The organism is Candidatus Accumulibacter phosphatis, assembly GCF_012939955.1.
Lineage (GTDB): Bacteria > Pseudomonadota > Gammaproteobacteria > Burkholderiales > Rhodocyclaceae > Accumulibacter > Accumulibacter delftensis.
The window spans coordinates 57357-114112 of record NZ_SPMY01000045.1; the positions used below are offsets into that span (position 1 = coordinate 57357).

Sequence of the window (56756 nt, forward strand, 5' to 3'; positions counted from 1 at the left end):
CGAGATGGTTGGTCGGCTCGTCGAGCAGCAACAGCTCCGGCGAGACAGCGAGCGCCTGCGCCAGCGCCAGGCGCTTCTTCTGGCCACCGGAAAGCGTTCCCACCAGCGCGTCGGCGTCCAGCGAGAAGCGCTGGATGACCCGCTCGGCCTGCGCCTCGAAGGACCAGGCGTCACGCGCTTCGAGTTCCGTCTGCAGGAGCTGCATGCGATCGAGCAATTGCTCGTGATCAGCGTCCGCCTCGCCCAGCGCGTGCGACACCGCGTGATACTCGGCGAGCAGCTTCGACAGGTCACCCATGCCGGCAACGACCGCCTCGAAGACGCTCAACGCCGGGTCGAAGGGTGGCTCCTGCGGTACATAGCCGATACGCAATCCCGGCTGTCGCCACACCGCCCCATCGTCGAGCCCCCCCCGTGCCCGCCAGCGCGCAGAGCAGCGACGACTTGCCGGTGCCGTTGCGGCCAATCAGCGCCACCCGTTCGCCAGGGTCCAGCTGGAATTCGGCGTGGTCAAGAAGCGGCACATGGCCGAAAGCGAGCGAGGCGTCGGAGAGAATCAGATACGGCATGAGGGCGGGTAAGTTTCCTGTGGGGGGGGTGGTCCTGCTGGGGATACTCAGCCAAGATGCGCGCCGGTGGAAGCCAAGAAATCGACGAGAACGGCAGCAGCGCGGCAAGAGCGCGCGATTTTACTCCGATGCGCGCTCCGGCAGGTTCAAATCGGGCCAAGGGCTGCCCTTACAGTTCGCGGCCCACGATGAATATGGCCACAAAGTCGAATTGGCGAAATCGAAGGCAGCGGCTACAATACGCGCCCCTCTCCTCGTAGCACAATGGATAGTGCACGCGCCTCCTAAGCGTGGGATACAGGTTCGATTCCTGTCGAGGGGACGATAACAAGCGCCGCGACCGTCCGCAGCAGTCCATAACTGGTAGTAAATACCAGGAATGGAACGGTTCTTGGCTCCCCGGAGGGCGCGCAGGTGAAACTCGAACAGCAGGCTGCACTTCTGTAGTCAGTCCCACCAGCGACCGGCGGTGCGCCGGTCCGGCGGGCTGCCGAGTGCACGGCGCTGATCGGCGCGTTCGCGCAACAGCCGTTCGAGGTGGGCTTGCTGCACCGACCAGTCATGCCAGCAGCGCGCTGCGATGCACGCCGGCGGACGCGAACAGGTGCGCCTACAGCCGGAGCAGCAGTAGCGGCAGATCGGTATCGGATTGAGTGAAACCTGCCCGGCTCGGCGGTCGGCCTTGCGCTCATAGTGCCCGTGTGACCAGAGGATCTTGAGCCCGCAATGCGGGCAGCACGGCGGCCGATACACTTCGGGGGTTTGCCTGACGGCCTCAAGATGCTGCTCGATCGTGTCGATGCCGGCTACAATTCGCTGCATGGGCTGGGCTCTTTTCTATGTGGGTTGTCTCGATAACTTTCCACGATAGCAGCGGTCTCCCGGCCCATCTTTCGTTCACTTCGTCCCAGCCTCGTTCAGGCAGCACCCCTCCCTTCGCTCTCGCCGTTCATGGGATAGGCGACGTCGTCAGTTACTGGAGAGCGGCGGACGTAACACTTGCGACGACGCATCGGAGGCTCGCCGTCGCAGCTCGGAGCCTTGCGCCTGAAGCTCCGAGCCTTGCGCGCGGAGCGCGCTGCCTGTCGCGGCGCACAGGCCGTGGCGACCGGACTCGGCTGACGCTTGCGGCTGTAGCGAGCGGCCATCGCTTCCTTCAAGGCATCGACCCCGGCGCCCTTGCCGAAGACCTTGGCCAGCGCATAACCCTCGAGCGCGGCCGTCAGGATGTCGCTGCCGAGCGCGATTTCGGTGTCGTCGGCCCCGGCTACCCGGCTGCGCTGCGGCACGGCAAAGGGCCGCGTCGTGCATCGACAACAAGCCGCGCGCTCGGTCGCCCAGTGTCTGACGAACTCACCGGGTACGCCGGCCGCCGAGCAGGCGACGACCGGCAAGGGTGTTTCTTCGCTTCCCGGAATCGTCATCGACAAGCGCCGCACGAGCGCTGATAGCGCCACGTCACAAGAGCCATCGCCATGCCGGCTACTCGTCATTGCCCAATTAATCGGGCGATCCTCATCTCGCCGGCGGCTGCGGCAAATGGAGAACCCAAGTACGATCTTCCGGCTCCAACCCCTCCAAATTGACCGGGCCGGACGGCCGCCCGTGACACGCGATTGCTTGTCGATGGCCGCTTTGCAGTACGATTACCGGGCGGCGTCTTTCGGCCAAGACCAGACAACGCAGCCTGATAAGATCGAGACGCACGAGCTGCTGATTGCCCTTTCGAAACCGGACGCTTGGGTATCGGTAGCGACGTACGCTTAGCGTGAATTCCTGCTGGAGAAAGTTACATTGATAACCAAAGCCATTGCTGGAATAAACATCGCGCTTACCTGTGTCTTTGCATCGTTTTTTTTCTACCTTTGTCTGCGCTCTAGAAACCACGAAGTTGATTAATGTTGTACAAGCTGAAGAGAATGCGCTACAAGCCAGAGTAGGCATGACGGTGTTTGACGCAAACACAGGGACGACTTGGCAATATCGGGGCGACGAACGGTTCCCTCTGAATAGTACGCACAAGATATTTTCCTGCGCAGCATTGCTCGCGAAGGTCGATGGGAAGTCTCTATCACTAGATCAATCCGTATCCATCTCGAAGGAAATGTTGGTCACCTATTCGCCGATTACCGAAAAATCGCTGTCTCCTCAAACGATGACATTTGGCGAGGTTTGCCGTGCAGCGGTGAGCTATAGCGACAACACGGCCGCAAACGTTGTCTTTGATGCCATTGGAGGAACAACCGGATTCAACTCATACATGCAATCCATCGGCGATGATCAAACCAGGCTCGACCGCAAAGAACCTGAGTTGAACGACGCAACACCGGGTGACGAGCGTGATACCACCACCCCCAACGACATCGTTAGCAGCCTGAGAAAAATCCTCCTTGGGAACGGGCTGTCGGTTTCATCCCGAAACGTGCTGACACAATGGATGCTGGACGATCAAGTCGCCGGTGCGCTACTGCGAGCTTCACTGCCATCCAACTGGAAGATTGCCGACAAGACCGGAGCGGGTGGCTACGGCTCACGCTCGATCGTGGCGGTAATCTGGCCGCCATCGAAGCAGCCAGTGGTGGTTGGCATTTATGTCACGCAAACCAAAGCATCCTTGCAGGCCAGCAATGAGGCGATTGCAAGAATAGGAGCGGCACTGAAAGAAGCGATCGGCCGTTGATGCATCAAACTTTCTGAGGACAAGGGCGAACGGCAGGTATCGGATCTGGAGTCGACTATTGATAAGGAAAAGATCATCCGACCGTTGTGGGTCGTTTGCTGCAGCAGCAGAACTAAGAACCGGCCGTCCAGAATGGTTCTCGGCGTTGCTCGGCCCAAGCTGTCTGCACCGGCCAGCTGAATGGTGAATGGTGAATGCGGCGCGACAAGCAGCCCGCACGTCACTGCGAGGGTGGGCAATGACGGTGGGTGCGAAATGCTTGCCGAAAGTCTCATCAAAAATGCAACACAACACTCGCATCGAGTCGGAAATCTACCGCCCTCCCTTGGCACGTCTCCCGACAACAATCAGCGCGACAGTGGCCACGGCGACAAACAGCATCATCGGCTCAATCGCTTCTCCCAGCAATAATGCGGAAAATCCCAGCGTAAGAAATAGTTGGAGCAACTGTACCTGACTCACTTTGGCAATTCCGCCCATGAGCAATCCGCGATACCAGAAGAAAAATCCGATCCACTGACTCATCAGGCCCAGATAAACAAAAGCCAGCCACCCTGTCAAAGGCACTGCGGCCAGGCTAACCGGGCTTACGTATAACATATACGGCAGCGTCACTGGCAAGCCCGCGAGTAGCGCCCAGGAAATCACTTCCGGACCGCTGATGTACTTTGTGGCGATTGCTCCACAGGCATAGCCAAGCGCTCCGAGCAAAACCCCCATCAGCAGTAGAGCATCAGGGGTATGCAATGTTCCCGAGGCATGAACCCAGGCGTATCCGCAGACCAGGCAAGTGCCAACTGCGGCACAAACCCAGAAGGCGGCTGGCAGGCGTTCGCGATTCAGGCTGGCGCCGATAACGGCGGTGGCCAGAGGAAGAATGCCGTTGATAACCGCCGAGTGACTCGATGACACCCATTGCAGGGCAAGGGTATTGAGCAATGGCCAGCCAAAGACAACGCCTGCTGTTGTGCCAAGCAAAGGCCACCAGGCTTCACGGGGAGGTGGTTTTCGCTTTGTCAGAAGCAGATAGGCCATGCCGGCGAATGCTGCCAACACCGCGCGCCCGGCCCAGACAAACCATGCCGACATCAGGTCGCCGGAAAGCGCGATTTTTGTGATCGGCATTGTTAGGCTGAAAATCAGTACGCCAAGAGCGCCCAATATCAAACCACGGACAGACGGAGTCATCAAGAGTGGGTCCCTGAGTCAAGAGCGCCATCTAAGTCTGCCGGCGATGATGGCAGGCCTCAACTGACTGGCGGATTATCGCGGCAGAGCCGTCTTCGCCAAAATGCCTTCGCCAAAAAAAATGCCGCGCGCGGCACTCGGCGCGCGCGGGCAATTGCGGGGAGGCGCCCGCCCCCCATTGGATCAGCGAACCTTGCCGGCCTTCCACGCGTTCAGCAGCGTCTCATAGGCGATGGTCTCACCCTTGGGCTTTTCGTTAGCCAGTTTCTTCCACGGAGCGCCCTTGTCGCTCAGCCACTTGCTCGGGTCGCTCTTCGGGTTCAGCTTCGGTGGGCAGTGAGCCATGCCGGCGCGCTCGAGGCGAGCCATCACCTGGTCCATCTCCTCGGCGAGGTTGTCCATCGCCTGTTGTGGAGTCTTCTCGCCGGTCACGGCGACAGCCACGTTCTTCCACCACAACTGCGCCAGCTTCGGGTAATCCGGCACGTTGGTGCCGGTCGGCGTCCACGCGACGCGTGCCGGGCTGCGATAGAACTCGACCAGGCCACCCAGCTTGGGGGCCATGTCGGTCATCGCCTGGCTCTGGATGTCGGACTCACGAATCGGCGTCAGGCCGACGATGGTCTTCTTCAGCGAGGTCGTCTTGGCGGTGATGAACTGCGCGTACAGCCAGGCAGCGGCCGTCTTGTCGGCGTCGTGCGCCGCAAAGAAAGTCCATGAGCCGACGTCCTGGTAGCCGTTCTGCATGCCCTGCTTCCAGTACGGGCCGTTCGGGCCGGGGGCCATGCGCCACTTCGGAGTGCCGTCGGCGTTAACCACCGGCAGGCCGGCCTTGATCATGTCGGCGGTGAACGCCGTGTACCAGAAGATCTGCTGCGCGATCTGGCCTTGCGCGGGCACCGGGCCGGCTTCGCCGAAAGTCATGCCGGTGGCCTCTTTCGGGGCGTATTGCTTCATCCAGTCGACATACTTGGTCAAGGCGTACACCCCGGCCGGCGAGTTGACGGCGCCGCCGCGCGAGACCGAGGCGCCGACCGGCGTGCACTTGTCGTCGGCGACGCGAATCCCCCATTCGTCGACCGGCATGCCGTTCGGGATGCCGATGTCGGCCGTGCCGGCCATCGACAGCCAGGCGTCGGTGAAACGCCAGCCCAGCGAAGGATCTTTCTTGCCGTAGTCCATATGGCCGTACACCGGCTTGCCTTCGATGCTCTTCACCTCATCGCTGAAGAAGGCGGCGATGTCTTCATAGGCGCTCCAGTTCAGTGGTACGCCGAGTTCGTAGCCGTATTTGGCCTTGAACCGGTCTTTCAGGTCCTGGCGCGCGAAGAGGTCGGCGCGAAACCAGTACAGGTTGGCGAACTGCTGGTCGGGAAGCTGATACAGCTTGCCGTCCGGTGCGGTCGTGAAGCTGGTGCCAATGAAATCCTTCAGGTCCAGTCCTGGGTTCGTCCACTCCTTGCCCTTGCCGGCCATGTAGTCGGTCAGGTTCATGATCTTGCCGTAGCGATAGTGGGTGCCAATCAGGTCGGAGTCGGAAATCCAGCCGTCGTAGATGGACCTGCCCGACTGCATCGAGGTCTGCAGTTTCTCGACGACATCGCCCTCCTGGATCAGGTCGTGCTTGACCTTGATGCCGGTGATCTCCTCGAAGGCCCTGGCCAGGGTCTTCGATTCATACTCGTGGGTGGTGATGGTCTCGGATACGACCGAGATCTCATTGACTCCCCTGGCTTGCAGCTTCTTGGCGGCGTCGATGAACCACTTCATCTCGGCCATCTGCTGATCCTTGTTCAGCGTCGATGGCTGGAACTCGGTATCAATCCATTTTTTGGCCTCGGATTCGCCGGCCCAGGCCTGACTGGCGAGCGCGCAAGCGATAGTGAGGGCCATCGTCGTGTGGCGTAGTTTCATTGGTCGTCTCCTCGGTGCACATGCATCCCCGTGAATAGCCTTGCTCAGCACGGCCCCGGGGACGCTGCGGGCCGGATTCGAGAAAACCATTCAGCCTTTTCGCATCACCAGTAGCAGCGCGGCGATTGAAATGGCAAAACTGATCCAGATGCTCGGATCCTGCTCAAGCGTCAACCACTCGGCGAATTTTCCCGACAGCCCGACGAAGGCCAGATTGATGTAGGCGGCGCCGAGCAGTCCGATGAACAGGCGATCGCCACGCGTCGTTGCCATGGGCAGAAAGCCCTTGCGCAGCGTCGTCGGTGATTTGATCTCCCACACCGTCATTGCCGCCAGCAGCAGGGCAATGAAGATGAAAAAAAACAGCCACCGGTGTGGTCCATACCATCCAGGCAAACATCGTTCAGCTCCTGTAAGCGGCAACACAACGACCTGGCGCTGCCGGAATGGAACTTGCGGCAGCGCCCATCACACCCGCCCCATGGCAAAGCCCTTGGCGATGTAATGGCGGACAAACCAGATCACGATGGCGCCTGGCACGATGGTCAGGACGCCGGCGGCGGCCAGCGTCGCCCAGTCCATGCCCGATGCCGAGACGGTACGCGTCATGGTCGCCACGATAGGTTTGGCATCGACGCTGGTCAGCGTGCGCGCCAGCAACAGTTCCACCCAACTGAACATGAAGCAGAAGAAGGCCGTGACGCCGACGCCGGCCTTGATCAGCGGCAGAAAAATGGTCAGGAAGAAACGCGGGAAGGAATAGCCATCGATATAGGCGGTTTCGTCGATCTCGCGCGGAATACCGCTCATGAAGCCTTCCAGTATCCATACCGCCAATGGCACGTTGAACACCAGATGCGCCAGTGCCACCGCAATATGCGTGTCCATCAGACCGAGGGTCGAGTAGAGCTGAAAGAAGGGCAGCAGGAAAACTGCCGGCGGCGTCATGCGGTTGGTCAGCAGCCAGAAGAAGAGGTGTTTGTCGCCGATAAAGCTGTAGCGCGAAAAAGCGTAGGCCGCGGGCAGAGCCACGCTGATCGAGATCGTCATGTTGATGGCGACGATGATCAGGCTGTTGAGGTAGCCGGAATACCAGGCCGGATCAGTGAAGATGGTGCGGTAGTTGTCCCAGGTGAAGTCCTGCGGGAAAAACGAGAAACTGGAAAGGATTTCCGCGTTGGTCTTGAAGCTCATGTTGACCATCCAGTAGATGGGCAGCAGCGCAAAGACGATATAGAGAATCAGGAACAGGGTGCGCTTCTGGAAGCGGTTTTCATTCATGGCCGGCGCCCTCCTTGTCGGCGGTGCCGACACGCTGCATCCAATTGTAGAGGATGAAACACAAGAGCAGGATGATCAGAAAGTAAATCAGCGAGAAAGCGGCAGCCGGCCCGAGATCGAACTGGCCGACCGCTTTCTGAGTCAGGTACTGGCTGAGAAAAGTGGTCGAATTTCCCGGACCACCGCCCGTCAGAACAAAAGGCTCGGTATAAATCATGAAGCTGTCCATGAAGCGCAGGAGCACGGCGATCATCAATACGCCGCGCATTTTGGGTAGCTGGATGTAGCGGAAGACGGCCAATTTGGAGGCACCGTCTATGCGTGCGGCCTGGTAGTAGGCATCGGGGATGGAGCGTAGTCCGGCAAAGCAGAGTAGCGCCACCAGCGGTGTCCAGTGCCAGACATCCATGCTCAGTACGGTGAGCCAGGCATGCGTGGCATTGCCGGTGTAGCTGTAATCGAAACCCATCTTCTGCAGCATCGCACCCAGCAAACCAATGTCGGCGCGACCGTAGATCTGCCAGATCGTGCCGACCACGTTCCACGGAATCAGCAGCGACAGCGCCACCATCACGAGCACCGCCGAGGCTTTCCAGCCCTTCGCTGGCATGGCCAGGGCGAGGATGATGCCGAGCGGAATCTCCACCGTCAGAACCGCCAGCGAAAAGCCCAGTTGCCGCCACAGGGCGGCATGCAGTTCGTCATCGCGCATGACCAGCGCAAACCATTCCGTGCCCACGAAGACCCGCCGCTCGGGCGAGAAAATGTCCTGCAAGGAATAATTGACCACCGTCATCAAAGGCAGCACGGCGGAGAAGGCGACGCAAATGACCACCGGCAGCACCAGCCACCAGGCCTTTTGGTTAACGGGCTTGGTGCTCAGCACGGGAGGAGTTCCTCATTCTTGTAGAAACAGGTGTGTGATCCCAACACGCCCAGCCAGACCCGGTCGCCGCAGCGGGGTATCTCCTGATCGGGACGCAAGCGCGCCTTGATCGCCAGATCGCCGCATTGGCCGGTCAACAGCACGTGGGTACCGATGTCCAGTGCCTGCGTGACCTTGACCGGCAGGGCCGTCGGGTCTTCGGCAGCGCTGAGCACGACGTATTCGGGCCGGATACCAAGTTTCAGTTCGCCTGCGGGCAAGGCAAGGTCTCGGCCCAGTCCAAGCCGGTGTTCGGCGACCAGCAGTGCCCGCTCATGGACCCGCGCCGGCAGGAAGTTCATGCCCGGCGAACCAATGAAATTGCCCACGAAAGTGTGCTGCGGCCTTTCGAACAACTCCTCGGCGCTTCCCACCTGCACCGAGCGACCGCGCGTCATGACCATCACCTGATCGGCAAAAGTCAAAGCTTCCACCTGATCATGCGTAACGTAGATCAGCGTCAGTTTCAGCTCGAGATGAATCTGTTTCAGTTTTCGCCGCAGCTGCCACTTCAGGTGCGGATCGATGACGGTCAGGGGTTCGTCGAACAACACCGCCGACACGTCGTGCCTGACCAGGCCGCGCCCGAGCGATATCTTCTGCTTGGCGTCGGCGGCAAGGTTCGCGGCGCGCTGATCGAGTTGGCCACTCAGTTCCAGCATTTCGGCAATTTCAGCGACGCGCTTCCTGATCTGATCGCCGGGCATTTTCCGGTTGCGCAGGGGGAAGGCCAGGTTGTCGGCCACGGTCATGGTGTCGTAGATCACGGGAAACTGGAACACCTGGGCGATATTGCGTTGCTGCGGGCTGAGTTGCGTGACGTTGCGGCCGTCGAACTCGACGCTTCCCCGCGACGGCGCCAGCAGGCCCGACATGATGTTGAGCATCGTCGTCTTGCCGCAACCCGAGGGGCCGAGCAGGGCATAGGCGCCGCCATCGGCAAAACTCATCTTCATTGGCAGTAGCGCGTAGTCCTCATCCTGTTGCGGATTGGCCAGGTAGGAATGCGCGAGGTCGAGATCGATGCGCGCCATGTCAATGCCCTCCCCGCCGTTGCGGAGCCACGAGCAAGGTCCCCTGCGCATCGAATACATAGACATGGGCGGGATTGAGCTGCAGGGTCAGCGCTGTGCCCAGCATGAAACGATGCACGCCGCCAAGCTGCGCCACCACTTCCCCGACGGCCGTGGACAGGTGCACAAAAGTGTCCGAGCCGGAGATTTCGGCCAGCTCGACGCGGCCGGCCAGGGGCACGTCGCCTGCGCTTTCCTGCAGGCGAAGTGCGCTGGCGCGTACGCCAACGGTCAGGGCGGTCGTCGCTTGTTGCGCAAGGACTGCCGGGAGGCGAATCGAAAGCGCCGGGCCGGCCTTCAATTGCACCCCATGGCTGCTTGCTGCAGCGGCGATCAGGTTCATCGGCGGATCGCTGAAGGCGCGGGCGACGCGCAAGGACTTGGGGGCATGGAAGACCTCGGCGGTGGGTCCATATTGCAGCAGTTCGCCGGCATCCATGACCGCCGTGTGCCCACCCAGCAGCAAGGCCTCGCCCGGCTCGGTGGTGGCGTAGATGACCGTTGAATCGCCGGCCGCAAACAGCTCGCTCAGTTCTTCGCGCAATTCCTCGCGCAGCTTGTAGTCGAGATTGACCAGGGGTTCGTCGAGCAGCATCAGCGGGGCACCCTTGGCCAGCGCACGCGCCAGCGCCACGCGCTGTTGCTGGCCGCCGGAAAGCTCGGCCGGGTAGCGGTCCAGGAAGCCATCGATGTGCAGCCGCTGCGCCAGCGCACGCACGCGCTCATCGATATTCTTTTCGCCACGCAGCTTCAATGGCGAGGCAATGTTGTCGGCGACCCGTAACGAGGGGTAGTTGATGAATTGCTGATAGACCATCGCCACGTTGCGGTCGCGTACCGAAACACCGGTAACATCCTGGCCATTCACCCTCACCACCCCGCGGGTGGGCGTGTCGAGGCCGGCCATGATGCGCATCAAGCTGGTCTTCCCCGCCTGGGTGGCGCCCAGCAGCACGGTTACCGCGTTGCGCTTCGGCGCGAGGTCCATTGTGTAGAGCCAGGACTGCGCCCCCACCCGCTTGCTGATGCCTTGCAGTTCCAATTCCATGGCGATGGTCTCCCGGAACGCAGTTTGCTTCGAAGTCGGCGCTTCATCAAGCGACTTTTCGCTATTGGCCTCCCGATCCTCACGGACCGTGCCCGCGCCTAACGGTCATGACATGTCGGGATAATCCAAATCATGAAAGTCATGACCGTCCCCCTCTTCGCCCGGCCCTTCTCCCGCAGGGGGAGAAGGGAGATTCGTGAGTCGCGTACGCGACTTTCACATCAAAGCCGCGCCGCGAGAATCTGTGCAATCTCGTCATCAGTGAGCACAATGGGATTGCTCTTCATGCTGCTGCCACGACAATTGGCCACGATGCGCGGGAAGTCGGCGCGGGTGATTCGCCAGTTTGACAGGCGCGGCAAGGCGAGCGTTTGCTCCCATTGGCGCAAGCTCGTGACCAGGAAGCTGCGTGCATCCTGAGCCTTCATTCCCTTCTGCATGGCAAAGCGACGGCCGATCTCGGCGTATTTCGGCAGCGCAGGATTCTCGGGATCGCGCCTTTCCATCGCCGCAATATTGACCGCCGTTGCCGTGGCGACCAGTGTGCCGCAGGCCGCGCCGTGGGGAATCGGAAAAAAAGGCGCCGAGGGGCGAGGCGAGGCCATGAACGGCACCGAGACCGGTCTGCGCCAGGCAGATGCCAGACAGCAGCGAGGCGTAGGCCATCTTCTCGCGTGCCGGGGCAGATTGTTCGGCATACAGCGGCAACAGCGCATCCCTGGCCGCCATGATGCCGGAGCGCGCAAGCGCGTCCGTCATCGGGTTGCTGCCTGTCGAGACGAAGGATTCGAGGAGTTGCGTGAAGGCATCCATGCCATTGGCGGCGATGAGCTGCGGCGGACAGCTGACGAGCAGGTCAGGATCGACGATCGCCCATTCGGCCACCAGTTGCTCATCGCGAAAGGATTTCTTGAACTGTCCTTGAATTGACAATACGGCGTTCCTGGTGGCTTCCGAGCCAGTGCCGGCCGTGCTTGGTACGGCGATCAAGGGCGTCGACGGGCCGCCATAGGGTAGCTCGGGACCGACGCCCTCGAGATGATCGAGCACCGAATTGCCTGGCTTGAGCAGGCCGGCGATGGCCTTAGCCGCATCAAGGGCGCTGCCGCCGCCGATAGCAATCACGGCATCAAACGCTTCGCCTTGCAATGCCGAGACGGTGGCATCAATAAAAGTCGGCGCTGGCTCGGTGACGATCTTGACGATTTCCCAGCGGCAATCCCGCTGGCGCAAGGCAGCGAAGAGCCGCGGCGCATGCGCCGAGCCGAGAAAGCTCCGTGCGCCCGTGATCAGCAACAGGCGCTTGCCATAGCTGGCGGCGATGTCCGGCAAGTTGCTCAGGGAACCGCAGCCGAACCTGATCTGCGGCAGACGGGCGATGGCAAACGCAGCGAAGCTCATGCAGGGACCCTCCTTCCATGTTCCAGTGGGTGCATCAAGCAGTGCAATGCAAACCCGGATTTCGCCGGCCAGGCAGTTCTTGAACCCTGTATGCCCGCTTCGCTAGTGCCGGGCTGCGCGAAGTTTGGAACCTATAAATTCCGGCTACCGCGTGGGTTTCGCGCCGCTGTAATGCTTGCTGAAGGCCGCATCGGGAACGGTGAATGCGGCACCGCACTAGCTCCGGCCGACGCGCTGCCAGGCACGCCGTGTTGACCTTCGTCATTGCCTCCGCACTTGCTTGTGGCATTCTTCAAGCATGATCGCGGAAAGCGTGGTACGAAATTCCAGCATCGCCAGCCCTCCACAGCCATCCCCCAGCGACGCCAAGCCAGAGCCAAGCCATAGCCATGATGCCCGTTAGCAGCGACCTTCCCGATGCCTTCTGCCGACCCCTGCGGGACCTCGCCGACGCTCAGTCGATCGTCGGCGAAATCGAAGCCCTGCTCAGCACGCGGCAGCTCAGTCTGCGCCTGCCGCCGCCCGTGCCGAACACTTGCTGTGGTCGGGGCTGCAACGGCTGCGTCTGGCAGGGCTACTACCAGGCGCTGGGGTACTGGCGGGATCAGGCCCGGGCCCTCTTGGGCTGATCAAATCGCGTCAGCACAACCACCGCCGTCGGGGAAGGATAGAATAGCCAGTTCCAAGAGGGTGTGACGAGCTCGTTTGCAGAGAAGGGCCGTCGCGACCAGCGGCCGTCCAGTCCTGCCGAATCCACCAATTCCGCCAATTCCGCCAATTCCACCAATTCCACCCAGCGCGAATCCGACAACACCGGAACCGACGCTGCGCCTGACTCGGAGCAAGAAGGTATGAGCATGGATGATCTCGCCCTACTGCGACGGCAGCTCGAAGAGGAGCGCGCAGCGCGCAAGAAAGCCGAGGACTTGCTCGAAGAAACGGTCCGCGAGCTGACGCTTGCCAATCAATTGTTGCAGCGCTATCTCGACGCCGTGCCATGCATCGTGGTCGCTCTGGACACTCGTGCTTGCATCGCGATGATCAATCGTGCGGGCTGCGCCCTGCTCGGCCAGCCGGAGAGCGCGCTACTCGGGCAGCCCTGGTTCGAGCACTGCCTGCCGCAGCCAAGCGGCAAGTCCGTCCTCCTCCCCTGCTTTCTGCAACTTGTCAGCGGCGAGGGACAGGCCCAGGAAGCACTGTCGGAATATCCCGTCGTCGACGCGGATGGGCAGCAGCGTCTGATGGCCTGGCACACGGGTATGCTGACCGACGCTGCCGGGGTAATCGTCGGCACGCTGAGTTCCGGTGAAGAGATCAGCGAACGAAAACTGGCTGAAGTAGCGATCGCCGAATCCAGAAACCTGCTCCTGAAGGTCATTGATACCGTGCCTGCTCGCGTCTTCTGGAAGGACACCGATTTACGCTTTCTTGGCTGCAATAGGAGGTTTGCCGAGGATGCCGGGATGCCGAGTCCTGACGACCTGATCGGCAAGGACGACTATCAGATGGTGTGGGCAGAACAGGCCGATCATTATCGCGCCGACGATCGGGAAGTCATGGCCGCCGGGGCACCGCGACTGTTCTTTGAAGAACAGCAGACCACTGCCAGCGGTGAGACCGTCTGGCTGCGGACGTCCAAGATCCCGCTGATCAATGACGACAATGAAACCTTCGGCGTGCTGGGGGTGTACGAGGACATCACTGAATGCCGCCGGATCGAAGCCGACAATCGCATCCATCTCGCCGAGTTGACTGCCCTCAATGGCATGCTCATCGAAGCGCAAAACCAGATGCTGCGATCGGTGAAGATGGCTTCCGTCGGTCGACTGGCGGCAGGCGTAGCGAACGAGATCGACAAGCCCTTCGCTTTCATCAACTCCAATCTGGAAGCCCTCAAGGGGCACGTGGCGGATCTGTTGAGCGTGCTGGAAGCCTACGAGAAAGCTGAACCGGCGCTGGCCGGGCAGGTGGCTTTCCTGGCCGCCATCGAGCAGGCGAAAGAAAAGGCGCATCTTGCCTTCATGCAGCACGATATCCTGAACCTGATCAGCGAATCGCTCGACGGTGTGCAGCGCGCCAAGACGGCCGTCGAAACTCTCAAAGAGTTTTCGCGCGTGGACACCGCCGAGTGGCAGCTTGCAAATCTTGAGAAAGGCCTGGAGAGCACACTCAACATCGTCTGGAACGAGATCAAGTACAAGGCAAAAATCAAGAAGGACTACGCCGGCATCCCCGACATAGAATGTCTTGCTCCGCAACTCAACCAGGTCTTCCTGAATCTGGTGATCAATGCCGCGCAAGCCATCGACGAGCGCGGCGTGATCATCCTGCGCACCGGCTTCGACGAGCATGAGGTGTGGGTTGAAGTCGGCGATACCGGCAAGGGCATCGAGCCCGAAGACATGGACAAGATCTTCGACCCTTTCTTCACCACCAAAGCGACTGGCAAAGGAAGCGGCCTCGGCCTGTCACTAGCCGACAACATTGTTCGCCGCCATGGTGGGAGACTCGATACGCGCAGCAAACCGGGCAAAGGAAGCGTGTTTCGCGTCACCTTGCCGCGCAACCGCTTGCTCAACAAGGAAGATTTCTGAACCCACCGCCAACAAGCGCGGCTGGTAAGCTCCCCTCTCGGCCCTTCCTCTCAGCGCAACGCTGACCACTCTTATGGACGCCAGCCTGATTGCCACCTACGCTTTGCTCGCCATCGCCGCTTTCTGCGCCGGGGCGATGAACTCGGTTGCCGGTGGCGGCACCTTCCTGTCGTTTCCGGCGCTGCTCGCCGCCGGCGTCCCGCCCGTGATGGCCAACGCCAGCAACTCGGTTGCCCTCTGGCCAGGCAGCCTCGCCGCCGCGTGGGCTTTTCGTACCGAACTGCTGCGCTTTCGCACGGCGCTGCCGCTGCTGACCCTGGTTGCCTTCCTCGGTGGCATCGCCGGTGGCCTGTTGCTGCTCGCCACGTCGAACGCTGCCTTCGCGAACCTGATTCCCTGGCTGCTCCTCGTGGCCACGGTTCTCTTCGCCTTCAGTACGCAGTTCTCGGCCTTGGTCGCTGGCCTGCGCAAACCTGCGCGCGAAGCCGATGGCGGCCCCGCCAACAGCCGGCAAGTTGGCGTCGGCGGCTTCGCGTTTCAGCTCGCGGTGTCGATATACGGTGGCTTCTTTGGCGCCGGCATGGGCATCCTGATGCTCGCCGCGTTGGCGATCCAGGGATTCGACGATGTGCACGAGATCAATGCCCTGAAGAACTGGCTATCGGCGGTGATCTACTCGGTTGCGGTGGTCACCTTCGTCGTCGCCGATGCCGTTTCCTGGCCCCACACGATGGTGATGCTGGTGACCGGAACGCTTGGCGGCTACACGGGCGGCCGCGTCGCGCGCCGCATTCCTGCCCTGTGGTTACGACGCTTCATTGTCGCGCTCGGCAGCTTGCTGACCCTGGCGTATTTCTACAAGAGCGGAGTGAATTAGAAGCAGCAAGCGAAGGCAGCGCTCGATTCGGCCAGGCTCAACCTTTCCTACACCGTCATCTGTTCGCCGGTGAATGGCTCCCGGGGCCAAACGCGCGATTGACGCCGCATGACCGCGGCTCATACACTCTCGCGGGCACCATCTCTCCTCCATTGATGATCTCAGCCCTCACCCCTGCGCCTTGAAGGGAGCCACACATGGCCGATGGCCTTGGCCGCAAAGCAATCGCCAGACTGCCCATCGTCGACTACGATCAGGTTCGCGATCAGCTGCGTACCGGCGACATCGTCTTTTGCTCTGGCACCTACTTCTTCTCGCAGACCATCCAGTGGTTCACGCGATCCGTCTGGAGCCATGTCGGCATCATCTATCGCGACGACAATCTGCAGCGCATCTTCGTGCTCGAGAGCGAAACCGCCATCGGGGTCCGCCTCGCTCCCTTGTCCAAGTATCTGCGCGATTACCACGGTCGCAACAAGCCCTACAAAGGACGCATGGTGATCGCCCGCATCACCCCCGGCCCGGACGACGAGAAACTCAAGTCGGTGATCAGCTTCGGCATGGACGAACTCACCAGGCCTTACGACAACTGGGAGATCTGCCGCATCGCGATGCGGATTCTCTTCAGGCGCGGCCGCAAGAACCGAGACCGCAAGTACATCTGCTCGGAACTGGTCTACGAGGCTTTTCGCAAGGCGGAGGTCGCGTTCAAGTTCCACCGCAATTCGATCAGCCCGGACGACATCTGGAACGATGAACGCGTGATGATGCAGTTCCGTATCATGTGACGGGACTCGTTCCGCGGCCCTCTTCCGCTGCCCTCTTCCTCTTGCATTGAACTCTTTCCGAGAAAGAAAGCCATGATCGACCAGACCGTCGCCGACTTCAGCCTGCCGGCTACCGGCGGCCAGACCTTCACGCTGTCGGCCTGCCCGGGCAGCACCGTCGTACTCTACTTCTACCCCAAGGACAGCACGCCGGGGTGCACCACCGAGGCTCAGCAATTCCGCGATCTCCACCCGCAGTTCGTCGAGGCCGGCGCCATCGTCGTCGGCGTCTCACGCGACAGCATCCGCTCGCACGAGAACTTCAAGGCCAAGCAGGACCTGCCCTTCGCTCTGCTCTCCGATGCCGACGAATTGCTATGCACACGCTTCGCGGTGATCAAAATGAAATCGCTGTACGGCAAGCAGGTCCGCGGTATCGAGCGCAGCACCTTTGTCATCGATGGCAAGGGGGTGTTGCGGCGCGAATGGCGCGCTCTGAAAGTAGCCGGCCATGCGCAGCAAGTGCTGGATTTCGTCGTTCAGCTCTGATCACCAAGCCTGACCGATAAACCCTCATCCGGAAGACCTGCGCATGATCCGCTCATCTGCCACCGCCGCCGGCGACGCCGCTGCCAAGCCGAGGAAACTCTTCGTCCTCGACACCAATGTCCTGATGCACGACCCGAGCAGTGTCTACCGTTTCCAGGAGCACGACATCTTCCTGCCGATCATGACCCTGGAAGAACTGGACAATCACAAGAAGGGGATGTCCGAGATCGCGCGCAATGCTCGCCAGGTGACACGAACGCTCGATGAAATAGTCAGCAGCATCGACGACGCCATCGACCAGGGCATCGAGCTCGACGAAGCTTCGCGCGGACTGGCCAGCGGTCGGCTCTTTCTGCAGACCGAGGCGATCGCCAGTGAGCTCCCGGCAGGACTACCGACAGCCAAGGCCGACAACCAGATTCTGGCGGTTGTCATCCACCTGCAACGCCAGCATCCCGAGCGTTCGGTGATCCTCGTCTCCAAAGACATCAACATGCGCATCAAGGCGCGCACGCTCGGGCTGCAAGCGCAGGACTACTTCAACGACAAGGTTCTCGAAGACAGCGACCTCCTGTACACCGGCATGCGCGAACTGGGCTCGGATTTCTGGGACCAGCATGCGCAGGGGATGGAGTCCTGGCAGCAGGACGGTCACACGCTGTACCGCCTCAAGGGCCCGCTGTGCGCGCAATTTCTGGCCAACCAGTTCCTCATCCAGGACGGCGAGAGCCCGTTGCATGCGATCGTCCGCGACGCCTCTGCAATGAGCGCCGAGATTGCCACCCTGACCGACTATACGCACAGCAGGAACAGCGTCTGGGGAATCACCGCGCGCAACCGCGAGCAGAACTTTGCGTTCAATCTGCTAATGAATCCGGAAATCGATTTTGTCACCCTGCTCGGCCAGGCGGGTACCGGCAAGACGCTGCTCACGCTCGCCGCTGGACTCACCCAGGTGCTCGAAAGCAGGCGCTACAGCGAAATCATCATCACCCGGGTCACCGTGCCGGTCGGTGAGGACATCGGTTTTCTGCCAGGCACCGAAGAAGAGAAGATGGGGCCGTGGATGGGCGCCCTTGAAGACAACCTCGAAGTCCTCAATCAGAGCGATGAAGACGCGGGCGACTGGGGGCGTGCAGCCACCCACGACCTGATTCGCAACCGCATCAAGATCAAGTCGCTCAATTTCATGCGCGGTCGAACGTTCCTCAACAAGTTTCTGATTATCGACGAAGCGCAGAATCTGACTCCGAAGCAGATGAAGACGCTGATTACCCGCGCCGGGCCAGCGACGAAAGTGATCTGCCTCGGCAATATCGCCCAGATCGATACGCCCTATCTTACCGAAGGCAGTTCCGGCCTCGCCTACGTCGTCGATCGTTTCAAGGGCTGGGCGTACGCCGGGCATATCACCCTGCAACGCGGCGAACGCTCCCGCCTCGCCGACTACGCGGCCGAGGTGCTATAATTTTCTGCCATTGGCGGGCCGTGTCTAGGACACGGCCCGGTCGTTTGTAGCCACCGATCCGTGCTACCTGCTCCGTCCGACCAGGATCCCGCGCTTACCGGAGAGTCGATTGAAACGACGCAATTTCCTTGCTGCTTCGGCACTTCTTTCGCTACTGGCGCCGACGTCGGTGTTGGCCGCAAAAAAAAAGCAAGACAAGCGCCAAAGCAACGCGTAGAAGCAGCACCAAGAAGAGCAGCCGGCAAAGCGCGCCAGCCACCGCCGAAAAGCCGAAAGCGCCTGCTGCGGCCAGTTCGCCGCAGCCAGGAGCCGAGCAACCCGACGCCACCGGCCTGCCCGATGAACCAGCGACGCCCTGGCGAATCTACGACATCACCTCGACCATCGCCCTCAAGGAGGTCAAGGGCAAGCTGCGGCTGTGGTTGCCGCTGGCGCTGCACAAGGACACGCTCTGGCAGCGTTCGCTGGGCCAGAGCTGGCAAGGTAATTTCACGAATGCCGGCATCTACCGCGACCCGGCCGAGACAATGGTGGTGTTCTACGCCGATTGGAACGAGGGGGTCGATACTCCGCAGTTGCAAATCACCAGCCAGGTCGCCAAACGAGACCGTCATTTCGACATTACCCGACGCGGCAACGCCGCTGAGCGCAGCGAAGTGCTGCGCCAGAACCTGCATGCCAGCAATTTGGTCCCCACCGACGGACTCGTACGCCGCACCGCCGAACGCGCCGTCGGTCGCATCCAGGACCCGCTGGCACGCGGCAAGGCGATTTACGACTGGGTGCTGGAAAACACCACCTACGATCCGTCGCAGCCCGGTAGCGGTCGAGGTGATATCGAAGCCATGCTCGATAGCGGCCAGTTGAGCGGAAAAAGTGCCGATATCACGCTTCTCTTCGTCGGCCTGTGTCGAGCCATTGGCATTCCTGCGCGTCCGTTTTTCGGGCAGCGCATCGACAGCTCACGATTGTTCTCCGGCCTCGGCGCGACAGGCAACCTCAGCACGGAACAGCAGTGCCGCGCCGAATTCTATACGCCGGGCTACGGCTGGATTCCGGTCAATCCGGCCGATGTGCGCAAGGCAATCCACGACGAGCACCTGAGCAGTAACGACCCGAAACTGGTCGTCCTGAGCAAGCTGCTGTTTGGTTTCTGGGAAATGAACTGGGTCGCTTTCAACAGCGCCCTGGATGTCAGGCTGCGCGGCGACAACGGTAAGGCACTACCTTTTCTGGTCGTGCCGCAGGCCGAAGTGGCTGCCAACCGCTTCGACAGCCTGGATACCAAGCGCTTCAGCTACACCGTGCACGCCAGCAGCGTCGAAGGCTAAGGCCATCGCCTGAAAAGGCTGCTCCTTGCCCGGCAATCAGTACGAGCCCGCGCTGGCGAAATTCTCGAAACGCGTGTATTCACCCAGAAAAGTAAGGCGAACGGTACCGATCGGACCGTTACGCTGCTTGCCGATGATGATCTCGGCAACGCCCTTCTCGGCCGTATCCTGGTTATAGACCTCGTCGCGATAGATGAACATGATCACATCAGCATCCTGTTCGATGGCGCCCGATTCGCGCAGGTCGGACATCACCGGGCGCTTGTTCGGACGTTGTTCGAGCGAGCGGTTGAGCTGCGAGAGGGCCATCAGGGGAACATTCAATTCCTTTGCCAGGCTCTTCAGCGAACGCGAAATCTCGGAGATCTCGGTCGCCCGGTTCTCGCCATGGCCGGTCGCGGACATCAGCTGCAGATAGTCGATGACGATCAGGCCGAGTGGACCGCACTGGCGGCGGAGGCGACGCGCGCGGGCGCGCAGATCGATCGGATTGAGCGCTGGCGTTTCGTCGATATAGATCGGCGCTTCGTGCATCTTGCCCAGGGCAAACGATAGTCGTGACCACTCGTCGTCGTTGAGCCGACCGGTACGTACGCGATGCGCGTCGAGCCGGCCCACTGAAGAAAGCATGCGCATGGCGAGTTGCGTACCGCCCATCTCCATCGAAAAAACGGCCACCGGCAGGCCGACCTCGATGGCGACATGCTCGGCGATGTTGAGCGCAAACGAAGTCTTGCCCATCGACGGCCGCCCGGCGACGATCAGCAGATCACCGCCTTGTAGACCGGAAGTCTTGCTGTCAAGATCATGATAGCCGGTGGGAACGCCAGTGATGTCCGACGGATTGTCGCGATCATGCAGTTCCTGAATACGCTCGACAACCTGTGTCAGCAGGGGGTTGATGTGCTGGAAGCCGGTCTGGTGGCGCAAGCCGCCTTCGGCGATGGCAAAGACTTTCCTCTCGGCCTCATCGAGCAAGGTCTTCGGATCGCGACCGAGCGGATTGAGCGCGCTCCCGGCGATCTCGTCACCGGCAGTCACCAGTTGCCGCAGAATCGCTCGCTCACGAACGATCTCCGCGTAACGCCGGATATTCGCCGCCGACGGCGTATTGGCGGCGAGTTCACCTAGATAGGCGAGGCCGCCGGTATCCTTGCCCTCGCCTGCCAGGTCGAGGCTTTCGGCCACGGTCACCGCGTCAGCCGGCTTGCCACGCTCCAGCAGTTTGCAAATCTGGCGGTAGATGCGCTTGTGCTCGTCGCGATAGAAGTCGCCTTCGGCCATCAGGTCGGCGATCTTGTCGAAAGCGGCATTGTCGAGCAAGAGGCCACCAAGAACCGATTGCTCGGCCTCTATCGAGTGCGGTGGCACCCGCAGCGCAGACAACGCCGGGTCAATCTGCGGGCTACGGCCGCCGTCTCGCCGCGCACCGCGACTGCTCGCGCGTGGCCCACGTTCGGAGTTTTCCGAGGGCGATGAATCTGAATCGAAGGGCTTGGCCATGACTGATCAGTGAAAAAAACGGGGCGAGCAAGGCAGCGAGTTTACCCCGCTGATGAAATTTTCCCGTTGCCCGCACGAAAAAAAAGCCTTGCCCCAGGGCAAGGCTTTTTCGTGGCGCCAGCAGACGGCGCCGGATCAGACTTAGGCGATTTCTGTCAAGGAATATACCATCTTGCTTGTCTTTTCGCCCGTCTTCTATGTTACGACAACAGTTACATAGTTCGACCATGCGCCTGTTGTCGCGCCTCGAAGCCGACCGAAAATCCGGCGCAATCTGGTACGTTCTTTTCCGGCAATCGCCTTAGATCTTGAACTGTTCGGCAACGACTGAAACCGTGATCGTCGCCAGCACATCGCTATGCAGCGCGACCTGCAACTCGGTTTCGCCAATCATCTTCAGCGGACCCGCAGCCATGCGCACATCGGACTTGTCGACGGCGAAGCCGAGTAGACGCAAGCCATCAGCGATATCGAAGTTGCTCACCGAGCCGAAGAGACGGCCATCGACGCCAGCCTTGCGTTCGATGCGCACGACCACGCCCACGAATTTCTCGGCATAGGCCTGCGCAACCGCCAGTTTCTCGGCTGCCGCGCTCTCGAGTTCGGCGCGCTTGGCTTCGAATTCCTTCAGCGCCATCGGCGTTGCACGCTTGGCTTTACCCGTTGGAATGAGGAAATTACGGGCATAGCCCGCTTTGACGTTGACGAGATCACCAAGCTGCCGAGGTTGCCAACCTTTTCCATCAGAATTACTTGCATTTCCTTGTCCTCGCTTACTGGTGATTGTCGGTGTACGGCAGCAAGGCCAGGAAGCGGGCACGCTTGATGGCCACCGACAGCATCCGCTGATAACCAGCCTTGGTACCGGTCAGGCGAGCCGGCATGATTTTGCCGTTCTCGGCGACATACTCCTTGAACAGGTCGACATCCTTGTAGTCGATCTCTTCCATCTTCTCAGCGGTGAAGCGGCAGAACTTGCGCCGCTTGAATAGGCCACCACCACGCTTCTTGACGTTCTTGTCATCCTTCTTCTTGAAGAATCTTCCCATTTTGCTTTCCTTCGACAAATTCGATCGTAGTTACATGCAGTCTCGGCTGCTTGCTGTTGCGGCTCCTGGCGGCAAGAAAGCCCGTCAGATGGAGAGCAGCGCCAGGAGTTGCCGCTTGCAGCCACTGTGCCGTTGCACCCAGGGCGATGGCCTGGATTTCGCATTCAACACGCCGTGGGCTACCCGCTTCAAGTTGCTCTGATTGATGCCTGATCAGGCATTCCACTACCGGCACACCGGCCGGTGTAAAACGTTGCGCCTTGCGCTCGATCAGGACACCAACAAGCTCGACGCGGTTCAGCAGAGCCTCGACAATCAGGCGGCCGGTTCCGCAGCCGCTTGTTCAGCGGCAGCTTCAGCCGGTGCAGGCTCGCGCGCTTCCAGCAGCGACTTGGACTTCTCGTCCTTCATCATCGGCGACGGCCCACTGACCGCACGCTTGGTCTTGATCGTCAGATGACGAAGAACCGCGTCGGTGAATTTGAAACCGTGCTCGAGCTCGGTTAACGTAGCGTCATCGCACTCGATGTTCAACAGCAGGTAATGTGCCTTGTGCAGCTTCTGGATCGGGTAGGCGAGCTGGCGGCGTCCCCAGTCTTCGAGACGGTGGATCTGCCCGGCACGCGCTGTGATCACAGCCTTGTACCGCTCGACCATCGCCGGCACCTGTTCACTCTGATCCGGATGGATGATCAGGACGATTTCGTAATGACGCATGAACACTCCTTGTGGTTGAAGCCCCCCGCCATGCAAACGGTGGAGCAAGGTGGAAAACCGAGCATTATAACGGTCTCGCGGCCTTCTCGGCAAACTGCTTTCGCCTTGCCCGGCCCTGCAGCTGCTGTTCCCGAAGATCGACACCCTGCCACACGCCGACACCCTGTTTCGGCTCCTGCGCGACCTTGACCTTCAGCCCCTCAAACAGGCCCTGGGCGGAACCCGAGGCGCAAAAGCAGGATTGCGAACTGCGCGCCTTTGCGCGCTTGAGCGAGTGCCTCAAGACCTGCTTCCCCCGCCTGCGGATTCTGCTCCTGCTCGACGGACTCTACGCCAACGGGCCCGCTTCGGCTGGGTCATGCGTCATGGCCTCCGGCTTGGCCGTCCGACCCCTTTGCCGATACAATGGCAAGGTCTTCGACGCAATGCTGTCGCGTTCGACTCCACAACCTCAGCAGAGAAAGTGCCGCCATGAAAGTACTGCTATTGACCCGCGAGTATCCCCCCAATGTTTACGGTGGAGCCGGCGTTCACGTCGAGTATCTGGCCGATGAACTGGCCAGACTGATGCATGTAGAAGTGCGCTGTTTCGGTGAGCAGGACACTGTCAACGACGGGGTACGGGTCAAGGGCTACCCATTTGGGAAAGGCAGTTTTGCGCACGTAGACAAGAAACTCAGCGGCGCACTCGACACTTTCGAGACCAACCTCGAAACCCTGAGCGAGCAGGTCGACGCCGATCTGGTGCACGTGCACACCTGGTACGCACACCTCGCCGGTATCCTGACCAAGAACCTCTACGGCATTCCTTTGGTGCATACGGTGCACTCGCTGGAACCACTGCGGCCGTGGAAGCGCGAGCAGCTCGGTTGCGGCTACGACATGTCGTCTTGGGTCGAACGCACCTCGCTGCAGATGGCGGACGCGGTGATTGCTGTTTCGGAAGGAACCAAGGCCGACATTCTCGAACATTTCGACATCGATCCGAACAAGATCGCGGTGATCTACAACGGCATCAAGGTCGAGCAGTACCATCCGACGACCGATACCGATGCCCTCGAAAAGCACGGCGTCGACCCGAGCAAGCCCTTCGTGCTCTTCGTTGGCCGCATCACGCGCCAGAAGGGCATCGTGCACCTGGTCAATGCCGTCAAGTACATCAACCCCGATGTGCAGGTCGTCCTCTGTGCCGGCGCCCCGGATACCAAGGAGTACCTTGCCGAGATGGAAGAGGCGATCAAAGCCGTTCGGCGGGAAGGTTTCAAGAACCTGATCTGGGTCCAGGAAATGCTCAGCAAGCCGCAGGTGATCCAGATGTATTCGCATGCCACGGTCTTCTGCTGCCCGTCGATCTACGAGCCTTTCGGAATCATCAACCTGGAAGCGATGGCCTGCCACACAGCCGTCGTGGCCAGCGCCGTCGGCGGCATCAAGGAAGTCGTCGTCGATGGTGAAACGGGTTACCTCGTACCGCTGGAACAATTGCGCGTCGCGCCCTTCGAGCCGGTGAATCCCGATGCCTTCTCGCGCGACCTGGCGACGGCGATCAACAAGGTCCTCGACGACCCGGCGCTCGCCGAATCGATGGCCACTGCCGGCCAGAAACGCGCGCGTGAAGTTTTCAGCTGGTCGAGCATCGCCCAGCAAACCCGCACACTCTACAACTCTCTGCTGAAATAGCGATTCGCCGCACCCTTTCGGCCACCGGCACAGACTCAGCTCAGGGCGAAAGGGATTGCGGCAAGGGATTGCGTATTGACGGCCCGCAGGGGCCGTCGCCGTGCAGATCACCTATCACCCTCTGCTTCCCGCCTCGCCGGGTCAGAATTCAGGAGCGCAAACAATGATTCCCCAGGACTACCCCCGCGTAAATATTGAAGCCGTCAAACCGCAGATCGACTGTGGCCGCTATCCAATCAAACGCGTCGTCGGCGAAAAAGTCGCCGTCAGCGCGGATATCTACAAGGAAGGTCACGACAAGCTGTCGGCCGTGCTCAAGGCCCGCAAGCTGGGCGCTAAGACGTGGCAGGAAAGCCCGATGACGCTGGCCCTCAACGACGACTGGTACTGCGAGTTTTCAGTCACCGAGATCGGTCCCTGGGAATACACCATCGAGGCCTACGCCGACCACTACCGGTCGTGGGTAGAAGAGATCAGCAAGAAGAACGTGCCGGGTGCCAAGCTCGAAAGCGAACTGCTCGAGGGAATGGCGATCATCAGGAAATCGGCCGCCTTGGCCAAGGGTGAGGATCGTGCCCGCATCGAAAGCATCATCGCGGCCATGGACAGTGCGCTGGGTGCCGGCGAGCAGCAGGGCGTGATCGACCTGGGAATCGGCGGCGTCCTGCACAGCCTGATGGCCAGGTATGCTGATCGTAGCGAGGGCTACGAGCTGGCGCCGACGCTGAAAGTGATGGTCAACCGTCCGATCAGTCGTTTTGCCGCCTGGTACGAGTTCTTTCCGCGTTCGCAGAGCACGACCCCGCACCAGCACGGCACCCTGCAGGACTGCCTTCGTCGTCTGCCCGAGGTCAAGGCCATGGGCTTCGACGTCATCTATCTGCCGCCGATTCATCCCATCGGCCACAGTTTCCGCAAGGGCAAGAACAACAGCCTGACCGCCCAGCCCGGTGACGTCGGCAGTCCGTGGGCGATCGGCAATGAGCACGGCGGTCACACCGGCCTCGAACCCAAGCTCGGTACCTGGGAGGACTGGGATCGCTTCGTCGCCACCTGCCGGGAGCTGGAGATCGAGATTGCACTCGACTACGTGATGAATTGCTCGCCCGACCACCCCTACGTCGCCGCTCATCCGGAATGGTTCTTCCATCGTCCCGACGGTTCGATCAAATACGCCGAAAACCCGCCGAAGAAATACCAGGACGTCTATCCGCTGAACTTTGGCACCACGGACCGCGCCGGCCTGTGGCAGGAGATGCTCAGAGTTTTCCTGTTCTGGGTCGACAAGGGGGTGACCACTTTCCGCGTGGACAATCCGCATACCAAGCCGGTGCCGTTCTGGGAATGGGTAATCGCTCAGGTACACCGGCAGCACCCCGGGGTAATCTTCCTTGCCGAAGCCTTTACCAAGCCGAAAATGATGCGCCTGCTGGCCAAGGCCGGCTACGCCCAGTCCTACACCTACTTCACCTGGCGCAACGAGAAAGACGAAATCACCGAGTATGTCAATGAGCTGACAAACGGCGAGATGAAGGAGTACTTTACCGGCAACTTCTTCGCCAATACGCCGGACATCCTGCCGCCAATCCTGCAATACGGCGGTCGGCCGGCATTCATCATGCGCGCTGTTCTGGCGGCGACCCTGTCCTCAGTCTATGGCATTTACAGTGGTTACGAGCTGTGTGAAAACGCGGCGATTCCGGGCAAGGAGGAGTACCTCGACTCGGAGAAATACGAAGTGAAGGTGCGCAATTGGCGGGCTCCGGGCAACATCGTCGACATCATCACCCGCATCAACAAGATCCGCCGCGAATCGCCAGCCCTGCACGGCTACAACAACGTCCTGTTCCTGGCCACCGACAACCCGAACATCCTCGCCTACGCCAAGATAAACGATGATGGCTCGGATATCATCGTCTGCGCGGTCAATCTCGATCCTTACCATCAACAGCCAGCCACTCTGCAGATCCCGCTGGGCACTTTCGGCATCGGCTGGGATGAGCAATACCAGGCACACGATGTGCTGAACGACCAGAGTTATCGCTGGAGCGGCCCGACCGCCTACGTCGAACTTAGCCCGCACAACCTGATGGCGCACATCATCAAGATTCGTCGCTGGTAAGCGCAGGCCAGGGCGCAGTCACTGTCTCACTGTCTCAGGCGCTGACAAATGAAATGGCGGCCTCTATGGCCGCCATTTCATTGTGACGTTCGCTTCTGCGCGCAGCAGGGGAAAAGCATCATTCCCCTGCGCGACTACGCTCTGCTCAAGGCGCGTCCGCAGCGGCGCGCTTGAAGTGCATGTCCTCTTCCGAAAGATCGGTGAGTTCGATGCGCACCGGCTCGACCCGCCAGATGTCCGTGCAATACTCCTGAATCGCACGATCGGCCGAGAAGAATCCGGAGCGTGCAACGTTGAGAATCGACATCCGCGACCAGCGCTCGTAATCGAGGTAGGCCTCGGAAACCTTTTCCTGACAATCGATGTACGACTGAAAGTCCGCCATCAGCATGTACTCGTCCTGGTTGAGAAGGTGTTCAACCAAGGGCCGGAAGACATCGCGGTCACCGCGGGTAAAGAAGCCCGAGCTGATCAGATCGATCACTTCACGCAGCTGCGGGTTCGCCTCGTAGTAGTCGCGCGGTCGGTAGCCGCAGTTGCGGAGTTCCTTGACCTCCGGCGTGTTCATCCCGAACAGAAAGAAGTTTTCTGCGCCAACCTGTTCGAGGATCTCGACGTTGGCGCCGTCGAGCGTGCCAATGGTCAGCGCACCATTCATCTGGAACTTCATGTTGCCAGTGCCCGATGCTTCCTTGCCGGCCAACGAGATCTGCTCCGACAGGTCCGCCGCCGGGAAGATCAACTGACCGTTCTTGACGTTGTAGTTCGGGAAGAAGACCACCTGTAGCCGGCCATGCATGGCCGGGTCCCGGCCAACGATATCGGCCACGGCAGTCGCCAGGCGAATCATCAGCTTGGCCATGCGATAACCCGGCGCAGCCTTGCCACCGAAAATCACCGTGCGCGGAGCAACCACCAGGCCCGGGTTGTCCTTGAGGCGCTTGTAGAGCGAGATCACGTGCAGCAGGTTGAGATGCTGGCGCTTATACTCATGGATGCGCTTGACCTGGACGTCGAACATCGATGCCGGATCGGCGTCGACGTGGGCAAAGCGCTTGATCTCATGGACCAGGCGCTCTTTATTGCCGCGCTTGATGCCGCGCCATGCCTCGCGGAAGGCCGCGTCCTCGGCATAGGGCTCGAGCTCGCGCAGACGCTGCATGTCGGTCACCCAGCCGGAGCCAATGGTGTCGTCGATCAGCTGCGACATCGTTGGATTGGCGAGCAGAACGAAGCGACGCGGGGTCACGCCATTGGTCTTGTTCCTGAATTTTTCCGGCCACAGGTCGTAGAAGTCCTTGAGGATGTCTGACTTGACGAGTTCGCTGTGCAGGGCAGCCACCCCATTGACGGCGAAGCTGCCGACCACCGCCAGGTGTGCCATGCGCACGTAACGTGCGCCATCTTCGTCGATCAACGACATCCGCCTGAGGACTGCTTCGTCACCGGGGAAGCGAATGCGCACTTCGTCAAGGAAACGCTCGTTGATCTCGCAGATGATTTCGTAATGCCGGGGCAGGGTTTTCCGGAACAGGTGCAAGGGCCACTTCTCGAGAGCCTCGGGCAGCAAGGTGTGATTGGTGTAGGCGAAAGTCCGCTGGGTGACCGACCACGCGTCGTCCCAGAGCATCTCGTACTCGTCGACCAGTAAACGCATCAGTTCGGCGACAGCGATCGATGGGTGCGTGTCGTTGAGCTGGACGACGAACTTTTCGTGGAAAGCACTGAGATCTTTCTCGCGTTGCAGTTGCAGACGAATCATGTCGCGCAGCGAGCAGGCGACAAAGAAGTACTGTTGCTCGAGCCGCAGGGTCTGGCCCGCTTCCATCTCGTCGTTCGGATAAAGGACCTTGGTCAGCGTCTCGGAGAGCACTTCTGCATCCACCGCCTGGTAGTAATTGCCGGCGTTGAAGGCGGCAAAATCGAATTCCTCCGGCGCCTCGGCGCTCCACAGTCTGAGCCGGTTCGGGGTATTGACGCCATAGCCGAGCACCGGCATGTCCCAGGCCGTCCCGCGCACGACTTTTGCGGGAATCCACTGCACGCGCAGGCGGCGAGTAGCCGACGCCTCGTACTGGTGTTCGGTATGACCGCCAATCTTGATATCGAAGGCGACATTCGGTCGATGGATCAGCCACGGGCTTCCCGCACGCAACCACTTGTCGGTCACTTCGGCCTGCCAGCCGTCACGGATAACCTGGGTGAAAATGCCGAACTCGTAACGAATGCCGTAGCCGATGGCGGGAATCTCGAGCGTTGCCAGCGAATCAAGGTAACAGGCGGCGAGACGCCCGAGACCGCCGTTGCCCAGTCCGGGCTCCTCTTCCTGATCGAGAAGCATATCCAGATCGAGCCCGAGTTCCGCCATCGCCTGCCGCGCGTTGTCGAAAATGCCCAGATTGATCAGATTGTTGCCAAGCTGTGGACCGATCAGGAACTCGGCCGACAGGTAGCAGACCGTACGGCTGCCCTTGTTGCGGTAGGTGCGCGCGGTTTGCACCCAGCGCTGCAGCAGGCGATCGCGTACCGTCAGGGCGAGTGCCTGGAAGCAGTCACGCCGGGTTGCCACCTCCGGAAAGCGCGCCTGCGAGTAAACCAGTCTGTCCAGAAAGGCGCGCTTGAGCGCGTCTACTCCGAGTCCCATGCGCTCGTCGTCCCTGCCCACCAACGGCACCGCTGCCGGCCCCGCATGCGACTCGCCCTGCCCTTGCTTCTTCTGAATCATGCCCGTCCCTTTCGATAGATCCGTTTGATTATTGCCAACAATTACCCTGGTAGCGTCGTTTTTTGCTGCCTTAAAAGACCCCTGAGGGGCGAGTCTAAAGCATAGTGCGCGCCCATGCCTACCGCCCCAGGCGAGGTTTTTTTCCTGGCCAGCGCTTCGTCGGTGGAGGTGGCAGCGTCGCCAGTGTCCCGGTCGATGCTTAGGCTATTTGATTGCAGTAACAATGAACATGGCAAGCGAACGCTCAATACCTGCCTGCCTGCCTACCTACCTACCGTGAGTCGCTGGCGCGACTTTCATTGTCAGGCGGCGCCGTGACGCTGGTTGGTGCTAGCATTGACGAACAGGCAGGCAGTCGGGTAGGCAGAAGTGCCTTCGGTGGCGCGTTGTCGATGCGCCGTGTTCGATCTTGTTCAAGCACAGCGAGGAAAGCACATGACTCTGAGAATCGAAAACCACCAATTGGTCGGCGAGCTGGTCAGTCATCGCAGCACACCCAACCATGGCGGCATCATGGCCCCCAGTTACCTGATCCTCCATTACACGGCCGGGCGCTCGGTTGAAGGTTCGGTGGAGTCGCTCTGCACACGCAAACCACGCGGCAACGCGTCGGCACATGTGGTGCTCGGGCGTGAGGGACAGATCGTCCAGCTGGCACCCTTCAACGTCGTCACCTGGCATGCCGGTGTCAGCCAGTGGGCCGGGCTGATGGGCCTCAATTCCCACTCCATCGGCATCGAAATGGATAATGCCGGCCTGCTCAAGAAAGTCGGTAAGCAATACCAGGCCTGGTTCGGCAAGGTTTATCCAGAAGACGAAGTCACCCTCGCCGCGCATCGCAATGGTGGCCCGGTCTCGCCCTGGCACGCCTACAGCGAAGCGCAAATCGAACGGGCGATAGAACTCGCCGAGCTGCTCGTCGAGCACTATGATCTGCAGGATGTTCTCGGGCACGAAGACATCGCCCCTGGCCGCAAGATCGACCCGGGCCCAGCCTTTCCGCTGGGCGCCGTACGTAGCCGGGTGCTCGGTCGTGAGCAAGACGAAGCGGCACGCTACGTGGTTACTGCCCGCAGCCTGAACATCCGCAAAGGGCCGGACGCCAGTTTCGAAGCCGTCGCGGCGGCGCTGAAGATCGGCACCGAAGTGCTCCTCCTCGAAGCACGTGACCGCTGGAGCCTGGTCGAGGTCGTCGCCGATCCCGAGATCGAGGGCTGGGTCAGTAACGCCTATATTGCGGCCAGCGGCGGCGGCGACAGCAGCGTCAGCCCGAGATCTGCCGTCACCGGCCCGGCGTCAACGAATCCGGGCACCGCCCCCGTCAGCCGGAAAAACGGTGGCAAGGGGAAGAAAGCACGCCGGCACGCGCAGTGAGGGATCCCCTCTCGGCTGGCAGCCTCCCGGCCCACCAGCCGCGTCGCTGAGCGGCAAAGCGCGAGCACACGCCGATGGCGCAGCTGTTCATCAGCTACCGTTCGTCCGACGGTCGCGACAAGGCAACGGCGCTGGCACGCGATCTCGGCGCCCTGTACGGCGACGCGCAGGTCTTCATCGACAAGGATGACCTGCGCGCCGGGGTCCAGTGGCGCGAAGAGATAGCCGCCACACTCAAGCAACAGCCGGTACTCCTGCTGCTGCTCACCCCGCAGCTGCTGGCCGCCAGCGACGATGACGGCAAGCGGCGCATCGACGACCCCGCTGACCCGGTGCGACGCGAAGTCGCCGACGCCCTGGCGGGCGGTGCACACCTCATCCCGCTGCTTTGCGACGGCGTCACCGCAGCGCCGCCTGCCGCCGAGCTGCCGGCACCCTTCAACCGCATCGGCGAGTTCACCTGGCGGCCGCTGCGCGCATACGACTGGGAGCACGACGTCCGGCGTCTGGTAGACGACTTGCAGGCGCTGGGCATTGCACCCGCGGCGCCGCTTAAGGCGTCCGCGCCGGCGCCAGCCACGGCGCAGCGAAGCGTCGGCGGGACGCGTCGCCGCAGGCTGATCGCCGGCATGGCGGCCGCAGCCGTCGCTCTCGGTATCGGCGGCTACACGCTGCGCCTTGCGCCAACCCCATCGAGCACCGATGTCAGCGGTTCCTGGTCCGCGACCTTGGCGCCCGACGAGACGCTCTCCCTGTCGCTACGACAGACCGGCGATCAGGTCGAGCTCAACAGTCGCCCCGTGCCGATCAGTCGACGGGCTGACTGGGCAGATTACCGCAGCTTCTGGCGCGAGCGTTTCGGCAGCGAACTCGACACCGTCAGCTACCGCGGCAAAGGGAGCGCCAGCACCCTCCCGGGAGAGCAACTGGTCGTCGATATTGCCTTGCAGATTGTCAGCACTCCCGGCGACGTGCTGGTCGATACCGGGAACCTGCACGCCACCATCGCTGCCGATGGCAGCTCGATGTCCGGGACGGTCTGGCTGAACGGAAAACAGGTCGAACGCCCCGTTCGTCTGAAACGCGTGCCGCCCCAGTGATCAGGCTGGCATCCCGCAAAGCCCTTTGCCGCGCGCCGCTTACAGCCCCTCGCGGCAGGGGCCAACGCCGCTCGCCCCCACGGCTCGTAGCGCGAAGCTGAGCGGCGACGCCCGAGTCAGCACAGTTGCGTGATCAGCACCACTGCCTCAGTAGCGATGCCTTCCCCACGCCCGACGAAGCCCAGCTTTTCGGAGGTCTTTGCCTTTACGTTCACGCAGTCGACAGCCACCTGCAGGTCAGCGGCGATGTTGGCGACCATCTGCGCCAGATACGGCGCCATCTTCGGTTGCTGGGCAATGATCGTCGCATCGATGTTGCCGACTTGCCAGCCTGCCTCCGCCAACAGGGCAAACGCGGCGCGCAGCAGCACGCGGCTGTCGGCGCCGCGATAACGCGGGTCGGTGTCGGGAAAGTGGCGGCCGATGTCGCCCAGCGCGGCGGCGCCGAGCAGCGCGTCGATAATCGCGTGTAGCAAGGCGTCGGCGTCGGAATGGCCGAGCAGGCCGCTGCCGTGCGCGATATCGACCCCGCCAAGGATCATCTTGCGACCGGGGACCAGCGCGTGAATGTCGCAACCCTGGCCGACGCGGATCATTCGTCCACCCGCGCCCTGCCCTGCAGGATCAGTTCGGCCAGGCGCAGGTCGGCGGGGAAAGTGACCTTGAAGTTGCTGGCGTCGCCGGCAACCAGGCGCGGCTTGAAGCCGGCGGCCTCGACGGCGGAGGCTTCGTCAGTACCCTGCGGGTGCTCGGCGAGCACCTGACGCAGCAAGCCATAACGAAACATCTGTGGCGTCTGCGCCTGCCACAGGCCGTCGCGCGACACGGTGTGCGCAACGCGCTGTTCGGCGTCGGCACGCTTGAGGGTGTCGGCCAGCGGCGCGGCCAGGAGGCCGCCGACCGGATCGTCGGCGAGCTGCTCGCATAGCGCATTTAAGTTCGCCTGCGACAGACAGGGGCGCGCGGCGTCGTGAACCAGCGCCCAGTCATCGTCGTGAGCGGCCGTAGCCGCCGCAGAGAGGCCATTGGCAACGCTGTCGGAGCGGCTTGCGCCGCCGCAATACACGGTCTCCAGTTTGTGGCCAAGACTCGTCCAATCGTATCGCCGCCACCAGCCGTCGTCCGGAGAGAGCACCACCCAGACGCGATCGATACGCTGGCAGCGACACAGAGCGGCAAGACTGTAGTAGATCAAGGGTCGGCCGGCGAGCAACTGGTATTGCTTTGGCATCTCGCCGCCAAAGCGCGATCCGCTGCCGGCGGCGGGAACGATTGCGTAGTGACGTAGCATGGCGTAATTTTAACCAAAGAAGGCAGGCGGATACCAAAATGAACGCGCAGCGCTGCGCACGGGCTCTCGCCGCCGGGCAACTTTTCGGGAGACCGTCCCGAAGCCGCTCTGCCTTCCCGAGCAGCATGCCCTGAGGATCGACAAGATGACCCACTCGACAGACACAGTTCGTCCGGCCGCAGTCGCCGGCACCTTCTATCCAGGATCGGCCGTCGTTCTGACGCGCACTCTGCGCCAGCTACTCGGCGACACGCCGCCAGCGCAGGAGAGTCGCGAACGGCCACCGAAAGCGATCATCGCGCCGCACGCCGGCTACGTTTATTCCGGCCCCATCGCCGCCACTGTCTATGCGCCGCTGCACGCGCTGCGCGCCACTATCCGGCGCGTCGTTCTACTCGGCCCGACGCACCGCGTCGCGGTCAATGGGCTGGCCGTGCCGTCGGTCAGCGCCTTCGCCACGCCGCTCGGCGAGGTTCCTCTGGACGCCGAGGCCATCGCCCGCATCGCGCCATTGCCTCAGGTCGTCGTCAGCGACGCCGCGCACGCCATGGAACACTCGCTCGAAGTACAACTGCCGTTCCTGCAAACAGTGCTCGAACGCTTTACGCTGGTGCCCCTGGCCGTCGGCAAGGCCTCGCCGAGCGAAGTCGCCGAAGTGCTCGAAACCCTGTGGGGCAGCGATGAGACGCTGATCGTGATCAGCTCCGACCTCTCGCATTACCTTCCCTACCCGCGTGCCTGCGAGACCGACACCGACACCGCCCGGCACATCGTCGCGCTTGACGCCAAGCTCGACCATCAACAGGCCTGCGGCGCGACTCCGGTCAACGGCCTCTTGCTGGCCGCGCGTCGGCACGGACTGCGAGCTCGGTTGCTCGATCTGCGCAATTCGGGAGATACCGCCGGCGACAAGTCACGCGTCGTCGGCTATGGCGCCTTCAGCTTTACGCCGGTGAGCGCCGATGCCCACTGGGACCTCCTCGGCAGCGCCCTGCTCGTCAGTGCGCGCAACGCCATTGCCGCAAAGTTCGGACTATCACCACAGCCGGTGACGCCGATGCCCGAACTCTCCGCGCTGGGAGCGAGCTTCGTCACCCTGACCCGGAACGGCCAACTGCGCGGCTGTATCGGCAGCCTGGAAGCGCATCGGCCACTGGCCACCGACGTCGCCGAGAACGCCTTCGCCGCTGCCTTTCACGACCGGCGCTTCGCGCCGCTGAGCGAGCAGGAGTTGCCGCGCACGCGCGTCGAGGTGTCATTGCTGTCGCCGGCCGAAGCCTTCCCGGTGCGCAACGAGGAAGACGCCCTGGCCCGCCTGCGACCGGGTATCGACGGCCTGATCCTGAGCTACGGCCGGCGGCGAGCGACTTTCCTGCCGCAGGTCTGGGAGTCGCTCGCCGACCCCCGGCAGTTCATGGCCCAGCTCAAGCTGAAAGCCGGCCTGGCCGCCGACTTCTGGGACCCCGAGCTCACCCTGGCGCGTTATGGAGTACGAAAATGGAAAGAGACCTGAACGACTCGCTGAAAACCCCCGCATCGACACACCCCGCGCGCTGGTGGCACGCGCTTGCCGAGGGCCGCATTCAGTGCGACCTCTGCCCCCGCGACTGCAAGCTGCACGCCGGCCAGCGCGGCGCCTGCTTCGTCCGTCAGAACATCGCTGGCGCGATGGTGTTGACCACTTACGGCCGTTCGTCGGGCTTCTGCATCGACCCCATTGAGAAGAAACCGCTCAACCACTTCTACCCGGGCTCGTCGATTCTTTCTTTCGGCACCGCCGGCTGCAACCTGGCGTGCAAGTTCTGCCAGAACTGGGACATCTCCAAGTCGAAAGACATGGACCGCCTGCTCGATACCGCCAGCCCTGAGGGCATCGCTGCCGCTGCGGCGGCCTATGGTGCGCACGCCGTCGCTTTCACCTACAACGACCCGGTAATTTTTGCCGAGTATGCGATCGATACCGCCGTCGCCTGCCGCGCAAAGGGCATCAAGACCGTTGCCGTCACCGCCGGTTACATCCATCCCGAGCCAGCGCGCGAATTCTTTGCGGTCATGGACGCCGCCAACGTCGATCTCAAGGCCTTCACCGACGACTTCTATTTCAAGCTCTGCGGCGGCCACCTGCAAGCGGTGCTCGATACGCTCGCCTACATCCACCATGAGACGAACTGCTGGCTGGAAATAACCACCCTGCTGATCCCCGGCCGAAACGACTCGTCGAGCGAAATCAAGGCCCTTGCCGACTGGGTGGCGCGCGAGCTGGGAGCGAACGTGCCCCTGCACTTCTCGGCCTTCCACCCGGACTGGAAAATGAGCGAACTGCCGCCAACGCCGCCATCAACCCTGACCCAGGCCCGACGCATCGCCATGGACGCCGGTCTGAACTACGTCTACACCGGCAATGTGCATGACACCGAAGGCGGCACCACCTTCTGCCCGCAATGCCAGGCGGCGCTGATCGAGCGCGACTGGTACAACATCCGCCATTACGACCTGCCGAGTGATGGTCGCTGTCCGCACTGCGCGACGCCGATCGCCGGCTATTTCCGCCGCTTCGGCAAACCTTTCGGTCCCCGCCGCGTTCCGGTCAGGCTGGTGCGCCGTTGAGTGAAGCGATGACCACCGCCGACACCAGGACGCTGGCCATCGCCTGCGGCAGCACGCGACTGAACGCCGAGCTGTTCCTGCCCGCGCGGCCTTCTGCACTGGTAATCCTGGCCCACGCCGGACCGAATCCCGAGGCCCGCGATGACGCCCTCGCCGTCGTCCTCCGCCACGCCGGCATCGGCACGTTGAGCTTCGACCTGCTGAGCAGCAGCGAAGAACGCTTCGCCGACAATCATCACAACGTTTCGCTGCTCGCCAGCCGCCTGCTCGACGGCCTGGCCCTGCTCAAGCAGCAGATGCTCCTCGAAGAACTGCCGACGCTGCCGATCGGCCTCAGCGGCGCTGCTGACTGCTCTCCGGTGGTCGTGCGCGCCGCCGCCATCCGTGACCGCGACATCTTTGCCATTGTCTGCCGCGGCGGCCTGATCGACCTGGCCGGCATGCTCTACCTGCATACCCTGATCTCGCCCCTGCTGGTCCTCGTCGGCGAAAGCGAACAGCGCGTCGAAGCCAGTAATTGGCGCGCCTTGCGCGAGCTCGCCGGGCGCAAGGAGTTGAAGCGACTGCCGGCGAGCGCCGATGCCCCCGCCTCGGCCGCGGCCTTCGAGTGGGTCGCGCGCGAAACGGCGCGCTGGTTCGTGCACCACCTGCCCACGGCGGTAAGGACGAAACGCGCTTAGAGGAGCAGAGCTGGAGCGCCATAACCCTTGCCGATGGAATAATCCCTGGCGCGTAACGCCAGGCCTTTATCCATGCTCGGCTTGTGGTACCAATGGTCAAGGAATAAAATTGAGGCCGAGCCAGATTCCCGCAATACCCTGGCCGCGGTCCACATTCGCACGCGCGGCGTCAACGCAAAATCGAGAAGGCATATGAAACCGGTAGAAAGCATCACGCGACCCACCTTAAATGACCATCATCTCAAGATCATCGAGGCCAGGCATCACGATCCGTTCGAGGTGCTGGGCAAACATCCCGACGAAAACGGCGTCGCGGTCTGCGTCTATATTCCGCATGCCGTCGAAGTCTCCATCCTGGAAGGCAATCACTCCCTGGAACGGATCGGAGAAAGCGATTTCTTCAGCTGGCGCGGCGCGGTCGACGACCTTCCCGAGCACTATCGGCTGATCTGGCTGGACGATGGTCATCGCCAGCACATCTCCCATGATCCCTATTCCTACGGGCCACAGATCGGCGATCTCGACCTGCACCTGCTGAGCGCCGGCAACCACCGCCACGCCTACAACATCCTGGGCGCGAATTGCCGCGAAGTGGATGGCGTTGCCGGCGTCTTGTTCGCGGTCTGGGCGCCCAACGCCGAGCGTGTCAGCGTGGTTGGCGACTTCAACCGCTGGGACGGTCGTCGCCACCAGATGCGCGTGCGTCCGGGCAGCGGCGTGTGGGAAATCTTCATTCCCGAGCTTGCGCCGGGAGCCTTCTACCGCTTCGAGATCAGGAATCGCAATAGCGGTGAAGTATTGCTGAAGGCCGACCCCTATGGACAGCAGTTCGAGGCACGCCCGAAAACGGCCTCGATCGTCGTCGGTGAAGCAGAGCACGTCTGGCAGGACAGCGAGTGGATGGCAAAACGTGCCGAATGGGACTGGCAGCACGCGCCGATGTCGGTCTACGAAGTGCACCTCGGTTCGTGGCAGCGTGGAGCGGAGGGAGAATTCCTGAACTACCGCGAGTTGGCCATCCGTCTGGTTGACTACGTCACGCGCATGGGCTTCACCCACGTCGAACTACTGCCGGTCACCGAGCACCCCTTCGACCTCTCGTGGGGCTATCAGGCAACCGGCTATTTCGCCCCGACCAGCCGTTTTGGCACGCCGGATGACTTCCGCTTCTTCATCGACCACTTGCATGCCCACAACATCGGCGTGATTCTCGACTGGGTGCCGGCGCATTTTCCGAAAGACGCTTTTGCCCTCGCCCGCTTCGACGGCACCGCCCTCTACGAGCACGAGGACCCGCGCAAGGGCGAGCACCTCGACTGGTCCACGTTGATCTTCAACTTCGGTCGCAACGAAGTCCGAAACTTCCTCGTCGCCAGCGCCCTGTACTGGTTGCGCGAAATGCACCTCGACGGACTGCGCGTCGACGCCGTGGCATCGATGCTCTACCTCGACTATTCGCGTGAGGACTGGGTTCCCAACATGTACGGTGGCCGCGAGAACCTCGAGGCGATCGAGTTTCTGCGCGAACTCAACAGTGTCGCGCATGTCGAGTGTCCGGGCGCCCTGATCATCGCCGAGGAGTCCACCTCCTGGCCGCAGGTGACGCGACCGGTCTATCTGGGCGGCCTCGGCTTCGACATCAAGTGGAACATGGGCTGGATGAACGACACCCTGCGCTACATCGCCCAGGAGCCGATCCATCGCCAGTACCACCACAACCTGCTCACCTTCAGCATGCTCTATTCATTCACCGAGAATTTCATGCTGCCCTTCTCGCACGATGAAGTGGTGCATGGCAAAGGCTCGATGGTAAACAAGATGCCCGGTGACGAATGGCAACGCTTCGCCAACCTGCGCACGCTCTACAGCTACATGTTCACGCATCCGGGCAAGAAGCTGCTGTTCATGGGAACCGAATTCGGCCAGGGCCTGGAATGGAACAGCGCCGGAGTGCTCGATTGGTATGTGCTCGAATACCCCCTGCACAGTGGCATGCAACGCATGGTCAGCGACCTCAACCACCTCTATCGCGACAAGGCGGCGCTACATGGTCACGAGTTCGACTGGACCGGCTTCGAGTGGATCGACTGCAACGATTCTGCCCAGTCGATCCTGAGCTTCGTGCGCCGCTCGGGGTCCGAGTTCGTGATCGTAGTGGTAAACCTGACGCCAGTGCCGCGCAGCTACTACCGCATCGGGGTCCCTGAAGAGGGTACCTACGCAGAAATCTTCAACTCCGATTCGCATTTCTACGGTGGCAGCAACCTCGGCAATGGCCAGGAGGCTCTCGTTGCCCAGTCCATGCCGTGGATGAATCGTTCGCACTCGCTGGAAATCACCCTACCGCCACTGGCGACCATCGTGCTGGCCTTGCAGCGCTAAGCTGCGAATCGCGCACGCGACTCACGAACGTTCCTTCTCCTTGCGGGGGAAGGGCCGGGGGGAAGGGGGGCGGTCATGACTTTCATGATCCGGGGTGTCTCGCCATGTCATGACCGTTAGCGCACCACAGTAAACGCCAGAGCTCCGCCGTCGCACATGCCGTCGGACAGAATCAGCAGCTTGTAGGCCTGTGGCGTCTCTTCGAGCACTGTCATGGCCTCCGGTTTGAGCGCCTTGTCTTCGCAGGTGTTGGCTTTGCCGGCTTTGAGTTGGCGCAGTTCCACGCCTTCGAGGTCCAGAGTGGCCAGCGTTTTTGGCGTGGCAACAGCGGCGCTGCTGGTTCCGTCCCACCAGGCAATCGACCACTTCACGCGCTCCTGGTTGGCAGGGTCGTCGTCAGGGCCGGTCAGCAGCAGGAAACCGCCTGTTACGGCCACCATGTCGCGTATGCCCCGCCCTGCCCCGACCTTGATTCGGGTGACGTTGGCCTTGGCGTCGCCGCCTTTGAACAGCGCTTCTGCATCGACCGCCAGGATGAGTGCCAGGCTCTTCCTGGCCGGGCCACGGAAACCGAAATACAGGCGCCCGTCGCTGACCGCCAGGCCTTCGATGTTGACGCCATCTTGCCCCGCCAACTCCGGCGCCTCGGGGGGAGGCGCCGAGCCCAGGCATTTGCCTTCCCCGACAAACGCCTTGAGTTCGGGCTGCGCTTGCATGATCGCCCACAGGCGCCCGCTGTCCGCGTAGTCGACCAGGATCCCGCTGGGGTCGCCGCTTGGCGAGCGCAGCGCGCGGCCGGTCGCCGGATCGCGACGGAAGCGGAGCACATGGCGGCTGTGCGGATTGCTCTGGCAGTCGGAACGTTTCGCCGAATGCGAGCCAGTGACATAGAAGTAGCTGCCATCGGTGGCGGCGCCTTCAGCGTCCAGTTCGCCCGCGTCGGCACGCAGCACGACGCGCTCCGAGCCAACGACCAGAGTCCCCTCGCGTAGCGTTGCGTAACGCACCTCGACACCCTCGTCGAAGACCAGCAGGCAGATGCGCTGCTGCACGGTGCTCAGGCTGCAGGCCATGCCGCTGACCGAGCGGCGGGCTTTCGCGTCTTTCTTCTTGCCCAGGCCGAAGGAAAAGCCATCGCCACTACTCCATGGGCCACTGGTGGGCTGCACGCTGGGGACCGGGAGCGCTGCACGGGCGTCGGCACTACCTGGCACCAGTAGCAGGGAAGCGCTGGCGAACGCCAGGGCGCAGAGGTGCCAGCATCCTGAAAATTTACATACCTTCCTTTTCATGGCAGGAAAACCGTCTGAGGGGTCATTGATCTTCCCGGCACATGCGGCGGATTTCATCTTCCTTGATGGCCAACTCGACCTGTTGCAAGACCGCGTCGACATCGGCCAGGCGTTCGTCAAGAACGACTCGGCCCGTCAAGGCAAGCTCCGGGGTCAGCAGGCCACTTTCGTAGTGCGCCCAGATTTCCTTGCCGAACTGGCTGCCCACCAGCGAGGGCGCAAAACTGCTGAAGTAGCTGCGCAGATTGATCACGTCCCGCGCGAACATCTCGGCGGCGTTGCTGTTGCCCGCTGCGTCGATCGCCTGCGGCACATCGATGATCACCGGTCCGTCCTCGCCGACGAGGATGTTGTATTCGGAAAGATCGCCATGGATGATGCCGGCGCAAAGCATCCGCACCACCTGCTCGATCAGCAGGGCGTGAAATTCCAGCGCCAATTCTTCGCTGAGCTCGACATCGTTGAGGCGCGGTGCCGGATGGCCGTCGGCATCGACAATCAGATCCATCAGCAGGACGCCCTCATAGCAGAGATGCGGCTGTGGAACCCGCACCCCCGCAGCCGCCAGCCGATACAGGGCATCGACCTCGGCACTCTGCCAGACCTCTTCCTGCATCTTGCGCCCAAAGCGGCTGCCCTTCTCCATGGCGCGCGCCTGCCGGCTATTCCTGACCTTGCGGCCTTCCTGATAGGAGGCATTGTTGCGGAAGCTGCGCTGGCTGGCTTCCTTATAGACTTTGGCGCAACGAATGTCGTCGCCACAGCGAACGACATAGACGGTGGCCTCCTTGCCGCTCATCAACTGGCCGAGCACCTGGTCGACGAGGCCTTCTTCAACGAGTGCTAAAAGTCTTGCGGGTGTTTTCATGGGGTGTTCATTTTTGTGGCAATGCCGCAGTGTAGCGCCTTCCGCCGTACACCACAGCGCGGTAGGCCGCCTCGCGATCCGGCTGCAAGCTCGCCCGCCTTGACTCGGCCGACCAAGGCCAGAGATACTCTGGCTGCTATCGATGTCTTTACCGTCGCATTCTTGCCAAGCGTGGTTTCATTCGTATAATCGCCCGACTCTGGTTCGTGCGACGTCCCACGACCTATCGACCATCCCGGGAGGTGGAATGAAGGGTATCCTGAATTTTCTGGCGAGAGCAAATCTGATTGAGCTCTCGGACGATGAGCGACTGGCCGCCGCCGAAGCTGAACAGGCCGCTGCCGACACGCAATCCTACGCTGCGGAGCCCGCAAGTGCTGCCGATATGCCCGTGGAAACAGGTGACGCTTCGCCGCCGGAATTGGCGACCGTTGGCGCTCCGGCAGAGCAACTCGCAGGTAGACAGGAAGGCATCCCCTTGCCCGACATCTACGCCGCCGCCGCTGTGCCCGCTTCGCCGTATGCGGCAGAAAAGCTCCTGCGCCTGCTCGACGGCCTGCGAGCGATGGACGCCGGGACGCGGCACGCAGCGGTCCTGGCGATGGACGCGGCTGATGACAACTGGCAGATCGTCGATTGTGTGCGCGATGCCCAGTTCAAGATCTCGGCGCTCGGCGCCTACAAGGAGCAGCTGACAGGACAGTTGCAGAACGGCGAGCAGCAAGCAGCCGAGGTGATCGACCAGATCAAGCTTTCGCTCGACAAGTCGAGCGTGGCGATTCGCCAGCAGATCACCGAACTCGAACAGTTGCTCGAACGCGAAGTGACGCGCGCTGCGCAGGAAACGACGCGAGTCGAGGCCGGCCTGCGCGCGGCGCGCGAGTCAAGCACGCGTGAAACCCGACGCATGGACGCCGAGATCGAGCGCCTGCGAGAAATTCCGAACAATTTCAAGGCGCCTGATAGCGCTGCGCACTAAGCAAGGAGAAGACAGATGGCGCAACTGACACCGATGGCCAAGGGCCTGATTACGGTCATAATTCTCGGCGTCGCCGGATCGCTGGCCTGGAACCTGGGCCTCAAGGAGCGCTTTGCCGGCGGCGGCGATGCAGCGGCGCTCTCCACGCCAGCGACCGCTACTGCAGAGGCCGCGGCCAGAGCCCAGCCGCCGACACCGACCAGGGCGCAGCCCACGGCTGCGACCGCCAAAGCGGACGCCAAGAACGCAGCGCTCGGCACCCCGGGCAACCCCCTCAAGGTGAGCCTGGTCAGCTTCCACGGCTACGCACCCGCCCTGGTCGCCAATGGCAATTCCCTGGACACGCAGCCGGGGTCGATTTACAGCAAGATAGGCCTGAATGTGCGCTTCGTGATTCAGGACGACATTCCGACGCTGGCGACGATCTTCGAATCCGGCGCGGCGCAGTGCGCATGGCGAACCTCAGACTTCTGGGCCCAGGAGCAACCGAACCTGCGTAACGCGGGCCTCGACGGCAAGGCGGTGATGATTGTCGATAACACGCAGGGAGGCGACGCGGTCATCGCCAGCGATCCAGCGGTGAAGGCCATCGAAGACCTGGCCGGACGTTCGGTGGCGCTGCTCCAGTTCACGCCGTCGCACGGCATCCTGATCGACGCGCTGGACAACGCCTCACTGACGGCGCGCAAGAAGGAAAGTGTCAAGATCGTCTTCATCAATGCCGAGGAAGGCACGGCCGGCGTGCGCGCCGCGCTCGAGTCCGGGCACGTCGATGCGGCGGTTCTCTGGGACCCGGACCTGGCCCTGGCGCTGCGCAACGTCAAAGGCGCGCACGTCGTCTACTCGACGAAGACGGCCACCAACCTGATTTTCGACGTCATGGTCTGCGACTCGCGCCTGCTGGCGAAGCCCGAGGGACAGGCCGTGGTCCAGAAGTTCGTCGAAGGCTGGATGGAAGGCGTGCCGGCAGCACGCGCCAATCCGGACAACGCGGTGGACGCGCTGGTCAACACCGAGGAGTTCTTCAAGTTGCTCGCCGACAAGGAAGGCCGGCCTTTTGTCAAGAACCTGTTCCCGAACGTGGTGTGGACCGGCGTCGAAGAAAACGCCCGCATTCTCGGTCTGGCCGGTGGCACCAACCACTACGAGCGTGTCTACAAGCGTTTTGACGAGATCTACCGCAAGGCCGGCGCGCTGGCCAATCCAAAATCGCCGGTGATCGCGCCGCAGGACAGCTTCGACTACCGCTTCATCAAGGCCATTCTGGCCCGTGATCAGCCGGCTGCGACCGCCGCCGCACAACCACAGACCAGCTTCACGCAAGCCTCGCTCAAGGAAGCCACGCAACAGCAAGCGATGGTGACCAAGCCGGTGACCGTTGGTTTTGCCTCGGGCAGCACTGACTTGAGCAAGCGCGCCCATAAGACGATCGATGCCGAGATGGTGCCGTTCATCGAGAACAACGGCAAAGCCTACTTCGAAGTCAGCGGCAATTCCGACTCGACGGGCGCTCGCGAGGTGAATCAGCGTCTTTCGGAGGTCCGCGCCCGGGCCGTGGTCGACTATCTGGTCACGCAATGGGAGTTCCCGCGCGAGCGTTTCAAGATTGTCGGCAATGGCCCTGATCGTCCGCTGTGCAACGAAGCCAACGCCGCCGCCGAAGGCTTGTCCCTCGAAGACTGCCGAGCGCTTAACCGGAGCACCCGGGTAGCTGTGTTCGGCGGCCGTTAGAGCCAGCGATCGAACGACGATGAGCGAATTCTGGAACCCCTACGCGCCGCCGGATCCGCAGCGCCGCCGCTTGCTCGGTGTCGGCTCGGTGCTCGCCGTGCTGCTGCTGTGGAGCGCCGTCGCCGCTTCCGGGCTGGTCAGTCAGACCCGGCTGCCGGCACCCTGGGACGTCGTTTCGGCCTTTGCCTACCTGGCCTGGAGCGATGGCCACAGCATGCTCCTGACGGCAACGCTGTGGTCGGGCGGTCGGCTGCTCGTTGCCGGCCTGCTGGTGATCATCATCGGCATTCCGATCGGCATCGTCATGGGCGCCGCGCCGCAGATCAATGCGGCACTGTCGCCGCTCGTCGATCCCTTCCGCTCGGCGCCGGTGGTGGCCCTGCTGCCCATTCTGGTGATGTGGATGGGTATCGGCGAGTCGATGAAGATCGCCTTTTTGTTCATCGGCGCCGTGGTGTACCTGATTCCGATGGTCCGCGACGCCATTCAGGCGGTGCCGCAAAGCTACTGGATCGGCGCCCGCGATCTCGGCGCCACGCCCTGGGAATGCATCCGCCAGGCGGTGGTGCCCATGGCCATGCCGCGCATCGCCGACGCGGTGATCGTCGCCTTCTCGGTGATGTGGACCTACATCACCGTCGCTGAATACGTGAATGCCCGTGAGGGACTTGGCCAGTTGATCCAGAATGCTCGCCGCTTCAGCGCCTGGGATCAGGTGTTTGCCGGCATCATCGTCATCATTGCGCTGGCGCTGCTCACCTACCGCTTGATGATCTGGCTCAAGCGCCGCCTCTATCCCTGGGAAACACAGCAATGAGTGCGCCAACGACGGCGGCCGGCAGGCCAGTCGCGGCAGCTGCCGCAAAGTCGGTTGCGGTGGCCCTCAAGGACATCGTTCAGGAATATCCGGTGCACTCCGGTGCCGTCACACGGGTGATCGATCGCGTCACCCTGAGCTTCGAGCAACCGGGGATCAACATGCTGCTCGGTCCCTCCGGCTGCGGCAAGAGCACCCTGCTGCACATGCTTGGTGGCGTGCGGCCAATGGGCGTCAAGACGCCGACTTCAGGCAGCGTGATGATCGACGGTGTCGAGTGCCACGGCGCCCACGACGATTCGGTGATGGTCTTCCAGCGCTATGCCAATCGACCCGACCTGTCGGTGTTCGACAATGTTGCCTTCCCGTTTCGGCTCAAGCTCTGGAAGTCGCGCGAGCCGGAAGCCGAATGGCGTCAGCGCGTCACCGACCTGCTCAAGGCTGTCGGTCTGGCGGACAAGGCCGGCCTACGGCCAGCGCAGCTCTCCGGCGGACAAAACCAGCGCGTCGCGCTGGCGCGGGCCCTGGTCCTGCGGCCGAAAATCCTGCTCATGGATGAGCCCTTCGGCGCCCTCGATGCGCAGACGCGCGAGGAAATGCAGCAGCTGCTGATCGACCTCTACCAGTCCTGGCCATGCCTGGTCGTTTTCGTCACCCACGACGTGACCGAAGCGCTGCTCCTTGGCGACCGGGTAATCGTCCTGTCGGGCCAGCCGGCGCGTGTCGCCGACGATTTTCTGATCGGCGAACCGCGTCCGCGCGCGGCGGCATGGCAGCGCTCGGCGGCGGCTCAAGGCCTCGAGGAGCGCATTCTCGCCCAGCTCCACGCCAGTCCCGGCAAGGGCCAGGTCAGGGTCAGCATCTAGCCATGGCTGAAGAAACACCGCCGTACGTCAGGGAAGTCCTCACCAGTCAGGCCAATCTCTATGCGTTCCTCGGCTCGCTGGCCGCCGCGGCCCTGTTGTCGATCCCCTTCGGCTTCGGCATCGGGGCAGTGCCCTTGATTGCCTTTGCTGCCGGCGAAGTGCTCGCCGCCCTGCATGTCCCGTCCCTGCCCAGTTTTCGCGACCAGGTCGACCGCCGCTGGCGGGCCAAGGCGCGGCAGGCCTCGCGCGAACAACTGTTCGCGGAACTCCAGAAACGCGCCGCCAAACTGGAAGGCTATTCGAGCAGACTACGCACCTATCAAAGGATGCTGGAACGGGTCGATTCGCTCTACCAGCGCGCGGAAACCGGTCTTTCCCGGCTGCACTACCGGGACGTCGAGCAGCTCGACGACGTGACGCTGGAGTACCTTGGCCTGTGGTTGTCGGGTTTGGTGATGGATGATCGCGTCGAATCGATCAACCTGCAGGAAGTCGATGCCATGCTGGCTGGCATCGAAAGAGAACTCGCCGCGCCGCGCCGGGGAGCCGATCTCCGGCAACTGCAGAAAGCGCGCGCCGACTACGTGGATCTGATCGAGCGGCATAACCGGATGCAGAGCCGCCGCCGGGCGCTAGAGGCGGCGATGCTGTCGATGCCCGACCAACTCGCCGAAATCTACCAGACGATCATGACCTTGCCGGCCTCCGAAGACATCGGTAACCGGCTCGAAGAGGCTGTCGGCAAACTGCGCCTGCAGGAAGACATCGAGGCCGATCTGGCCAGCGGCCTGGCCGAAGCACTGCCCGGGGTGGCCATGCCAAGCGCTGGCAGCGGCGCACGGCGCCTGGTGGCCGTGGCGAGCGCCAGCAGAAGCTGAGAGGATTTGCCTGGAAAATAGCGACTTTTTTGAAGGGTTGATGACGATCGCCGTCATTCGCTCACTCATACTTGGCCGGGGAACCGGTTTACGAAGGGAAGAAGGCAATGGTTGATATCAGTCTTGTGGGGCGTCTCTCCAACCTCTGGTCGGGCTTTGTCGCGCTGTGGATCACCGACGTGGAAAAGCGACATCCCGAAATCGCCTACCAGAACGCGATCGATTCGATGATTGAAAAGTATGGCAAGTTGAAGACCGCCACGGCGGCAATCATGCGCCGCCGCGAGGACGTTTCGGCGCGCCTCGAAAGTGAGCGTAGCGAACTCGCGGCGGTCACCGCCGACCTCAACACCGCCCTGGCCACCGCTCAGGATGACCTCGGCATCGTCCTGATCCAGAAGAAGAACTCGCTCGACGCGAGCATCAAGGCGCTCGAACAGGAGATGGAGCAGGCGCGTACCGATACTCAGGAAGCGAAGGACTCGCTGCTGCAGGTCAAGTCCGAAATCCAGAAACTCAAGGACGAGAAGGACCGCATGCTGGCGCAGATGCTCAGCGCGCAGGCGCGCCTCAAGATCCAGAATCAGCTCGATGGTTTGTCGGTCGACGCCGAAGTGCGCGCCCTCGACAACGTCCGCGAACATATCAAGACGACTGTCGCCGAAGCAAAAATGGGCTCCGAAATGCGTGATTCCGACCTCGACGTCAAGCTCGCCAAGCTTCGCCAGAGTAGCGGCGCGGTGACCGCGCGTCAGCAGCTCGAGGAAATGAAGCGCGCACGTGCCGGCCAGGCGGATGCTGTCGCCGGCAAGTCGATGTAGCTGCCGCAGAACGCCATGACCCGCAGCAGCCCCGCAGCCGCAGATCAGCCGCCACATCCATCACATTCACCGCGCCCACCACTGCCGGGCTGGGCGGAGACGCTGCGCCAGAAGTATCTGGCCGGCGAAGCTTCGGTTTTCGTCATCTACCGCAATGTCTTTGACCGCTATCAGGTCGGCGATCGCTATTACACGCTATTGCCCTTGCTCAGCGAGGTGCTGCTCAAGGACAACAAACAGCAGATCTTCGAACTGAGCATCGACCGCGGCGTGCGCATCGTCCAGGGGAGCAGCGCGCAGGGAAAGATCGAGCTCTATCGCCATCTGGAAGGCAAGGGGCTGGCCGGGATCTTCGAATCGCTCGAGCGGCAGATGCTCGAGCAACGTTCGAGCGCCCTGCTGATTCCCTACGCGGGGACCCTTTTTCCGGCGGCCGAGCCGCACCTCCTGTCACTCGACGAGCGCGGAGCATTTACCGCCCTGCACCGCTGGTCGCTCGACGAAGAATTTTCCGATCGTGACAACGTCGTCATCCTGGTCAGCGAATCGCTGGCCGACATCAGCCCGGCTCTGCTGACGCATCCGCGCATCGTGGCCATCGAGTTGCCGATGCCGGATCGTGAAGCGCGCCACGCGGCGATCGGGCATTACGCAGCCGGCATGCCCGCTGCTGAAGCCGATCTGCTGGCCGATCATACCGCCGGACTACGCCTGATACAGTTGGCCAGCATCGTTGCCAGCGAAGCACCGCAGGCGCTCAGCGAGCAGCAACGACGAAGCCTGATCGTCGGACTGCTGCAGGGCAGTCCGAACGCCGAGCAGCGCGCGCAAAGACTCGCTGCGATCACCGCCGGCATGACGCCAGGCGAGATCCAGCAACTGGTCGACCCTACCCGGGCGCTGCCCGAAGAGGACCCGGCCGGCGAGATGCTGGCCGTCGTCCGCCAACGCAAGCGCGAGCTGATCGAGAAGGAGTGCGCCGGCCTGATCGAATTCATCGAACCTCGGCACGGACTCGACAGCGTCGGCGGCAACGAGCACATCAAGAGTGAACTGCTCGAGATTGCCCGGCTGATGCGTAGCGGCGACCGAGCGCGGGCACCGATGGGTCTGCTCGCCGTGGGCCCGATGGGCGCCGGCAAGACCTTCGTCATCAAGGCCTTCCTCAAGGAGGCGGGATTGTCCGGCGTGGCGCTGAAGAACTTCCGCTCCAAGTGGGTCGGTTCGACCGAGGCCAACCTCGAACGGGTGCTGGCGACGGTCAAGGCCATGGGACCGATTGCGCTGCTCATCGACGAAGGCGACCGCAGCTTCGGCAGCACTGGCGATTCGGACGGTGGTACCGGTTCGCGAGTCATCGCCCGCCTCAAGGAGTTCATGTCCGACCCCGAGAACCGCGGCCAGGTGCTGTTCATCCTGATGACCAACCGCCCGGACAAGCTCGATACCGACATCAAACGTCCGGGGCGTCTCGATCGCAAGATTCCCTTCTTTTACGCCGAAACGACCACTGAACGCGCCGCCGTCGTCGGCGCCATTTTTCGCCGCTACCAGGTCGCACTGCACCTCACCGACGCCGCCCTGCAAGAAGCCTGCGAAGTGCTGGAAGGCTATTCAAATGCTGACCTCGAAGCGCTCGCACTACTCGCTGCCGAATTTGCCGAACGCGCGCGGACAGCGCTGACCAGCGCGCTCCTGAAGCAGGCGATCGATGACTTCATGCCGCCGCAGGAGATCGCCATGGTGCGCTATATGGAGATGCTGGCGGTTTCGGAAACCTCTCGCCGCTCGCTGCTGCCGCAGCGCTTCCGCGCGCTATCGGTCCAGGAAGTGCAGACCCGACTCGCCGAGTTCAGGCGCCAGATCAACCTTTGAAGGAGCTCTTATGTTTCCCCAGTTCGATGATGTTTCGCTCAATGCCGCCCAGACCGTCGCCGCCACCCAAATGCTGCTGCGCATCGCGCACGTCGATGGCACAAGAAGCGCGGAAGAAGTGGCCCTGATTGGCCAGTTCTATGATGCCTGTCGCAATGCGGCGCTGGATTGGCCCGCTTTCGCCTCCCTGCAGACCGAGACGCCCGCCAGCGACGCCGCCGGCCTATTCACGGAGCCGGCGCAGCGCGACATTCTCGTCGCCACCTGCCTGCTGGTGGCCTACGCCGACGGTGCTCTGATTGACGAAGAATTGGCGGCGGTTCGCGACGTCGCCGCCGAGATCGGCATGGCCGCGGCACGCGTCGACGAACTGCTGGCCCTGGTCAAGGACTACATGCTTGCCCAACTCGCCAGTCTGCCCGACGCCCACTCGGTGGCGGTGGTGGCACGCGAGTTGGGCTGATGGGCGGATGGGCACTGGCAGCGCCGTCCAGCTGCTAGCAAAGTCAAATGCACAACTTAAACTAGATTGATAGTTGTCTTGACTCAGGGGACCACTTTACCGCCAAACGCATGGGCGTTCGAGCGGCCAGGATCACTTCGGACAACAAGGTCGAATGGGACGAGGTCATTGCCGCCAGCGCACGAAACGACGGTCGAGACGATATTTGCCTGACTTAATGAGAATTGTCTTGGCATTCTGCCCAAGGTCTTCCTATACTTCCTGGATAACTAGAAACCTTTGAACCTTGCCAGAGGAGACATGTAATGGAGATTGCTCTTTCCCCGTTTCTGCCAGAGGCTCTGTTGGTCCATTTGCCAGAAATTGACGCCCAGCACGAGGAGGTATTTACCCGCATCGAGTCGCTCAAGGCGGGCTGTTTTGAAAACATCTCCGTAGATATCGCCGAGTTCCAAGGCTTGATCGACTGCTTCGCACTGCATTTCGCCACCGAAGAGCGACTGGCCGATGAAGCCGGGGTGGATTTCACTGCCCATGCCGAGATCCACCGCGGCACTCTTGGCCTGCTACGCAAGGCGCTGGATGATGTCCGTAACGGCGGACACGACGCGCATTCCTTCCTGCGTTATGCCGAGTTCTGGTTTGAACGTCATATTAGGGAAGACGACAAGCGGTTCATTGCCACCCTGGCGCAACGCCGACACTTCACGCTTCCGAGTAGCCACTGGCCTGCCGTCGAACACTATTTTTCCGCCCGGGTCTGAGTCCACGCCTCGCCTGGCACGTATGTGACTAGCGCCCGAAGGTAATCAGGCGCGGTCCTTGCCGTTCGCCCCAGGCCCCGAGTTTTCCGTCTGTTGCCAGTGCAAGCGTTGTTCCATTGCCAGCGGCGGCGGTGGCGATACGCTCCGCAATCGTGGTCGGCTCAACCGCGAAACGGTGGCCCGACACCCGCAGCGAGCCATCCTTGACTATCCGCTTGCGCACCAGTGGCGAGCAGCACTTGCGGAGTGTGGAAAAGGGATGCGCTCCATCAGATAACAAAGGCAGTCCTGCCGCACCGCACGCGCGTCGAGCGTCAGCATGGCCGGTGTCGATGTTCGCCGCAGAGTGATCGTGCCGTCGCTGCAGGCGAAATAGTCTTCGCTCACGTCACGCCGTCCCTCGTCGCGGACGTCGAGCGGAAAGGCCAGGCGTGTGCGCCCAAACGCCGTGCCGGGCTCGAGTTGCCGGAAGTTCATGTGATCGAGCCGCGGATCGAAATCGACATCGGCCAGCGCATCCCCGAAACCGAAGGAAACCGCGGCCGGCACCCTCACTGTCGCTACCGTGTGATAAAGATCGATGTCATGCTCGTGGACGTCATGCGACGGGAACTGCGCCAGATGCAGGCAAGCATTGATAAAGCTCGTGGCGTGCGCTTCGTTCGCCGCTTTGCCGGGCTTGCCACATTCCAGAGTTAATGACGGACACAGCGGCGAAAAAGCCGTCGTCTGCGAACCGGCCAGGCCACGGAACCAGACCACCGTGCGCGAAAATAGCAAGGCCAGATGTAGAACCGCCTGATCGAGGCTATTCACCACGCAGTAGAGGGGATTGAGGCCTGTGTTGTTGTGGACATCTACACTGGCGAAGACGCCGCGCTCGCGCATGATGCGATGGACCTCGCTCATCGCTGCGTGCTCCGGAGCGCCGGCATGCAGCTCGGTACCCGGCCAGACGCGGTTGTAATCAGGCTGATGATCGAGTCGACGCAGGCCTTCTCGCGCCGCCGCGACATTGCCAACCAGGATCGACAGCGCCCGCGGCAGTTGCCGACCGGCGTGAGCACGCAAAACGCTTTGCAGCGCGACAACGCCGCTGTCTTCGTTGCCGTGCAGCAGCACGGAAACCAGGAGCGGAGCCTCGCGTCGTCCGGGCAGATGGATCAAGGTCGGACCGTTCAACAGGCGATGCAGTTCGCGGGCAGGGGTTTCGAGAAAGCCCGCAGGCAGGGATTCAAGTACGGTCAGCATGAACTGGGACTCATATCGGCCACTCGTGCACCGGCACGAGACGGCGTTGATGCTCAAGATAATCGGCGGTAAGCCGGAAGAAATCCTGGTACTTCGCATAGTGGGCAAGTTGCCAGGCGGCGCCGTTCTGGCGGTAGCGCAGGCGCGCGCTAATCACGTCGAGGTAGCGAGTGATGTCGCCTGCGGCAAGATCGAGCTCGGCCAGTCCTTCGCGAGCCAGCGGCAGCAGTTCGCGCAAGAGAAGTTCGGCCACATTTTGACAGCGCCCGTCGAGCCACACCACCTGCGCCTCAAGACCATACCGTGCGGCACGGTAGAAATTTTCGCGCGCAACGGCAAACGGCAGCCGGGCTTCAGGAGCTTCCGCCTGCCTGGCCAGACAGCGTACCGCGCCATAGTACAAGGCAGCATTGGCGATCATGTCGATCACGCTCGGACCAGCAGGCATGACGCGCTGCTCGACGCGCAAATGCGGCACTTGGTCTTTCTCGAGGCCGATCAGCAGCCGATTCCAACGCCAGATGGTCCCGTTGTGCAGACGCAGATGCGCATACGAGCTCACCGGCCCCGCCTCTACATACGGCAAGAGTACCGGATACGATGACAGGTTCTCCGCAAAACACGCCATCGGGTCCTTGCCGAGATAAGCTGAACCGAAGGTTACCCGCATATGCTCGGGATGGCCCGGTTGGCGGCAATCGACCGCCTGCTCGAACAAGGGTATCCGGGTTTCGTGCCAGAGCGCTCGCCCGAACAAGAATGGTGAATTGGCGGCCAGCGCAACCAAGGGTGCAGCGAGAAGCTGCGACGCATTGTACGTGCGCGCGACCTCGTTGACCGGTGTCTGCAGATGTACCTGAAAAGAGGTGGTCGCCGCCTCAAGCATCACATCGGAGTGGGTCGCGGTGAGCGTTTCGATGCCGGCGATATCCAGCGTCAACGGCCGCCCACCGCGTCGCCGCAAGACCTGGTCGTTGAGAGCCGCGTAGCGCTTGAAAGGAGACATGCTGCTCAGCGACAGATCTCGCTCGCGCAATGTCGGCAAGGTTCCGATGGCGATCAGTGCCACGCCCTCTTCTGCAGCCACCTGCTGGCATCGCTGCCAGGTTGCGGTCAGCTCACCTTCAAGCTGTGACAGCGCGGTAGCCCTCAAGGCCTGCGGCGTGCCGTTGATCTCGACGTTGAATAGAGAAAGCTCGGGCACCACCAGCGGGCTGGCCATGCGCTGCAGAAAAGAGACGTTGCGCGGCGACGGAAAGAAATGCTCATCAATCAGCCAGGCCTCAAGTTCGAAACCCGCGACCAGGCCGGCATTGGCGAAAGCTCCCGCCCTGTACGCCTTGTGGGCATGCGCGGTCTCTTGCTCAAGGCGCTGGCTGAAGCGCGCGAAGTCATCCGCCGTAAAGCCGTCACTGCCAATCTCCTTGCCCATCGCCCCCCCCTTCGAAGTGTGCGACACCAGCCTCCATTTGACAGCCGAGTCTATTCGCTAGCCCTTATGAACGCTTGCGGTAGATCAAGTTCTTGTCACCCCGATACAGCGCCGCCGCACGCTCTTTATGCTATCGCCAGGCGTATGCTGCGACCGGCGACGGCCACAGCAATGAGCACCGCCCCCGCGAGCGTAGCCCGATTGCCGCACTATCGGCAAGCCAGTGACAGCCGCAGGGAGGCGTTTGTACGTCGACGACCATCGCTAGCCGCTCCAGGAGGCGAGCGAGCCGCCCCGGAGCGAGCGCCGAGCGTAACGAAAATGACACCAGAAACGCCATTCTTCGCGGTATATTGCTGACTCTGATCACCCGCCCTGTCTGTGACCTTGCACGTGCCCGTCGCCCGTAGCAGCAGTCACTCTTGCGAAAGCTCTTGATGTCCGCCGTCCGCCCCGGAAACACTGAAATCCTGCTCGCTGACCCGTGCCCCGCGCTATTGACGAGAGACTTCGTCGAAGACCCGTTCGGACGCTCGCTGGTGTTGCGCGTCGGTCACGCGCGCCAGGTCTTTCGCTGGATCGAAGCGGGAGAGTTTCTGATGGGTTCGCCGGCCGACGAAGCCGAGCGTGGGCACACTGAAAAGCTGCACGAAGTAAGGCTGAGCCATGGTTTCTGGCTCGCCGACACGGCCTGCACACAAGCCTTCTGGCTGGCTGTGTGGCCGGTCAACCCCAGCTGTTTTCAGGAACACGCCGACAATCCGGTGGAGAACGTCAGCTGGCACGATGCGCAAGGGTTCATTGGCGAGCTCAACCGCCGACTGCCCACCTTGCAGGCGCGCCTGCCAAGCGAAGCCGAATGGGAATACGCCTGCCGCGCCGGCACGACGACGCCCTTCGTATTCGGCCAGCAAATCACCCCTGCCGAGGTCAATTACCACGGCGGACATCCCTACGCCGGTGGCCGACAGGGGCCGTATCGCGAGCAAACGGTTCCCGCCGCCTCGCTGCCGGTAAACCCGTGGGGATTGTTCGAGATGCACGGCAACGTATGGGAGTGGTGTGCCGACTGGTACGACGAATACCCGGGTGAACGGCAGGCGGACCCGCTCGGCCCAAAGCACGGCAAGCAGCGGGTACTGCGCGGTGGCACCTGGAGCGACCCCGGCCGCTACGCACGTTCCGCCAACCGTAGCCGCATCGGACCTGCCTATCGGCCGCGCAGCAGCGGTTTCAGGATCGCTCTCGCCCAAGCCTGAGCAATTTCGACGCGCGACAGTTCGATGCCACCCGCCAGATCCGCGTGCCGGACGGATCGGACCCGTTAGCCGGTATTGTCGTGGTGATTCGGCAGCGCTTGTTCGCTGCCAGCGCTGACCGCCTCAGCGAGCAATCGTTGCTCGAGGCTCTCGATCAAGCCATCGGCAGCATCCTCGACCATGTCCAGGACCAGATCGAAGCCGTGGCCGAGACCGTAGTAGGGATCCGGCACTTCGTCGTCGTCGAAGTTCTTCGAATAACTCATGAATAGCCCCAGACGATCGTGCTTTTCGGGCGGGCAGATGCGTTGTAAAACCGAGAGGTTATTGTGATCCATGGCCAGAATCAGATCAAAATAGTCGAGGTCCTGGGCCGCCACCTTGCGCGCGCGCATGTCGGATAGATCATAGGTGCGAATGGCAGCCGCTCGTTGGGTGCGTTGATCCGGCGGCTCGCCGACGTGATAGCCGTGCGTTCCGGCCGAATCGACCTCGACTCGGTCGTCCAGTTCCTTGCGACGCAACATCTGCCGAACAACGCCCTCGGCCGTCGGCGAGCGGCAGATATTCCCCATGCAAACAAATAGAACCTTGATCACCATGCATCTTCCAGATACGTTCGTTCTTCGGCCAAGTTCGAGCCCCAAAAGTAGGCACCGGACAGGCATGCCAGGCCAATTTTTCCCGCCCCGCCCCGCCACTGCATCGGCAATCGCCTTATTCCTTGCGCGCCGTCCGCTGGCGCACCACGCCCGCCCCACACCGCAGGGGCCTTCATCATCCGTTGAAAAGCCGGTCAGCGCAACCGAAGTGCAGCGATTGTAAGGATTTAGCGACAAAAAAAATCGCAAGCACCCAGCGCGCCGGAGGGTCCCGGGGAATCGCCAAGGCGCGGCTAACGATCATGACAGTCGAGATACCCCGGATCATGAAAGTCATGACCGCCCTCTTCCCCCTGCCCCTTCTCCCGCGAGGGGAGAAGGGAGTTTCGTGAGTCGCTTGCGCGACTTTCACATTAATGACGGTCGGCAATGCCGCGACGGCTATCGGCTTACCCGCGGCGAGTGACGGCTCGCCTCTTCGGCTTCGCGGCAACCGCTTCCTTGCGCGCTGATGACCCGGGCCTGGCCGGACTTCTCGCCGCGGCTGTGGGCTTGGCAAGAGATTTGTGCTGCCTCCGACCCTCGTCAGGCGCCTTTTTTTTCCGCAAATGGGTTGCTGGAGACATTGAATTGAATGCGCAATGGCGTCCCCTGCAACTTGAACACCTCGCGAAAGATGTGCTCGAGATAACGGCGATATGATTCCGGCAGTTTGTCGAGGGCGTTGCCATGGATCACGATCAGCGGCGGATTGCGGCCGCCCTGATGCGCGTAGCGCAGCTTCGGCCGGAACAGCCCGGCGCGAGGTGGCGCTTGCCTGGCCACCGCGTCGATCAGTGTTCGGGTCAGTTGCGGCGTCGGCAGGTCGGCGATGGCCGCCTTGTAGGCCGCATCGACCGAGCGGAAAAGCGCTTCCAGCCCCTGCGCCTGCAATGCCGAAACGTAGTGGAAACGGGCGAAATCAATGAACGCCAACTGGCTTTCCAGAGACCCCTTGATCTGTTCGCGAACATAGGAATCCAGCCCATCCCACTTATTCACCGCAAGCACCAGCGCACGACCCGATTCGCGGATGAAACCAGCAATGTGCGCATCCTGCTCACCGATATCCTGGCGTGCGTCGACAACCAGAACCACCACGTGTGCCTCCTCGATGGCCTGCAGCGTCTTGATCACCGAGAACTTCTCGATGGTCTCGAAAACCTTGCCGCGGCGCCGCAGGCCGGCCGTATCGATGAGCGTATATTTTCTACCGGCACGCTCGAAATCGACGTGAATGGCATCGCGCGTGGTTCCCGGCTGGTCGAAGGCGATGACCCGCTCTTCGCCGAGCAGCGCGTTGATCATCGTGCTCTTGCCAACGTTCGGGCGACCGACGATGGCCACGCGAACGATGTCACTCTCGACTTCGTCGTCCGCTGGCTCGGGAAAAAGCTCCAGCGCCAGGTCGAGAAGCGCCCGCACCCCCTCGCCGTGGGTCGCCGAGATGGCCACCGGCTCGCCAAGGCCAAGTTCATGAAAGTCGGCGATCACCAGACCGTGCTGCATTCCTTCGGCCTTGTTGACCGCCACGAAAACCGCCCCCGCCGACTGACGCAGACGCCTGGAGATTTCCTTGTCCAGCGGCGTGATGCCGGTGCGGCCGTCAACGACCAGGATCACCACATCGGCCTCGTCGATCGCCTGTTCGGTCTGGCGCGCCATCTGGCGCATGATGCCGTCCTTGGCAAGCGGTTCGAAACCACCGGTATCGATCACCAGATAGGGCTTGCTGCCCAGTCTTCCGTGACCGTAGTGGCGATCTCGGGTAAGACCCGGGATGTCGGCAACCAGTGCGTCACGCGTTCTGGTCAGCCGATTGAAGAGGGTGGACTTGCCGACATTCGGGCGCCCGACGAGGACGATGCTCGGCTTCATGGGCAACGACCCTCATCTGGAAGCGCGCGGGGCAAGGCAGGTACTG

49 protein-coding genes, 1 tRNA gene and 4 pseudogenes are annotated in these 56756 nt (G+C 61.9%); 27 read left to right on the forward strand and 27 right to left on the reverse strand.

Annotated elements, in window-relative coordinates; all coding sequences use genetic code 11:
* Positions 1-67: 67 nt before the first annotated feature.
* A pseudogene (locus tag E4Q23_RS25320) lies at positions 68-391 on the reverse strand (ABC transporter ATP-binding protein); the annotation flags it as partial.
* Positions 291-569, reverse strand: a complete 279-nt coding sequence (locus tag E4Q23_RS25325) for an ATP-binding cassette domain-containing protein (RefSeq protein ID WP_423753353.1) — start codon at positions 567-569, stop codon at positions 291-293. The gene E4Q23_RS25325 and the pseudogene E4Q23_RS25320, both read right to left, overlap by 101 nt.
* Positions 570-819: 250 nt before the next feature.
* Here E4Q23_RS25325 and E4Q23_RS15815 point away from each other — a divergent pair.
* Positions 820-891 (forward strand) — tRNA-Arg (locus E4Q23_RS15815).
* Positions 892-1016: 125 nt separating this feature from the next.
* Here the strand turns inward: E4Q23_RS15815 and E4Q23_RS15820 are convergent.
* Both E4Q23_RS15820 and E4Q23_RS15825 read right to left on the reverse strand, forming a co-directional pair.
* Entirely contained in the window at positions 1017-1391 is a 375-nt protein-coding gene (locus tag E4Q23_RS15820) for a hypothetical protein (protein ID WP_211203789.1), read from the reverse strand.
* 95 nt (positions 1392-1486) lie between these two features.
* Entirely contained in the window at positions 1487-1993 is a 507-nt protein-coding gene (locus tag E4Q23_RS15825; protein WP_169067527.1) for a hypothetical protein, read from the reverse strand.
* A gap of 413 nt (positions 1994-2406) precedes the next feature.
* Between E4Q23_RS15825 and bla the strand changes: the two genes are divergently transcribed.
* Positions 2407-3249, forward strand: a complete 843-nt coding sequence (gene bla, locus E4Q23_RS15830; protein WP_169067528.1) for a class A beta-lactamase — start codon at positions 2407-2409, stop codon at positions 3247-3249.
* A gap of 312 nt (positions 3250-3561) precedes the next feature.
* Here bla and E4Q23_RS15835 read toward each other — a convergent pair whose 3' ends face one another.
* The 8 genes and pseudogenes from E4Q23_RS15835 to E4Q23_RS15870 all read right to left on the reverse strand — a co-directional run bounded on the left by E4Q23_RS15835 (position 3562) and on the right by E4Q23_RS15870 (position 12079).
* Positions 3562-4437, reverse strand: a complete 876-nt coding sequence (locus E4Q23_RS15835) for a DMT family transporter (protein WP_169067529.1) — start codon at positions 4435-4437, stop codon at positions 3562-3564.
* Positions 4438-4620: 183 nt separating this feature from the next.
* On the reverse strand, positions 4621-6351 hold the full coding sequence (locus E4Q23_RS15840; RefSeq protein WP_169067530.1) for an ABC transporter substrate-binding protein: 1731 nt from the start codon (positions 6349-6351) through the stop codon (positions 4621-4623).
* A gap of 90 nt (positions 6352-6441) precedes the next feature.
* Positions 6442-6751 (reverse strand): annotated as a pseudogene (locus E4Q23_RS15845) (DUF2160 domain-containing protein).
* A 68-nt stretch (positions 6752-6819) separates the two neighbouring features.
* Positions 6820-7632 (reverse strand): carbohydrate ABC transporter permease, encoded by an 813-nt coding sequence (locus E4Q23_RS15850; RefSeq protein WP_169067531.1) that lies wholly within the window; start codon positions 7630-7632, stop codon positions 6820-6822.
* Positions 7625-8518, reverse strand: coding sequence for an ABC transporter permease subunit (locus tag E4Q23_RS15855; RefSeq protein WP_169067532.1), 894 nt, complete (start codon positions 8516-8518; stop codon positions 7625-7627). The genes E4Q23_RS15850 and E4Q23_RS15855 overlap by 8 nt, the downstream gene beginning before the upstream one ends.
* Positions 8512-9591: an ABC transporter ATP-binding protein gene (locus E4Q23_RS15860; protein ID WP_169067533.1), complete on the reverse strand. Its 1080-nt coding sequence runs from the start codon at positions 9589-9591 to the stop codon at positions 8512-8514. The genes E4Q23_RS15855 and E4Q23_RS15860 overlap by 7 nt, the downstream gene beginning before the upstream one ends.
* Before the next feature lies 1 nt (position 9592).
* Entirely contained in the window at positions 9593-10678 is a 1086-nt protein-coding gene (locus tag E4Q23_RS15865; protein WP_169067534.1) for an ABC transporter ATP-binding protein, read from the reverse strand.
* Positions 10679-10899: 221 nt separating this feature from the next.
* A pseudogene (locus E4Q23_RS15870) lies at positions 10900-12079 on the reverse strand (iron-containing alcohol dehydrogenase).
* A gap of 389 nt (positions 12080-12468) precedes the next feature.
* On the opposite strand from E4Q23_RS15870, the gene E4Q23_RS15875 reads away from it, so the two are divergent.
* From E4Q23_RS15875 to E4Q23_RS15905, 7 genes are all read left to right on the forward strand, one after another.
* Entirely contained in the window at positions 12469-12708 is a 240-nt protein-coding gene (locus E4Q23_RS15875) for an oxidoreductase-like domain-containing protein (RefSeq protein ID WP_248595496.1), read from the forward strand.
* 228 nt (positions 12709-12936) lie between these two features.
* Positions 12937-14673 carry an ATP-binding protein gene (locus E4Q23_RS15880; RefSeq protein WP_211203790.1) on the forward strand — a complete coding sequence of 579 codons (1737 nt, stop codon included), beginning with the start codon at positions 12937-12939 and terminating at the stop codon, positions 14671-14673.
* 73 nt (positions 14674-14746) lie between these two features.
* Complete coding sequence (locus E4Q23_RS15885; protein WP_169067536.1) at positions 14747-15550, forward strand: sulfite exporter TauE/SafE family protein; 804 nt, start codon at positions 14747-14749, stop codon at positions 15548-15550.
* Between the two features lie 197 nt (positions 15551-15747).
* Complete coding sequence (locus E4Q23_RS15890) at positions 15748-16338, forward strand: YiiX/YebB-like N1pC/P60 family cysteine hydrolase (protein WP_169067537.1); 591 nt, start codon at positions 15748-15750, stop codon at positions 16336-16338.
* A 72-nt stretch (positions 16339-16410) separates the two neighbouring features.
* Complete coding sequence (locus E4Q23_RS15895) at positions 16411-16866, forward strand: peroxiredoxin (RefSeq protein ID WP_169067538.1); 456 nt, start codon at positions 16411-16413, stop codon at positions 16864-16866.
* A 43-nt stretch (positions 16867-16909) separates the two neighbouring features.
* Positions 16910-18334, forward strand: a complete 1425-nt coding sequence (locus tag E4Q23_RS15900) for a PhoH family protein (RefSeq protein ID WP_169067539.1) — start codon at positions 16910-16912, stop codon at positions 18332-18334.
* A gap of 128 nt (positions 18335-18462) precedes the next feature.
* On the forward strand, positions 18463-19665 hold the full coding sequence (locus E4Q23_RS15905) for a transglutaminase-like domain-containing protein (RefSeq protein ID WP_169067540.1): 1203 nt from the start codon (positions 18463-18465) through the stop codon (positions 19663-19665).
* A gap of 36 nt (positions 19666-19701) precedes the next feature.
* Here E4Q23_RS15905 and dnaB read toward each other — a convergent pair whose 3' ends face one another.
* The 5 genes and pseudogenes from dnaB to rpsF form a co-directional block, all read right to left on the reverse strand.
* Positions 19702-21168, reverse strand: coding sequence for a replicative DNA helicase (dnaB, locus tag E4Q23_RS15910; protein ID WP_248595497.1), 1467 nt, complete (start codon positions 21166-21168; stop codon positions 19702-19704).
* Between the two features lie 301 nt (positions 21169-21469).
* Positions 21470-21927: pseudogene (gene rplI / locus E4Q23_RS15915) on the reverse strand (50S ribosomal protein L9).
* Positions 21928-21941: 14 nt separating this feature from the next.
* On the reverse strand, positions 21942-22217 hold the full coding sequence (gene rpsR, locus E4Q23_RS15920; RefSeq protein ID WP_046531352.1) for a 30S ribosomal protein S18: 276 nt from the start codon (positions 22215-22217) through the stop codon (positions 21942-21944).
* A complete protein-coding gene (gene priB, locus E4Q23_RS15925; RefSeq protein WP_336511713.1) occupies positions 22189-22536 on the reverse strand; it encodes a primosomal replication protein N in 348 nt (115 codons plus the stop codon). The genes rpsR and priB overlap by 29 nt, the downstream gene beginning before the upstream one ends.
* Entirely contained in the window at positions 22533-22934 is a 402-nt protein-coding gene (rpsF, locus tag E4Q23_RS15930; protein ID WP_169067541.1) for a 30S ribosomal protein S6, read from the reverse strand. The genes priB and rpsF overlap by 4 nt, the downstream gene beginning before the upstream one ends.
* A 471-nt stretch (positions 22935-23405) precedes the next feature.
* On the opposite strand from rpsF, the gene glgA reads away from it, so the two are divergent.
* Entirely contained in the window at positions 23406-24614 is a 1209-nt protein-coding gene (gene glgA / locus E4Q23_RS15935; protein ID WP_169067542.1) for a glycogen synthase, read from the forward strand.
* Between the two features lie 163 nt (positions 24615-24777).
* On the forward strand, positions 24778-26736 hold the full coding sequence (locus E4Q23_RS15940) for an alpha-1,4-glucan--maltose-1-phosphate maltosyltransferase (RefSeq protein WP_169067543.1): 1959 nt from the start codon (positions 24778-24780) through the stop codon (positions 26734-26736).
* 145 nt (positions 26737-26881) lie between these two features.
* Here the strand turns inward: E4Q23_RS15940 and E4Q23_RS15945 are convergent, their stop codons facing one another.
* Positions 26882-29461 carry a glycogen/starch/alpha-glucan phosphorylase gene (locus E4Q23_RS15945; RefSeq protein ID WP_169067544.1) on the reverse strand — a complete coding sequence of 860 codons (2580 nt, stop codon included), beginning with the start codon at positions 29459-29461 and terminating at the stop codon, positions 26882-26884.
* 435 nt (positions 29462-29896) lie between these two features.
* On the opposite strand from E4Q23_RS15945, the gene E4Q23_RS15950 reads away from it, so the two are divergent.
* On the forward strand, positions 29897-30835 hold the full coding sequence (locus E4Q23_RS15950) for an N-acetylmuramoyl-L-alanine amidase (RefSeq protein ID WP_169067545.1): 939 nt from the start codon (positions 29897-29899) through the stop codon (positions 30833-30835).
* A 74-nt stretch (positions 30836-30909) separates the two neighbouring features.
* Positions 30910-31935, forward strand: a complete 1026-nt coding sequence (locus E4Q23_RS15955) for a TIR domain-containing protein (RefSeq protein WP_169067546.1) — start codon at positions 30910-30912, stop codon at positions 31933-31935.
* Between the two features lie 116 nt (positions 31936-32051).
* Here the strand turns inward: E4Q23_RS15955 and ispF are convergent, their stop codons facing one another.
* Together ispF and ispD are read right to left on the reverse strand one after the other, a co-directional pair.
* Positions 32052-32531 (reverse strand): 2-C-methyl-D-erythritol 2,4-cyclodiphosphate synthase, encoded by a 480-nt coding sequence (gene ispF, locus E4Q23_RS15960; RefSeq protein WP_169067547.1) that lies wholly within the window; start codon positions 32529-32531, stop codon positions 32052-32054.
* Positions 32528-33226 carry a 2-C-methyl-D-erythritol 4-phosphate cytidylyltransferase gene (ispD, locus tag E4Q23_RS15965; RefSeq protein WP_169067548.1) on the reverse strand — a complete coding sequence of 233 codons (699 nt, stop codon included), beginning with the start codon at positions 33224-33226 and terminating at the stop codon, positions 32528-32530. Before ispD ends, ispF begins: the two co-directional genes overlap by 4 nt.
* 145 nt (positions 33227-33371) lie before the next feature.
* Between ispD and amrB the strand changes: the two genes are divergently transcribed.
* The 4 genes from amrB to glgB all read left to right on the forward strand — a co-directional run bounded on the left by amrB (position 33372) and on the right by glgB (position 38895).
* On the forward strand, positions 33372-34739 hold the full coding sequence (gene amrB / locus E4Q23_RS15970) for an AmmeMemoRadiSam system protein B (RefSeq protein ID WP_169067549.1): 1368 nt from the start codon (positions 33372-33374) through the stop codon (positions 34737-34739).
* Positions 34724-35833, forward strand: coding sequence for an AmmeMemoRadiSam system radical SAM enzyme (amrS, locus tag E4Q23_RS15975; RefSeq protein WP_169067550.1), 1110 nt, complete (start codon positions 34724-34726; stop codon positions 35831-35833). Before amrB ends, amrS begins: the two co-directional genes overlap by 16 nt.
* Positions 35834-35841: 8 nt before the next feature.
* Positions 35842-36513, forward strand: coding sequence for a hypothetical protein (locus E4Q23_RS15980; RefSeq protein ID WP_169067551.1), 672 nt, complete (start codon positions 35842-35844; stop codon positions 36511-36513).
* A 192-nt stretch (positions 36514-36705) separates the two neighbouring features.
* Positions 36706-38895 (forward strand): 1,4-alpha-glucan branching protein GlgB, encoded by a 2190-nt coding sequence (glgB, locus tag E4Q23_RS15985; RefSeq protein ID WP_169067552.1) that lies wholly within the window; start codon positions 36706-36708, stop codon positions 38893-38895.
* Between the two features lie 116 nt (positions 38896-39011).
* Here the strand turns inward: glgB and E4Q23_RS15990 are convergent, their stop codons facing one another.
* Together E4Q23_RS15990 and E4Q23_RS15995 are read right to left on the reverse strand one after the other, a co-directional pair.
* Positions 39012-40187 (reverse strand): DUF3616 domain-containing protein, encoded by a 1176-nt coding sequence (locus E4Q23_RS15990; protein ID WP_169067553.1) that lies wholly within the window; start codon positions 40185-40187, stop codon positions 39012-39014.
* A gap of 22 nt (positions 40188-40209) precedes the next feature.
* Positions 40210-41055, reverse strand: a complete 846-nt coding sequence (locus tag E4Q23_RS15995) for a PA4780 family RIO1-like protein kinase (RefSeq protein ID WP_169067554.1) — start codon at positions 41053-41055, stop codon at positions 40210-40212.
* A gap of 247 nt (positions 41056-41302) precedes the next feature.
* On the opposite strand from E4Q23_RS15995, the gene E4Q23_RS16000 reads away from it, so the two are divergent.
* The 9 genes from E4Q23_RS16000 to E4Q23_RS16040 all read left to right on the forward strand — a co-directional run bounded on the left by E4Q23_RS16000 (position 41303) and on the right by E4Q23_RS16040 (position 50249).
* A complete protein-coding gene (locus E4Q23_RS16000; RefSeq protein ID WP_169067555.1) occupies positions 41303-42034 on the forward strand; it encodes a methyl-accepting chemotaxis protein in 732 nt (243 codons plus the stop codon).
* Between the two features lie 15 nt (positions 42035-42049).
* Positions 42050-43765, forward strand: a complete 1716-nt coding sequence (locus E4Q23_RS16005; RefSeq protein WP_169067556.1) for a phosphate ABC transporter substrate-binding/OmpA family protein — start codon at positions 42050-42052, stop codon at positions 43763-43765.
* A 19-nt stretch (positions 43766-43784) separates the two neighbouring features.
* Complete coding sequence (locus tag E4Q23_RS16010; RefSeq protein ID WP_169067557.1) at positions 43785-44582, forward strand: ABC transporter permease; 798 nt, start codon at positions 43785-43787, stop codon at positions 44580-44582.
* Positions 44579-45448: an ABC transporter ATP-binding protein gene (locus tag E4Q23_RS16015; RefSeq protein WP_169067558.1), complete on the forward strand. Its 870-nt coding sequence runs from the start codon at positions 44579-44581 to the stop codon at positions 45446-45448. Before E4Q23_RS16010 ends, E4Q23_RS16015 begins: the two co-directional genes overlap by 4 nt.
* 2 nt (positions 45449-45450) lie before the next feature.
* Positions 45451-46326: a hypothetical protein gene (locus tag E4Q23_RS16020; protein WP_169067559.1), complete on the forward strand. Its 876-nt coding sequence runs from the start codon at positions 45451-45453 to the stop codon at positions 46324-46326.
* A gap of 107 nt (positions 46327-46433) precedes the next feature.
* Positions 46434-47147: a PspA/IM30 family protein gene (locus tag E4Q23_RS16025; protein WP_169067560.1), complete on the forward strand. Its 714-nt coding sequence runs from the start codon at positions 46434-46436 to the stop codon at positions 47145-47147.
* 15 nt (positions 47148-47162) lie between these two features.
* A complete protein-coding gene (locus tag E4Q23_RS16030; protein WP_169067561.1) occupies positions 47163-49022 on the forward strand; it encodes an ATP-binding protein in 1860 nt (619 codons plus the stop codon).
* Positions 49023-49032: 10 nt separating this feature from the next.
* Positions 49033-49485 carry a TerB family tellurite resistance protein gene (locus tag E4Q23_RS16035; protein ID WP_169067562.1) on the forward strand — a complete coding sequence of 151 codons (453 nt, stop codon included), beginning with the start codon at positions 49033-49035 and terminating at the stop codon, positions 49483-49485.
* A gap of 305 nt (positions 49486-49790) precedes the next feature.
* Positions 49791-50249: a bacteriohemerythrin gene (locus tag E4Q23_RS16040; RefSeq protein ID WP_169067563.1), complete on the forward strand. Its 459-nt coding sequence runs from the start codon at positions 49791-49793 to the stop codon at positions 50247-50249.
* Positions 50250-50277: 28 nt separating this feature from the next.
* On the opposite strand, the gene E4Q23_RS16045 is transcribed toward E4Q23_RS16040, so the two are convergent.
* From E4Q23_RS16045 to E4Q23_RS16055, 3 genes are read right to left on the reverse strand one after another with little or no spacing between them, the layout of a single operon-like run.
* The gene (locus E4Q23_RS16045) at positions 50278-50472 is read right to left on the reverse strand and encodes a hypothetical protein (RefSeq protein ID WP_169067564.1); all 195 of its coding nucleotides are present in this window, start codon (positions 50470-50472) and stop codon (positions 50278-50280) included.
* On the reverse strand, positions 50457-51500 hold the full coding sequence (locus E4Q23_RS16050) for a M14 family metallopeptidase (RefSeq protein ID WP_169067565.1): 1044 nt from the start codon (positions 51498-51500) through the stop codon (positions 50457-50459). Before E4Q23_RS16050 ends, E4Q23_RS16045 begins: the two co-directional genes overlap by 16 nt.
* Before the next feature lie 10 nt (positions 51501-51510).
* A complete protein-coding gene (locus E4Q23_RS16055; protein WP_336511710.1) occupies positions 51511-52959 on the reverse strand; it encodes a glutamate-cysteine ligase family protein in 1449 nt (482 codons plus the stop codon).
* A gap of 410 nt (positions 52960-53369) precedes the next feature.
* On the opposite strand from E4Q23_RS16055, the gene E4Q23_RS16060 reads away from it, so the two are divergent.
* Positions 53370-54191, forward strand: a complete 822-nt coding sequence (locus E4Q23_RS16060) for a formylglycine-generating enzyme family protein (RefSeq protein ID WP_169067566.1) — start codon at positions 53370-53372, stop codon at positions 54189-54191.
* 65 nt (positions 54192-54256) lie between these two features.
* Here the strand turns inward: E4Q23_RS16060 and E4Q23_RS16065 are convergent, their stop codons facing one another.
* Together E4Q23_RS16065 and der are read right to left on the reverse strand one after the other, a co-directional pair.
* Entirely contained in the window at positions 54257-54793 is a 537-nt protein-coding gene (locus tag E4Q23_RS16065; RefSeq protein WP_169067567.1) for a low molecular weight protein-tyrosine-phosphatase, read from the reverse strand.
* 585 nt (positions 54794-55378) lie between these two features.
* Complete coding sequence (gene der, locus E4Q23_RS16075; RefSeq protein ID WP_169067569.1) at positions 55379-56710, reverse strand: ribosome biogenesis GTPase Der; 1332 nt, start codon at positions 56708-56710, stop codon at positions 55379-55381.
* Positions 56711-56756 lie beyond the last annotated feature (46 nt).

What these genes read in the sequence shown, in the direction of transcription:
- E4Q23_RS15840 (WP_169067530.1), bottom strand. Translation starts at nt 6,351, where the DNA reads ATGAAACTACGCCACACGACGATGGCCCTCACTATCGCTTGCGCGCTC.
- E4Q23_RS16065 (WP_169067567.1), bottom strand. Translation starts at nt 54,793, where the DNA reads ATGGTGATCAAGGTTCTATTTGTTTGCATGGGGAATATCTGCCGCTCG.
- E4Q23_RS15950 (WP_169067545.1), top strand. Translation starts at nt 29,897, where the DNA reads ATGACTCTGAGAATCGAAAACCACCAATTGGTCGGCGAGCTGGTCAGT.
- E4Q23_RS15990 (WP_169067553.1), bottom strand. Translation starts at nt 40,187, where the DNA reads ATGAAAAGGAAGGTATGTAAATTTTCAGGATGCTGGCACCTCTGCGCC.
- E4Q23_RS15885 (WP_169067536.1), top strand. Translation starts at nt 14,747, where the DNA reads ATGGACGCCAGCCTGATTGCCACCTACGCTTTGCTCGCCATCGCCGCT.
- ispF (WP_169067547.1), bottom strand. Translation starts at nt 32,531, where the DNA reads ATGATCCGCGTCGGCCAGGGTTGCGACATTCACGCGCTGGTCCCCGGT.
- E4Q23_RS15875 (WP_248595496.1), top strand. Translation starts at nt 12,469, where the DNA reads ATGATGCCCGTTAGCAGCGACCTTCCCGATGCCTTCTGCCGACCCCTG.
- E4Q23_RS15900 (WP_169067539.1), top strand. Translation starts at nt 16,910, where the DNA reads ATGATCCGCTCATCTGCCACCGCCGCCGGCGACGCCGCTGCCAAGCCG.
- amrB (WP_169067549.1), top strand. Translation starts at nt 33,372, where the DNA reads ATGACCCACTCGACAGACACAGTTCGTCCGGCCGCAGTCGCCGGCACC.
- E4Q23_RS25325 (WP_423753353.1), bottom strand. Translation starts at nt 569, where the DNA reads ATGCCGTATCTGATTCTCTCCGACGCCTCGCTCGCTTTCGGCCATGTG.
- E4Q23_RS16000 (WP_169067555.1), top strand. Translation starts at nt 41,303, where the DNA reads ATGAAGGGTATCCTGAATTTTCTGGCGAGAGCAAATCTGATTGAGCTC.
- dnaB (WP_248595497.1), bottom strand. Translation starts at nt 21,168, where the DNA reads ATGGCCAAGCCCTTCGATTCAGATTCATCGCCCTCGGAAAACTCCGAA.
- E4Q23_RS16060 (WP_169067566.1), top strand. Translation starts at nt 53,370, where the DNA reads ATGTCCGCCGTCCGCCCCGGAAACACTGAAATCCTGCTCGCTGACCCG.
- E4Q23_RS15880 (WP_211203790.1), top strand. Translation starts at nt 12,937, where the DNA reads ATGGATGATCTCGCCCTACTGCGACGGCAGCTCGAAGAGGAGCGCGCA.
- E4Q23_RS16010 (WP_169067557.1), top strand. Translation starts at nt 43,785, where the DNA reads ATGAGCGAATTCTGGAACCCCTACGCGCCGCCGGATCCGCAGCGCCGC.
- E4Q23_RS15835 (WP_169067529.1), bottom strand. Translation starts at nt 4,437, where the DNA reads ATGACTCCGTCTGTCCGTGGTTTGATATTGGGCGCTCTTGGCGTACTG.
- E4Q23_RS16020 (WP_169067559.1), top strand. Translation starts at nt 45,451, where the DNA reads ATGGCTGAAGAAACACCGCCGTACGTCAGGGAAGTCCTCACCAGTCAG.
- rpsR (WP_046531352.1), bottom strand. Translation starts at nt 22,217, where the DNA reads ATGGGAAGATTCTTCAAGAAGAAGGATGACAAGAACGTCAAGAAGCGT.
- E4Q23_RS15980 (WP_169067551.1), top strand. Translation starts at nt 35,842, where the DNA reads ATGACCACCGCCGACACCAGGACGCTGGCCATCGCCTGCGGCAGCACG.
- E4Q23_RS16015 (WP_169067558.1), top strand. Translation starts at nt 44,579, where the DNA reads ATGAGTGCGCCAACGACGGCGGCCGGCAGGCCAGTCGCGGCAGCTGCC.
- E4Q23_RS15940 (WP_169067543.1), top strand. Translation starts at nt 24,778, where the DNA reads ATGATTCCCCAGGACTACCCCCGCGTAAATATTGAAGCCGTCAAACCG.
- E4Q23_RS15890 (WP_169067537.1), top strand. Translation starts at nt 15,748, where the DNA reads ATGGCCGATGGCCTTGGCCGCAAAGCAATCGCCAGACTGCCCATCGTC.
- amrS (WP_169067550.1), top strand. Translation starts at nt 34,724, where the DNA reads ATGGAAAGAGACCTGAACGACTCGCTGAAAACCCCCGCATCGACACAC.
- glgB (WP_169067552.1), top strand. Translation starts at nt 36,706, where the DNA reads ATGAAACCGGTAGAAAGCATCACGCGACCCACCTTAAATGACCATCAT.
- rpsF (WP_169067541.1), bottom strand. Translation starts at nt 22,934, where the DNA reads ATGCGTCATTACGAAATCGTCCTGATCATCCATCCGGATCAGAGTGAA.
- E4Q23_RS15945 (WP_169067544.1), bottom strand. Translation starts at nt 29,461, where the DNA reads ATGATTCAGAAGAAGCAAGGGCAGGGCGAGTCGCATGCGGGGCCGGCA.
- E4Q23_RS16025 (WP_169067560.1), top strand. Translation starts at nt 46,434, where the DNA reads ATGGTTGATATCAGTCTTGTGGGGCGTCTCTCCAACCTCTGGTCGGGC.
- E4Q23_RS16035 (WP_169067562.1), top strand. Translation starts at nt 49,033, where the DNA reads ATGTTTCCCCAGTTCGATGATGTTTCGCTCAATGCCGCCCAGACCGTC.
- E4Q23_RS15995 (WP_169067554.1), bottom strand. Translation starts at nt 41,055, where the DNA reads ATGAAAACACCCGCAAGACTTTTAGCACTCGTTGAAGAAGGCCTCGTC.
- E4Q23_RS15825 (WP_169067527.1), bottom strand. Translation starts at nt 1,993, where the DNA reads ATGACGATTCCGGGAAGCGAAGAAACACCCTTGCCGGTCGTCGCCTGC.
- E4Q23_RS15860 (WP_169067533.1), bottom strand. Translation starts at nt 9,591, where the DNA reads ATGGCGCGCATCGATCTCGACCTCGCGCATTCCTACCTGGCCAATCCG.
- E4Q23_RS15820 (WP_211203789.1), bottom strand. Translation starts at nt 1,391, where the DNA reads ATGCAGCGAATTGTAGCCGGCATCGACACGATCGAGCAGCATCTTGAG.
- E4Q23_RS16030 (WP_169067561.1), top strand. Translation starts at nt 47,163, where the DNA reads ATGACCCGCAGCAGCCCCGCAGCCGCAGATCAGCCGCCACATCCATCA.
- ispD (WP_169067548.1), bottom strand. Translation starts at nt 33,226, where the DNA reads ATGCTACGTCACTACGCAATCGTTCCCGCCGCCGGCAGCGGATCGCGC.
- glgA (WP_169067542.1), top strand. Translation starts at nt 23,406, where the DNA reads ATGAAAGTACTGCTATTGACCCGCGAGTATCCCCCCAATGTTTACGGT.
- E4Q23_RS16005 (WP_169067556.1), top strand. Translation starts at nt 42,050, where the DNA reads ATGGCGCAACTGACACCGATGGCCAAGGGCCTGATTACGGTCATAATT.
- E4Q23_RS15850 (WP_169067531.1), bottom strand. Translation starts at nt 7,632, where the DNA reads ATGAATGAAAACCGCTTCCAGAAGCGCACCCTGTTCCTGATTCTCTAT.
- E4Q23_RS16040 (WP_169067563.1), top strand. Translation starts at nt 49,791, where the DNA reads ATGGAGATTGCTCTTTCCCCGTTTCTGCCAGAGGCTCTGTTGGTCCAT.
- E4Q23_RS15865 (WP_169067534.1), bottom strand. Translation starts at nt 10,678, where the DNA reads ATGGAATTGGAACTGCAAGGCATCAGCAAGCGGGTGGGGGCGCAGTCC.
- der (WP_169067569.1), bottom strand. Translation starts at nt 56,710, where the DNA reads ATGAAGCCGAGCATCGTCCTCGTCGGGCGCCCGAATGTCGGCAAGTCC.
- E4Q23_RS15895 (WP_169067538.1), top strand. Translation starts at nt 16,411, where the DNA reads ATGATCGACCAGACCGTCGCCGACTTCAGCCTGCCGGCTACCGGCGGC.
- E4Q23_RS16050 (WP_169067565.1), bottom strand. Translation starts at nt 51,500, where the DNA reads ATGCTGACCGTACTTGAATCCCTGCCTGCGGGCTTTCTCGAAACCCCT.
- E4Q23_RS15955 (WP_169067546.1), top strand. Translation starts at nt 30,910, where the DNA reads ATGGCGCAGCTGTTCATCAGCTACCGTTCGTCCGACGGTCGCGACAAG.